We start from the raw sequence: 55,851 nt of genomic DNA, 5'->3' as shown, positions 1-55,851 counted from the left end.
CGGGCTGCTTCCTCGTAATAGCGGCCTGGAGCTTTGCGCCCCGTTCGGCCTTTCCGACCTCCTTGGCGGGGTTGTCCGGGCGAACAAGATACAGATCAGGCGGCAGATTTATGAGCAGAAGGTCAGTCGATGGATAGAAGTTTGGCCAAATCTCAGTGTGGTAGGTTGGCTTGAGGGCGAATGAGGAGAAGCGTTCGTGTTCCTTGGGTCGGGAATAATCTAAACTTCTTACGAAATGGGCATGGCGTGTTCCAAGATCAGTCTTTCAGCATCCCTGTTGACCACATTGACTGCCACCTCGTTGGTAATTTCGAGCTGCAGAACCGCGTGGAAGAAGTCAGGAAATCGACCTGGGCAGCACTATGCGCAAAGCGTCCAGCTGCTTTCGACGGCGCTTTGTTGCGGATGGCCTCTTACTGGGTTGAAGGTGAACGGCTGAGCATTGCTGCAAGCCGGACCAGATTTTCTGCCTATGTGGCGACACGCCATCCCACTTTCGGTTTCGAGTATCCAGACGCGGATCGCGCTGATCCCCTTGGATTGACGGCTATTGTGCTGACGGGCGATGGTAACGTCATTGTCACGAAGCGAAGTTTGCTGGCGGACCAAAACCCCGGTGGCCTCTATCTAATCGGGGGGTACGCCGAGCCAGGTGAGAGCGACGGTCCCGTAGACCTCTTCAACGAGATTGCCCGCGAAGTAGAGGAGGAAATCGCCGTTCGTGATGTAACCCGATCTGAAGCGGTTGCTGTCGGTCTGGCTTATGATCCGGTCTTCTGCCACCCGGAACTGTTTCTCCTGATGCCGAGCAAATCCACGGCTGCGGATATCCTGTCGGGCGCAGAAGCGGCACCTGATCGAAACGAAGCGTCTGAACTTCTATTTTACTCCGTGGACGATATTCTCGATGACAATGGGCCGCACATGAACGCCGCCCTGACGTGGAGCTTCATCAAAGCCAGAAAGTTCCTGCAGCTGCATTTGCGATAGGGTCTCCTTGAGCCTCAACGGACTCTGACAGCGGCACCTGAAGACATTGCGGAGAAACAATGCCAAGCCTGATCCTTCGAGACCTACCTCGGTTGCGAATGGCCCCGCTGTCCGGTGAGGCGTCCTCAACTATGGACACGCTGCTGTGATTAGAACGAAGGTCGATACGCTGTGGTTTAAGCGGTGCTGCGCGTTTCACCTGCAGTTTTTTCCCGACCGCGAGACGGTTTCAAAGCTCTGCGCCTTGCAGGACCGCATCGAGCGCGAGTGCGATGGGCCGCTCCTGCGGGTCCCCGCTACGAGCCTGCACATGACGGTCGTCACTGTGATCAACGCAGTGCCGCAATTCAGCATACCAAACGACGAGGTTTGGACACTGAACGGAGAGCGATGGAAAGAGATCGTGGAAAGACAGGTCAAAGAGACGCCACCGATTGATCTCAGTTTTCAGGAGGTGCAGGCTTCGGAAGCTGCTATCTTCGTAAAGGCACCCGAGCCGCCAGAGCTGCAACGGCTTCGCTCAGCTATTTCAGATGCGGTCTGGTTCGACAATTGGCGTCCAAAGCCGCCGCGAATAGCTCACATCACGCTGTTTAGGTTCTCCGCCGAAGAATGGCTGCCAGCACTCGATGTCGATGCAGGGTTGCTACTCATTGAAGGCAAAGTGAAATCCCTTCAATTGGTGAAAGAGAAAATGTACCCGAGCGTCGAGGTCGATGTGCTTGGTGAACCGTCGTGTCAGGGCGCAAGCACACAATGACCTTTGTCCATGCGTCATCCACGGTCAAGCATAATGGCCATAGTGACCGTGTCGATGAATCGACCGTCGATCAGGACACTCCGTCGAAGAACGCCCTCGGGGAGAAACCCGACCTTTTCGTATAGGGCGATAGCCCGAGCATTGTCAGCGTGAACCGACAGCTCGACACGAATAAAGCGCTCTTGACGAGCCTTATCCAGTGCCGCGTCGATCAAGCGGCGACCCAGTCCTTGCCCTCGGTAATCTGGAACGAGTCCCATTGCGAGGCTTCCTCGATGAGAATGAGACGGGAAGAAATGGCGCGTTATATCGCACCAACCAACGACCCGCGTTCCGACAACGGCAACAATGTGTGGATTCCGCTGCTTTATCATGTAGAGGACAAAATCCCGCGTCTCGGGAAGTGGGAACGCCTCGAACATAGTCAGATATTTTTTCTCCCGTGCGACAGTGTCGAGTGCTTCATGGAAACTCTCGACGTGCTCCGCCGTTGTAGCGGTCACCTTTATCTCTGCCTCGTTGACGAATGAAGTTCCGCTCATCTCTTCCAGCTCTCGGTCATTTCATCTCTATCTCGGGAAAATCTGTCCAAGTCAGAGCAAATACGCGAAGCCAGTTGTCGAGGGCGAACTTTCGTAGGTCTGTCTCGTTAAATCCCGCCCTGCGCATAGCTTCGATCAGGCGTGGCAACCCGCTTGCATCTCTGATTTCGCGCGGCATGACGGCACCGTCGAAATCCGATCCCAGAGCAACGCTGTCGATCCCCACGCGCCGGACCAAATATTCAATATGACGAATAACGACCTCAAGCGGCGTATCGTCATCGAGATTGGCGTCCGGACGAACGTCGTTGACTGCCAAATTCATTCCGATGACACCATCCGTATCGCGAATGGCATCTAATTGTCGGTCGGTCAGATTTCGGGTCGACGGACAAATAGCGTGAGCGCAAGCATGCGTGGCAACGAGCGGTGCAGTGCTTAACGCTGCGACGTCCCAGAACCCGCGCTCATTCAGATGCGAGACGTCGATCATGATCCCGAGATCGTTGCACTTCTTGACGAGCCTCTTGCCAGCATCTGTCAGGCCCGGGCCGGTGTCAGGTGACCTGGGATATGCAAACGGTACGCCGTAACCGAAAATATTGGGGCGGCTCCAGACCACGCCCAAGGACCGAAGACCGTGATCGTACAGGGTGTCGAGGTAGCTCAGATCGGGGTCGATAGCTTCGGCTCCCTCCATGTGGAGCACGACCGCAAAAGCCGACACGTCCAGAGCCGCCTTGATGGCCGTCACGGACGTTGCTAGGCGCATCTGCCCATTTGAGCGGCTGACCAGTTCCCTGATCGCAGAAACCTGACCGTCAATCTGTCGACGGGCATTGTCCGGGTCTAGGGCCTCGGCATAACGAACCTCATATCCATTCAAGGTGATGGTGAGATCGTCTTCCGGTTCACTCTCCGGATGGGCGGAGATTGCGAACAGCCCACCGGCCATGCGGCCTTATCGTGCCCGAGGCAGATCAAGATGACCATTCTCGGAACGAACCAGGAAATCTCGACCAACAGCGCTATAGTCGACCATGGATAGGATCGCATCGTTATGTCCATCGAATATGTAGACGCTATCCATGCAACTCGGTCCTCTTGGGCGAATTCAGACTTCTTTGCGCGAGTGTTTCGATGAATGTATCCTGTTGTACGCACCTTAAATCATCAACCCTCGGTAAAGAGATTTACGCGACGCGGTCCACTGAAAATGTGAGACAGGAGCCGTTGGGCGTAGGCTTCTTTGGTGAAATCTACACGAGCGTGGCGTTTGCTCGCCTCTCCACCAATGGGGCAATTCCAGCATAGAAGAATGGAATATTGTCTTCTGGCCCGTTCGAAGCTCGGCCTTTTATTTTCCCCATCACCAGAACGCCAATTTGGAAATCCGGCTCGCCAATCAGCAGCACAAACGGGTTTTCTTGATCTCCGCGAAGGTAACGTCCGCCGAATTGCCGCCGCGCGGTTTCGAAAACATAGGCAGAAGCGAGAAAATGCAGGTCGTCAGGTAGCGCGGCCTGTCTTTGATAAAAATCCTGAAGGACCTGATCCACCAGGTGCAGCGAGCCTTCTGAAAAATCGAGCTTCGAGGCATCGACGGGTGCTCTGGGGTGGGAAAACGCATTGACAAAGTCTGTCGCCTGGGAAGCCATAGCGTCCTCAATTGTCGCTGGCATTTTCCTGCGTTTTAGAAAGTCGAATATACCCATACGCTTTGCAATCTCCCTTATTCCCTCCGCGCATCCACAGGATCGCTCGCATTTTATTCATGCGCGAAACATGAACGCAATCCAACCTGGGATATTGGTGGGGCAAGCGAGGCTATTGAAATCCGACGCGCGGCGGGGCCACCTGATTGCCGCTCAAAAACGCAAAATCGTCACTGCTCGACATGGAGTAAATATGAAAATCGCTGGTATGCTTGCCGTCTTGCTCTTGGTCGTCGCACCTCATCAAGCTGAAGCACAGCGGCAAAAATCTTCACGTCCGATGACGAAAGAGGAGAACCACAAGCTTATCCTATATGCGCTCAAGCAGTGTGAAGGATTTCCAACTGCGAGCCCCGAACTGGTGTTGTGCATACAAGCCGTGAACATGCGTGTCATGAAATTGTGGAATGCAGGTCAGACCCCGTCCTTCTTAAGGTAGCCGATCATCAATGCGTCGCGAGGCCAGAGAGGGAGGTGATCGAAACGTTACGTCATCTCCTTCTTCACCGATTACACGGTCAATAATGAATGCCGTTTTGGACATGGTCAACGGCATGGTCAACTTCCCCGCGTTTGTGCGCCTCACGAAAACCGAAGAGACTTACTTGATGTTCACGACCTCGACGGATCGTGAACTGTTCAACTTCAACTGACCGCTTTCCCAACCTCAGAAGCACAAGGGCGCGGTGCCATTCGGGTTGTCCACTCGATATTGCGAGGACCAACGCCCAAAATTCGCTCGCTGGATGCCGTGAATCTAAAGAAAGCTGTTTCTAAACCTCGCTAGATGATTGCAACCGTCCCCTTTATATCGTTGATTTCAAAGGATACGGAAGCACGCGCTAACGATCCGCGAAGATGATGGAGTTGCAGGTGACTGAAAAGAAAAGCTCGCATTCGCCCGGCGGGGGTAACATCAAGCCAGGCTCGGGACATCAGGTAAAAGAGATTGGCTCCGGCGGTAAGGCTGAGACAACCCGGAGCGCAGGCAATCAACCGCCACCAAACAGGAATGGCGGCGGCAAGAAGTGACCGATCAGCACGAGGATTGCTTGGAAAGGGCATTCCGCGCACGCCATCAGGCGCTCAGAAACGCCCTATATCACATCGCGCGTCGGGGGTGGCTCGATGGCTGGAACCGCTTTTTCAATCTGTTGGTGATCCTTGGTGGAACCAGCGCTGCGGCTGATCTGACGAGGGGCAACCCAAAAGCCTCTCTCGTGCTTGGTGGCGTTATTACGCTGATCGGCGCATTGCAGCTTGTGTTCGACTTTGGTGGAAGGGCACGCGCACACGAGACATTGCAGCGCCGCTACTATAACTTGGCGGCGGACATACAGAGCAAACTGATCCCGATGGAACAGGATTGTGCGAGCTGGGAAGCAGAAATGAGCAGAATTGCTGCAGACGAGCCGCCTACGTTGCGGGCTTTGGATGCAGTCGCAGACAATCAGGCCACTGCAGCCCTTCTGGGTTCAAACAGGCCAAGGCTAAAAATTACTGCTTTTCAGAATTTCACCCGCCAAATTTTTACACATAACGCGGGTATTTTTCCGCCCGATCCGAATTGGTTAGCCTTCGATACAGAGCTGACCAGACCGGACAATCCCGCGAGACAAGAGCTGCCAACGGCCTCCGATGAAGGCAAGGCTTAGGCTACCTCGGGTTCGCCTCGCATCAGGATTGCGCTTGGTTTCCCGATCAGTTCCGCCAAACGGTCGAAGGCAATGGCGTCGACTTCCTGGACGCTTCTGCATCCATGCTCGTAGAGCGTAAGATACTGGCCGCGCGTCAAGGCCGCGACCTCCCGGAGGGCCAGAGCATCAGCCGGGAGCCCGAACTCAAGGCGATCCAGCATTTCGGCCAGTTCGGAGAGAAGGCCTGGCTCATCAGGAAACATTGCAGCAAAAATCTGATGTGCAGATCGAAGATGAAAACGGGTCGCGTCAGCAATTCGTATGATATCGCCGTAGCTGACGTTTCCCTGATACGGCGTGTAGCTGTAGCGTTTTTCGATCTGCACGACCTCGATCCCTTCGAGCCAATCAAATAGAATGACAGCTCGTTTGCAGCGTTGCCAAAACTTGAACTCGTCCCCTGCAAAACGCTGAAGCGAGCGCATCACTTCGACGCCGAACCGTTGTGCCGCTTCAGATGCCCGAATGCTTTCGCCGCGACCTTTCTTAAAAATCGATGTGTGGACTGCATCCATTTCATCGAGCACTTGGATAAGTGCCAGAACAGCCATTGCTCCAGTCGAGACGTCGAATTTTCGAAGGAGGTCTACCAGTCGCAGACTGGAATCGAAAGAAAGGGAAGATGCGCCACACGCTCGACCCAGAAGGGTGAGGTGTACAAGGTCGCCCTGCATCTCAGCGAGTCCCAAGTCCACCATTCGCTTTACCAAATCGGAAACTTCAACGCTAACCTGTGAAATCCAGCCGGGGTTTGTCCGGCAAGCTGCATAACCGCCGAATGTATTTACAAGTAGCTGCGGAATTTCATCGACCTGCACCCCTCGAACCTGACTAAGCAGGCGGACGGTCCAAGTGGCGAGGTCCTTTTGCTGAAAGGAGGATCGGACGTCTTCAGGCGATCCTAAAACGTACTTCTGGAACAACTGTGCCCGCTCTATTGGTGTCTCGGCCAGGATGATTGCTTTGCCAATTTCATTCCAACCCAATCGGCCAGCACGGCCTGCAATGTTTTTGTATTCCGCGACCGTGAAAGGTCTTCCATCCTCGCCAACGAAGTTGTTTTCAGCCAGAACGACCGTCGATGCAGGCGTGTTTATTCCGGCTGCCAAGGTAGTAGTCGCAGCTAGCGCGTGAATACCGCCATCGCGGTTCCTGTAACCTCGCTCGACTGCCTCCCTTTCAGCACGAAGAAGGTTCGTGTTGTGAAAAGCGGTTCCCCCCTCCAGGCAGCGTCGAAGGCGGTGCGACGAGGAGGTAAGGTCCTGGCTTGGAAGGGCATCCAAGACGGCTGAAGCCGGTGGCAGTCCTAGTTCTTTGGCGAGATACTCGGCACAACCCTCTGCGGGGCCACGAACGTTGCGGAAGACCAATAGCTTTTCGCCATTACCGACCAGCTTCTTCGCCAGCGGAACTATTACATCTTGAGAACTGGGCTTGTCTCTGCGTTGACGTATCTCATTTGCGTCCAGCAATTGTTCTTTGCGTGTGATGCCGTCCACACCGACGCTCTGGAAAGTGCCTTGGCGGTCCACGACGCCTTCGACGAGCGGTACTGGCCGAACGTCGGTGCGCAAGAGCGGCAGATTTAGCCATTGATCGAACCCGTTCAGTTTTCCAATCACGGCAGACAGGATCAACAATTGCGGTTTGATGTCGATTTCCTGGGCACGCAGAAGCATGGCCAAGATCAGTTCGACAGTTATCCCGCGACTTGGATCGGTGATGAACTGACCTTCGTCGACGACCACCAAGCCAAGCTGCGACAGCAATTTCGGCGAACCGAGCGCCATGTTCAAAAACATCTCGTATGTGAAAAACGCGATGTCATACCGACCCGATAGCACTGGTCCGACCCCATCGGACGCATCGCCGCTGCACCGAGCAACCCGCAGGCCAGCTGAGCCGTAACGCGCAGCGAAGTCTTCGTATTTTTCGTTCACGAGAGCGCGGTAGGGCAGTAAGAAAACAGCCTTCTTTCCCAACGTTACGGCTTGGACGCTCGCCAATTCGCCAATGAGGGTTTTGCCCGAGCTGGTGGGCGCGACAACGAGAAGTGACTTCCCCGCAAGAATGCCGTGATCATTTGCTGCGCTTAACTGGAGCGCGTTCAAGCCGTCAGGGAAAGCGTTCTTCCAGTTTTGGACAATTGCTGAAGGGAAACCGAATTGCTCGAATTCGTCAACGTTGCCACTGACTTTGGACACGCCATGTTCAGGGAAGGCGGCGAGGAAGTTTTCGCCACGCTCGAATTTCGGAAACATTAGTCCACCCGAAATGTGCCCGAGGAACTCCGGCGTTTGCGTGCGCCCCATTTGCTGGGCTGCGACTCTGGCCGCGCTGACGATTGTTCCTGCGATCTCGGGGAAGGAGATGGACTGCAGCTCAGGGTTAGTGAGGCACTGTATGACTGAATAGGTGAGGACGCCATGGCCAGAGCCGGGTTGCTCCCACGCAGATTCCGTCGGCCCGCATGCAGCTAGCAAGATACGACCTTCACCGAACACTCCATCGAATGGCGAAAACGATCTCGGATTCCCGTCCGTCTCAAGGACACGCGCTGGCGCTTGCCCGCTAAAGCAGCAATCGAGAATGCACAAAATGACGCGTGCCTGGCAGTTCGCAAAGGCGTCCGCAAGCTCCGACATCGGAAATGTGGTTCCGTCCAGATCGTCAAGCTGGGTGTCAGCGAGAACGAGGCGGCCATTGGCCGATCCGTGCCCGGCAAACGACAGGACCACCACATCATCCTGTTCAGCGGCGTCCAGCGTTCCAAAAACAGCTTTTCGCGAACTTTCCAGGGTTGCTGCGTCATCAAGAAGCAACCTTGATTCAAGGTTTGGCAAGTTGTCAGAAAAGAGCGCCCAAAGGGCGCGAGCATCATCGCACGCGCCCGACAGCTCTCCGATCCGCGTATCAAAGTGCTTGTTGACCCCTATGAAGATTCCGCGAATCGACATTCAAGTGCGCCCGCTGTCGCAGCTACAAATCATTCATAGCCGAGTTCCACTTAAGGTAGCGCGATTCCCTCGGAACTCCGAGTCGTCTCCAAGCTCGACAATCTTACCGTCAAGTGCATGATCCGCGAGATCAAGGAGAGCTAGAGCAGCGAGCCCAATTTGGCAATGCGCTTCGCAGTTGAATTTATTCACGTGTACCGCAATACTTCCGCCTGTCAAAGAGCGCGGTTTCTTCGACTAGATAAAAACACTCGCTCAACGCGACTACCCGCCGTTCCGACTCAGGGGAAAACGTGTAGGTTGTTACTACCATTCTGGGCTCGGGACGCATATGACTGAAATTACTGATAAACTCTCTGCTTTATTGGCATCAAACGCTGGTGCGCCGTTCTTATTTGTAGGGTCGGGATTTTCCAGGCGTTATATTGGACTGGAGCAATGGGACGAGTTGCTGGGTCGTTTCTGCCAGGACATAAAACCCTTCGGATTCTACGCTTCTCACACCAACTCAGAATATCCCGCTGCCGCAGCTCTGATGGCAGAAGACTTCAACCCTGTTTGGTGGGCTGACGACAAGTATGCTGACTCGCGCGATAAATTCTCTCAGTCGATCTTGAATCAATCCAGCGCGTTGAAGCATGAAATTGCAGCATATCTGACTGCCAAGGTTCATGAGACGATTGCATCCGATGGTCTTTCCAAGGAACTCGCTCTATTACCCAGCCTGAACGTTGACGGCATAATCACCACCAATTGGGACCTGTTCTTAGAGGAGCTGTTCCCCGACTATAAAGTATTCATCGGACAGGAAGAGCTTCTGTTCTCGAATCCGCAGTCTGTGGCTGAAATTTACAAAATTCATGGCTGCGCAAGTCAACCGAACAGCCTGGTCCTGACCCAGGAAGATTACGACAATTTCAACTCGAAGAATGCCTACCTAGCTGCCAAGCTAATCACAATTTTCATTGAGCACCCAGTTATTTTTATCGGGTATTCGCTAGCAGACAAAAATATTCAGACCATAATTTCTTCAATCGTGAATTGCCTCGCGCAGGAAAAATTGGATCAGTTCGGCAAAAACCTTATCTTCCTTCAGCGACCTAAGGCCGGTGAAGGCTCCAGTTTTCTTCCGTCGATGATGGCGATTGGTGAGACCAATCTCAATATCACGGTGATCAAGACTGACGATTTTTCTGAAGTTTACAGCGCCATCGATGCGACCAAACGAAAAATTCCAGCTCGAATCCTGCGTTATTGCAAAGAACAGATGTACGATCTGGTGAAGTCCAGTGATCCAAGCACGAAGCTTGCAGTCGTCGATATCGACCAGATCGACGGCAAGGACGATGTGGAGTTTGTGGTGGGTGTAGGCGTTGCTGAAGTTCAAGATAAGCTCGCGAAACGTGGCTACACGGCTGTCGACTTGGACGACGTTTTCTTGGACGTGCTGGAAGATCAATCGACGTTAGATGCAAACGAGTTGCTGTCGGCCGTTTATCCCCGGGTATTCAAAAGGGCGAACAAGTACGTGCCCGCCTACCGATACCTTCGCGGCGTAGGAATAGGTGATCTAGCCGCCCTGAAAGGTTCGAAGCACAACACCATCGAGCAATTGATCCGAAAGTCGGTCGGCGGGAACCCCAATGGATACCAAGCGCAGTACGACAAGCTCTACCGCGGGAAAACCACTCAGGAAATAATAGACGCGGTGACCCCTGAAAAGGCTGCAATCTTGATCGCATTTCAAGACGATAAAGACGTAGATATCGCAGCGGTTTTGACTTTCCTGCGAGCACATAAGGAAAAGTTAAAATCGTCCAACTCGCCGTATTCGAGTTATTTCAGAAAGCTTACCTGCCTATATGACCGCCTTAAGGACGGGTTTGCCCTTTGATTTGAGGAGCTGAGTTCTACGCCGTTAAATTGGTTACTCTACTTGAAAGCCTTAAGGGAATGCAGTGCGAAGCACCGTGGCTAGCAGTTGCCACATGGTCGGTCCTCGCCGCGTCAGAATAGGTCATCGAACAGTGGTGGCTCGTTGCGGCGGGCGGTAATTGCCTTATGGCGACCAAGGACAGCGTCCAGTGCATCGGATTTGAGCGGCTCTGCCAGCTTGTTTCCATTGTACTCAAGTACGCGTACGACGCGCCGGTTCTTGGGTCTTCCATCAATTATCTGACACGCCCATTGGACCTTGAGATTGTCTAGGACGTCCACATGGAGGTCCTTCCTCCGGACGTCTTCTACAGATCGATGACGAAACCACCGCGAAACCCAGTTGTTTCCCACTCGCCACCGTAGCCACGGGGATTGCAGATCACTCTGGTCCCGTCAGCCATATGATCTCGGAATTTATGGATATGGCCATGAATCCAAACCGACGGCCGTCGCCGTGCGATCAGGTCGGATAGATCGCTTCCGAAGGCCGCATTCGTTGCGTGGCCATAGAAGCGAGGGTCGAAGCTGTGAATGAGCGGTGCGTGATGTGTAATAACGAATGTGCGGCCGTCGAACGGCTTTTCGAGTTCCTGGTCAATAAATGATCGGCTCGCGATGTGGCGCTCAAGGATTTCGCGAACCGTGATCAGCCCGTTTTCATCTGGCCGCCGCGCGTCGGATCGATAAATACAGGAGAAATCCGCCATTTGTGATGGTACCAGACCAAAGGCAATCGCCCGCCGCTCCTCGGACGGAATATGCTCGTCGCCACCGATAGACACCGCAAAGTCGGTCCATAAGGTCGCGCCGACAAATCGGCATCCGGCCATCTGGATGGTTTGATTTTCTAGGAGATGGATACGGCTGCCTTCGATTTCGCTACGTGCTGTTTCCAGCGCAAAATCGATGCTGGAACTGTAATAGTCGTGATTTCCCAGGACCAAGATGACGGGCATATGTCGTTCGATATCGCGCCGCAGGTAAGCGATGCTCTTTGAGACGTTCTCCGAAATATCGCCTGCGCAGATGCAGACGTCCGCATCCGGAATGCGAAAGGGAGCGCCCCGGAGAGCGTCCATCGGGGAGTAGTGAAGGTCACTGATGATCCAAGCTCTCACTCGGCCGTTCCTTTCATGAAGGCAAAGGTGTGGGGATGACGCGCGGGAATTGCCGCCGCAGTCTTTCTGGTTCAGGATTTTCGGGGAGCTGGCTGCGTCAGCCAGATTTCATGGGCGCATCGTCAGGCAGGGTTCGTTCAGGTCGAATGCCACGGCCCGCACCACCGCGAGAGAAAGGTTTCCTCCTGCCCAAGGAAATGCAGACGCAATGGCCGCTCAACACTTCCTTGCCACCGTCTGCTCCGAGGTTGTTGCTCCTGGCCATAGCTTTTCCAACTGATCTCCTTGCAGCCGTTTGTGCTTGGCCAGCTCGGCGGCGAACATCACAAGCGTGTGCTGAAGGCCACTGAGCATGTCTCTCGCCCGCGTATATTCTGTCTGCAGGATGACATCGACGTCCGCTTTCAGCCTGCGGTCCTGCCACAGCTCCGATGGGCTGCTCGTGTTTACGGAGCCTGGGATATAGTAGGGCGACGTTCCAAAGCCATATTTGGTGACCATTTCGACGGCAAGCTCCGTCGCCATCGCGAAATCACTTTGGCCCGAACCTGAAGCCATAGTCGACCGGTCTCCGTAAGAGACTTCTTCCGCAGCCGCCCCGGCCAGGTGCATGGCGACCAGGTTCATCATTTCCCCCTTAGTTTTGAAGGGTAGCCTTGGGTGCTCGATAACAGTGATCCCGTGCGCATCGATGTCTGTTGCGAAGTTCTGGGCGTTATCGAACACCTCAACTCGCTCGACTCTTCCAACTCGCAAAGCGTGAGCTATAAGCGCATGACCCGCTTCGTGAATTGCGATGTGCAGCTGGTATCCTTCATTCAGAACAGGCAGGGGCTCGATCTTCTCTCGGAGGTCATCAATCGTGACGCCCCGGCGCTCCCGCCGCGCCGTCCGACGGGCATCCCGCGACAGGCGCTCCAGGTCGGCACCGCTCTTGCCGGGTAGTCTGGCGGCGATTTCCTTCAAGAAAGGATTTTCGGCGAGTGATGGGAGATGGAAAGCGAGGATTTCGGCCCGGGCTTGCGCATTCGGTAAAGGGAAGTGAACGTGCTTCTCCAAGCGGCCGCTCCTGATTAGCGCGGGGTCAACCCGTTCAGGATGATTGCAAGCACCAACGACGACCACACCTTCTCTTCCCTCGACGCCATCGAGGCATTCCAAGAGTGCGTTTACCACCTGAACACTGTAGTCAGCGTGCCTGGAATCGAATTTTGTACGGTCGCCAATGGAGTCAAATTCGTCCAGAAATAATAGGCAGGGCGCATTTTCCTTGGCGCTAGCGAAGGATCGGTACATTGCCTTAAGCATATCGCCCAAGTGACCATCTTTGCTGCTCTGCCACTTCGAAATGGACGTGGTTTCCAGATGCATCTCGCATTCGGCCGCGAGCGCTGACGCAAACCTCGTCTTCCCAGTTCCCGGCGGACCGTAAAACAGGCACCCCTTGTCAACGTCGGACCAATCTAGCTTGCCGTCGCGCCAATCTTTGAGGTCTTTCTTCAGCTCCATTGCCCAGTTGGAAGCCTCACCGAAGCCTTTGGAAACGTCAAGCCGTTTGGCTTCGGTCGATTGGAGGCGTTGCTTGCTTTCTTTCAGGAGCCGTCGCGCTGCCCGCTCGGCAGGTTGCCCAATCCGGTAGATAGCCTCCATCCTCTCCGACGGCTGTTCGGCGATCAGAGCAACATGGTCGTCGGAGAGATTACCGCAGCCCCGGAGCCTCCCAAGCGCTCGAAGGTGGCGGGGATCACACAGGCGGAGGCGGTCACGGACCGTTGCCGCGAGTTCAAAATCCTCATGGATTGTCGATCCCTCGGTCACGAAGACGATCAATCTGCCTGACGTGAGATGCTCAGCGGGGTCAATCTCCCAACCGCGCCGACTCTTAGACGCCGGATGTAGGCAAAAGCGAACTTTCTCATCTTTGAAGATTATTTTCGCCGCCTCCTGGATATCGTTCAACTGCCATGCGGCTGGTACCACGACGAGCCCAACGCAAAACGGATTACAGATCGGCTCGATGTTTCGGCGGACCAGGCTTACCAATGCACAATAAGCTAAGAAAAGGCGGGCAGACTTCATCGCGAGTGCTGCTCCTTCACGACGAGCCCTGAAGGGGCGGGCGGATCGCAATCCGTTCAGCTGGATCGCGATCCGCTGGAGTTTGGTGATGTATGCGTCGAGGTTGTCCTTAAAGGCCGTATCCATCGATATTCTCCGCCCCGGATCAGATGAGGCCTTCGTCGAACCGATACCAACGGCTCAACGTCCGCGCGAGCTTCCGCTTCCCGTCGAGATAAAACAGCTCGGAGGTGATGCCGGGACCGTCCTTGATAGACGGGTGCCCGCTCATCTCGCCCATCAAGCAGGGCACCGCGCGGCTCGCGATAAAACAATTCCGAATGTTGACAAGCTCGTTCGGTACTGGGTGGCTGCCGGGCAAGGCAAGTTGTTCGAGATCAGCGAGGAGCGACCGCAGTCGCGGGAGGAGCACGATAGGAGGGCTTCCGAGCCATTTGTCGTTCATCGAGAGGGCCTTTGATTCGAGTGCTGGTTGCTGGCGAACAAGGAAATAGTCCGATTCGTGAGACATATGCAAAGAAAAAGAGATGAAAGCTGAAAATATGAGACATATGCTCTATATGTTGACATTTCACAAATGAGAACCGCTCTTCCGCTAAATGGATGTTTTGGCGAGCCAATTCCGGGCAGCACGAGCGCTTCTTGGCAAAGATCAAGAGGTTGTTGCGACATGGGTGGGATTGGATCGGCGCGAGGTCAGCCGATGGGAAGCCGCCAAATACAAACTGCTTTCCTCAGATGCCGAAGCCTTGCAAAAGGCATTCGAAAAAAACGGAATTGAATTTCTGCGAGCCACAGGAACAAACGGGGCAGGGGTGCGCTGGCTCAAGCCAGGCCAAAAGGATCGATTTCGGGGGGCGCAGTTCCGGGCCGCCCGGGCGATGGCTAGCCTGTCGATGCGTGATCTCCAAGAGATGTCTGGCGTTAACCGGAACTTCGTCACCCGGTTAGAGACAGGGCAAATCGGCGCATTGAATCTGGAGACTTTGAGAAAGCTGGAGCAGGCCTTTGCTCGCTTGAATATCGAACTCACCACTGAGAGCGAAAGCTGGGGTGCGGGAGTTCGATGGACGGTTCCGGACCCGTTTAGTCAGCCTGTGGCCAGCGAGCATCAGTAAAGTTTCATGCTTGAACGGACCCAGCCGCGCCGCACCAGCTGACAGGCATTTACAGCGATCCTGCCAGAAGGTTCAGTGGCGAAGTCCTACGGTATGAACAGCGACGATACAAAATTCCTAGAGCGAAGGTCCCGGCGGATTTGCGGCTTGGTCAGCAATTCAAAGGAATATGGTGCAGCCCTGAAAGCCACCGTTGGAAACCGGAGAGCACCAACTTATGTAGAGATTGCGAGGAGCAGTCGTTTCCGGCGACGTAACCGCCTTGGACAGAAACTGACTGGACATGCATCGTGGATGGACATTCTCATTTGAGTGAAAACGTTGAGACTGCATTCGTTGCGGAACTAATCCGTGCGGCCAATCAAATCGACAAACTGACCGACCACGAGGTCAGATCACTTCTGTTTCGCTCGATTGTAACGGCCCGAGACCTACGAGAGGCAGTCGGCATACCGGGAAGCGGGACAGCAGAAGATGCCGTCGTTAGGCTTTACGACGTCGCCACGGATATTGATCGGGTCGATCCATCCGCTCGGACCGGCGCTCTGCTTGAGGCGGCCGGACTGATAAGAAATTTAAGGTTCGTTGGGGAAAGCGGCACAAAGCTGGCGTATTGGCAGCCTGCCTCTTAGCCAATCGCGTGATGCGTCGACGCTTCGCTTTCGTCGATTTCAAGGGCGATTTCCAGTCTGTACCGTCGCAAGCGGTTTTGTGCGGTGGCAGCTAAGCGCCTTCGCCAAGATGGAGGTGCCCTTAAGCCAACTCCTTCGACTACACTTTTTTTCGCAGGCGGTGGAACGAAGCGCTTCCTCTGAATCCAAGAAATTAAGGGGTTCAATGTGTGGTTGTATCTGCGACCTTGAAGCTGATATATCACGACCGTCGGTTTTTCGTAATAGGCATCCCCAACACAAAAAGAGGCCCCGGATAACGTCATTTTGACAAAAAATATCACGCTCCAATAAGCAAAGAAACAATATATTAATCACCTTGGGAATGTATTTCCTTGGAAATACAAAGAGAATCTGTATTAGCCAATTGATGCAGGTATTTGTGTAAGACATTATAAAAATCCTTCCAAGGAAATTCAATCAAAATGTGTATAATATTTTTGCTTAATTAAAATTACAATTCCTTATAGCTTGAAAATGGAAGAGTTATAGCGCGCGTTCGCTGGTGTTTACAGCATCAGTATGATTGTGCATCATTCTATTGTGACTTTGAGCGTTGATAATCTCTAGTTGTAAATAGCGAGGCGGGAACGCAAGCGTTATTTAGGCGAGCGGTTGTGCCTTCGAGGAGTAACGCCGGTGCTTGGATTCGAAAATGAGCGTCTGCTAACGATGACAGAGGCGGCGGCGTATCTCGCAATATCAAAGAAGACGCTTCTACGTCACGTCATCGAAGGCCAACTAGGTTGCGTGAACGTTGGAACGGAAGGGCGAATGCATCGCCGCTTCACAACGTCCCAACTAACGGCCTTCATCTCTCAACGCCAAACTTTTGAGGTTTCGAGATGTCTGTCTACAAGACAAAAGCCAGCCCATTTTATCGGTACGACTTCCAGATCGACGGCAATCGCTTTCACGGAACTACCAAGGCCAGGAATAGGCGGGAGGCAGAGTCGATAGAGCGAACGATAAAGGACAACGCCAAGCGCGACGTCGAGCAGGTCCGCAAAAGCGGGAGTGCCCCGCTTACCATGGACACTGCGGTGGGAAGATATTGGACGGAGAAGGGCCAGTACCGCTCCAACAAGGAGCGTTACTTTGCGTTGCTCGGGCGTTTGATAAGTCTGTTCGGTAAAGATACGCGCTTGGATCAGATTGATGATGAGACGGTCGTTTCCGTGATTTCGAAACTACGCGTGCGGCCGAGGTGGGGCAAACTGGAACTCAAAAAGGCCGTTGTTAAACCAATCGCCAATGGTACGATCAACCGGCAGGTAGTCGAGCCGCTGAAGTCTATATTCCGACGCGCTCGGATCGTGTGGCGGTGCAGTCTTCCAAACGAGCCGATCTGGAAAGAACATTGGTTAAAGGAGCCGCAAGAAAGAGTTCGAGAGTTGAATTCGAACGAGCAAATCGCGCTAGAAGCCTTCATCAGAAAGGATTACCTCCCTTGGTTCGAGTTCCTCCAGATTAGCGGAAGGCGTTTTAACGAAACACTCCTGAGATGGTCGGATGTCAATTGGGAGGCGGGCTCGATCAACACCAAAGGCAAGGGCGGTCGTGATGTCTGGACGCCAATCACGCCCACCATACGACGTATCTTAGAGGACTGCCGTGGCAATCATCCAGAGTACGTCTTTACGTTCGTGGCCGAGCGGACACGGGATGGAAAAATGAAAGGGAAGAGGTATCCCATCACTTATCATGGTACGATGATTCACTTTCGCCGCGCCTTAGCGGCCTCAGGTGTGCAGAATTTTCGCCTTCATGATAATCGGCATGACACGGCAACGAAGCTTCTTCGGATGGAAAAGAACTTGAAACTTGTTCAACGTGTTCTCAACCACGCCAACATCGCAACGACCACAAAATACGCACATGTTATGGACGATGAAGTTGCGTCAGCGCTCGAACGTCACGCGGAATCCCGAAATAAATCCCGAACTAGCTAAATGAGTGGGTCGCTTTGCCTTGCTCTGTATGGTGTTTGGCAAGCTAGACCGGATGCCTTTTAATCAGTAGGTCTCGGGTTCGAACCCCGACGCTCTCACCATTTCTAGTCTTCAAGACACCTGCCGCGATCTTAGATCAACAGTCGCAGTAATGCGCCCTCATCCTTCACTCCATGCTGGTACGAATGGATCACCCGCTGAGCCAGATCTTCGCGCTCGGTGTCTGTTGTGATTTGTCGCACCGAGATGACGTGGTCAAATACTCTCTGGCAGAGGGCGACTTCTTCGTCGCCCAATACGGTTTGTGCGTCGGCTATCTGGGATCGGATCATGATCGCCCTCGCTTCCTCGGATCGATAGGAGGATGGAACATCTGCTTTTTAAGCGCATGAAGGGAGACACAAGGTCGTGAGGTCTCACCCCCATGGTCGGGACAGGTCTTTGTCCCGCCTGGCAACTAATTCTCGTTCGGCCCGCTCCACACATAGGCAGAAGCCGGCTTTCTCTGGGCATTCCAGATCACTTCGTACCCTATCTTTTCAAGCGAGAGTAAAGTGCCAAGCCTTTCGTCATCGGACAGGCTTCGCAGAGAAACGTTAAGTGCGTCCAGGCCCCCTAAATTGTAGAGGTTCACGAATACATCGAGTGCCATTGTTCTTCTCCCCGTGGAACAGTATAACACAAGAACAGGGGAATATTTGCTTCATACATAAATAAATATTTTATACATCTATTCGTTCTTCACGAATTATTTATGCTTTTCTTCATTCGGGTGTGGATATTTGGCATGGGCAGCGCTTGGCGTCTTTGCCGCAGGAATTGAGCTTCGCGGAAATCCGCTGAGACACAGGAACCAACTTCCACTGCGGTCCGTTTTCTTCTCATCAACACAGAGGAGAAATCGACCATGGATTGGAATCGGATCGAAGGAAACTGGAAGCAGGCGAAGGGCAAGATCAAGGAGCAGTGGGGCAAACTCACCGACGATGATCTTGACCAGATCGCCGGCAAGCGCGACCAGCTGGAAGGCAAGATCCAGGAGCGTTATGGCATCGAAAAGGACCGTATCAGACGCGACATCGATGACTGGACCGGTCGCCAGACTTGGTAGTGCCTGAACAAAAACCCGGTGAAAGCCGGGTTTTTGCCGAAGGAGCTGAGGCGGCCAAGACCTGTCGGATGTCAGGAGTATCCACCAAAAGCCAAGAGAAGTGCACCGATCGCGATAAGGGCCAGCGCCGGCCAGTTTTTAGTTATTCCGAGGAACCTGAGGCCTTGGCGCCGTGGCTCCAGCGTGGTGCCGCCTTGCGGCATTTGATGCGGATCACTCGGTCTTCGACCAAGCGCCGAGGTAAAGAGAAAAAGAAGTCCGCCGATGATGAGAGCGGCTCCGGTCAGGATTGCCCACATGGTGACCTCCATAGCAACCGGGGTGTGGGGTAAACCAGATCGGGACCGGATCGTTCCGTGAATGGCTGCTCCCTTGAACAACCTCCGAGTCGGAACCAAAAGCGCTCGCATTGAATTGACCGCTGAGCAATCTTGGAGATCCTGATGGACAAGACACCTAAGACGGCTATCCGCGGAATGATGCTGTACGTCCTCGCTTCTTCTCGTCTTGGGGGTGCTAGCGGGGGCCGCCTACACAATCTATGGCCGTCCCGCCGATCCGTCTGAGCGACCAGCGGCTGAGACGATTCCGCAAAAAGCTCCAGCTCCGCAGTGAGATAGGTCGCCAAGCAATTGATTGATCCCTTCGAGAGAATCGACCCCGGACGGCGCCTGCCACCATCCGGCGCCCACCCGGTCAGGTCGTATTGAAAAGCCTGAGCTCCACAGCAAGAGATCCGCAAGTGGCAGCGAATAGGGCTTTGGAGAGCAAGCCTGAAATCCTGTCGCAAGTCCTTCCAACCAGTATGGAGCTTATATTTATAGGGAGAACAACCTGCGACAGAGAAAATCGGCACCTGGGCAGGATTGATTGGATCGGAGAGATGCACAGGGGCCAGGTCTGTCTGGACCCTGAGAGATCGCATTGGAACAGCCGGAACATGGGAGTTTGCGGATGAGGGAACATGCAGTCGTGGTTGCCGGGGCAGGGCCGACGGGACTGATGCTGGCAGGCGAACTGGCCCTGGCAGGCGTCGACGTCGCCATCGTCGAACGCCGCCCTGACCAGAAGCTTGCCGGTACGCGGGCCGGCGGTCTGAGCGCACGCACGCTCGAGGTTCTCGATCAGCGGGGCATCGTCGACCGGTTCCTCGCGGAAGGGCAGATAGCCCAGGTCACGGGTTTCGCGGTCACGCGTCTGGATATCAGCGATTTTCCGACCCGGCACAATTATGGGCTGGCGCTGCGGCAGAAGCATATCGAGCGCATTCTGGCCGGCTGGGTCGGGGAACTGGCGGTGCCGATCTATCGCAGCCTTGAGGTAACGGGTTTCGCGCAGGACGATACCGGCGTCACCATTGAAAACTCCGATGGGGCGTCGCTCAGGGCAGGCTATCTCGTCGGCTGCGATGGAGGCCGCAGTCTGGTTCGCAAGGCTGCCGGCATTGCGTTTGAAGGATGGGATCCGACGACCAGCAACGTTCTCGCCGAGGTGGAGATGGAAGAGGAGCCGCCATTGGGCATCCATCGCACCGCCCTTGGCATCTATGCCTTCGGCAGGGAGGAGTACGAAATCCACGACGGCAAGATCGTCTTCGCCAAAGAGGGGCCGATCGGCGTGATGGTGCCGGAGAAGAATGCCGGCGCGACAACCGAGCCGACGCTCGGCGATCTCAAAGACGCGCTCATCGCCGCATTCGGAACCGATTACGGACTCCATCGCGTCAACTGGATTTGCAGGTTCACCGACATGTCCAGGCAGGCAACGGCCTACCGCAAGGGCCGGGTACTCCTCGCTGGCGATGCCGCCCATGTACATTCTCCGGTCGGCGGGCAGGGCCTCAACACGGGCGTGCAGGATGCCGTCAATATCGGTTGGAAATTGGCCCAGGTGGTGAAAGGCACGTCGCCTGAAACCTTGCTCGACACTTATCACGCCGAGCGGCATCCGGTTGCGGCCCGCGTATTGCGCACGACGATGGCGCAGGTCGCATTGCAGCGCACCGACGATCGCACCGAAGTCTTGCGTGACATCGTAACGGAGCTGCTTGGCATGGAGGAGCCGCGCAAACGCATCGCGGCCGAGATGTCCGGACTTGGTATCCATTACGATCTCGGCGACGGGCATCCGCTGCTCGGCCGCCGCATGCCTGACCTCGACCTGGTCACATTAGATGGTCCCGTGCGTGTCTTTACGCTGCTGCAAGATGCGCGACCGGTGTTCTTGAACCTTGGCGCGCCCGGCAGCATCGGCCTCCCGCGGTGGTCGGACCGCATCAGGTTGGTCGACGCCGGATATGCCGGTGCATGGGAGCTGCCTGCGCTGGGTGTGGTCTCCGCGCCAGCCGCACTGTTGATCCGGCCCGATGGATATGTGGCCTGGGTGGGCGACGGGACTGAGGATGGTCTACAGGAGGCTGTGAATAGCTGGTTCGGACCATCCGGCTAAAAGCCGAAAAGTTCTGACCTAAGCGGCGAGCGAGATCGAACCACAGTCCGATATCGTCTCGGGATCCGGCATCGGCTTGCCACGGCGTTCCCAGGTCCGGCGGCTGATGCCGAAAGCCTCCCAGGGGCGCGCTTGGCTGAAAGAATTGGCGAGATAGTCGGCTCTGGAAAGCGCGCCGGCGGCACGGCGTTGCTCCTCTTTTCGCGCTCGGTCGCGCTGGCGCCGCTTTTCCTTTTGCAGTTTTGCTCTTTTCCGCTTCGGCACGTCGAAGGCACCGATGGTGCGAATATTGAGGGCGCTCCGTTCCGCGTAGCTTAAGTGCAGAGCGTGGCCGAGCGCGTCGGCGGACAAGGGAGAAAAGCGCAGCTTTGTCCGCTCGTAGATGACTTCCTCTATCTCGGCTTTCCCAGCCCATGGCAGCCATCGCGTCGCCCAGTTTAGAACCACATCGACGAACTCTTCCTTGAATTCGACCAGGGCGAGGCTGGCGATCACCTCGACATAGATCAATGCGTCGTCGGCCTCGGGCACGATGTCTCCATGACGATGCCGGATCAATTTCTCGATCTCGCGCATCCGGCCGCGGAAATGGTTCCAACGGCTGGCCCGCATGCGGCGCTGGACGGCCTTGTAACCCAGCAGACAGTCGCCGACCTTGATGGCCGAAACATCCCGCGCCAGGCCATCCGGCCGATCCGCTTTTACAGCCGGCTTCTCCGATTGCGTCGCTTCATCTGCGCCAACAAGGCAAGCCATCGATCTTCCCTTACGATCTGCCTTGAGAGGCCGAAACGACTGATTGTAAAGGAAGACCGAGGGGGTGATCATCCACTTTTCGCGCTGATCACACGTCAATCGGCGGATTTTCGAAGAAACGGCGGTAGTCTCGATTAGACCCTGACGCTTTCAGGAAGTGGGCTAGAGACAATACAGCTACACTCGGCGGGACGTCGCTCGACGTGCAGATATCGGCCGCAGCCCGGCTAAGCGGCCAAGAAGGACAAGGCGCTCTTAATCCTTATAGATCCACCGGCGCGGAGGATTCATCGTCCATCCGATCGCCGGGAAGGGAAGACGTGGTTGGGCCACGACATTTCCATCAGCATGCTTCTACAATCAGCGGAAGCCGAAGAAACTCAAAATCGCGAGCACGATAACGACAGCGCCGACAAGCCAGATCAAATTGTTCATGGGGAACCGTTCTCCTGTTTAGCATCGGGCCAACTGTGGCCCGATCACATAACGGTGAAGCAGGGTTAGGAGTTCCCGACCGGTCCCATTGCTGTCGCCTGCCACCTCCGGCGCAAAACCAATTCCGGCTCTATGCCTTCAATAACTGCACGAGCGGGCATTGCTGGGTCTGAACCCATCCGCGCATGCCGGGTTTGTTGAGCTATCCCGCTGATATTGAAAATCCTGGTGATCCTGCCTTGCCGGCGATGTGCAGGAAGACGTGATCGCGGACACACCGATCAGCACGCCCGCTACCAATGTAAAAAATCGGTTCATCTGAACGTCTCCTCGCAAGGTTGTCATGGTCGCAATATACCATGCCAACACGAGACTATACGAAACTTCCGGTGCATTTGATCACGCTCGCTTGACCCGCAACATTCGCGCGATTGATCAATCAATCTATATTTGTGATGCGTCGACCCTCGGCCGATGATCAAATACGCTTAAGTCTAATCTGATAGGGTTATTCTGTCGTTATGGAAGTAGTTGCATGGCGTCAATAGCCAAATGGACACGATTTTGACTTGAATAAGTCACGGTTTTTCAGTAAAATTACAGCATAAAAAAGTAATATAAATGGGAGGATACTATGTCGTCAACTCGGTTTGATCCGATTCTGCTTCATCGCCAACATTTCATCGATGAGGTCACGTGCCTCGATGAAATCTTCGATGTTCTGGACGGGTGGCCGGAGGACAAACGGGGTTTGGCATATGACACGCTGTTGAAGGCGTGCAGAGATACGGCCAACGGGCGTTTCCCGCTGAGCGCTGCACGCGAGAATTTCCGGCGTTTCCTGAAAATGTCGGGCGTGTTGGCGAAGGTCGAGGGCGGCCCCAAATTCGAGCGGCTGATGAACGAACATATGGGCAATGCTTAGAGCATGTCGCGCAAGAGTGTGCAGCGGTTTTGCGATAACGACATGCGCAAAAACAAAGAGCTAAAGCGCGAGGAGCGAATCTGAAAGATCGCGACGTGCTTTAGGTCGTCGACGCATAAGCGCGCAGCCATAGCCGGATTGAGGTGAGTTGGACCATAGCGTGGGGGTGGCCTCGCGGCCGTTTGATCACGGCGAAGTTAAGCGGGGGTGAGCGGGATGCCGCCGAGCATTGGTCAAATGCTCGGCGGCATCCTGTTTTTAAACCCGCTTTCGGCTCGGCTTTATGAGCTCATGATTGAGCTGGACGATGGGGCGTTGATCGCAAATTGCGCGGCGAAAGCCCTGGCGTAAGCGGGCCGAGATTCCCCGCGCGCGACATAGGCAGCCAGGTTTTGATATTCGTCCAAAATGCCTGACATTCTTAGTCGCAGCAGCACTGAAACCATCAACAGATCACCCGCGCTGAACGCATCGTCGAGCCACTCGGCGCCGCCTAAGTAAGCCGAGAGCCTGTCCAGCCGAGCGCGGACACGGTCCTTGACCAACGGCAAGCGCTCCTCGCTCCAAGGCTTGTCAGCTTCGAATATTCTTGCCGTCGTCAATTCGAGGATCGGCGGCTCGACGGTGTTAAGTGCGGCAAACATCCAGGTGATCGCCCGCGCTCTGGCATCGCGATCCCTGGGCAGCAGGCCCTCATGCTGCTCAGCAAGATGAAAGACGATCGAGCCGGTCTCGAACAGCGAGAGAGAACCTTCCTCATAGGTGGGGATCTGGCCGAAGGGATGGATGGCCAGATGGTCAGGCGTCTTCATCTCCGCGAAGGAAAGAAGGCGAACCTCATAAGGCTGCCCCACTTCTTCGAGCGCCCAGCGAACGCGCGTATCGCGCGCCAGTCCCTTGCCGCCATCGGGCGATCGTTCAAATGCTGTGATCGTGATTGTCATGGCATCGTTTCCTTGCTTGGGCGAATTTCTTTGGCTTCCTATCGTGACGACGCATGAGCCTGCCGGAAGCCGACATCGGTCTTGAACTATTTTGATTGCCGGGTGCAAATCGCCAATGCCGCTTCCGATCAAAGGTCGTGAGCGCGGTGGCCAATTCCGCAAGGCCGCAGGTCGTTGTCGCAAAACCGCGGCACAGTTTGCGCGCCATGCTTTGATGATCGCCTATTTCTTGGCCACAAAAACGCCGCAGCAAGCCCTGCCTGGAGCCAACTCGCCATGCGGGTGTCGGATCTCAGCCGATCTTAATTTACGCCGGCATCCGCCCACTCGCATCGGAACACCAGCATGGGCTTCGAAAACCCCTTGAACCGTCGGCGCGTTGCGTGAGCGAAGAGATCGGCGGCGCCGTATTCCCGAAAAATATTCTCCGAGACGAGGATCTGGTCGCTGGAGGCTGCCGCGCATAGTCGTGCGGCAAGTTGCACCGTCGAGCCGAACAGGTCGTTGCTGTCCTCGACCGGCTCGCCGCAATCCAGTCCGATGCGGATATGGATTGGCTCGGTGTTTCCGCCGTTGTAACGCTCGAATTCCCGCTGGATCGCCATGGCGCATTCGACGGCTGCCGTTGTCGCGGCGAAGGCCGCCATGATGCCGTCGCCGGTGTGTTTAACCTCCCGGCCTGAATTCTGGCTGAGGCATCGGCGCACGATAGAGTCATGGGCGCGGACCATTTCGGTCGCAATCCGGTCGCCGAGGCGCGATGTCATCGCTGTCGATCCGACGATATCGGTAAAGAGGATTGCCCGGTGGCCGGGATCCACCTGAGCGGAGGATTGGCCGGGCGCCGGCTCAGGGTCATGGATTCGGCCAAGAAAAGCCTCGACCGCCGACAGGGCGACCTCGACGATCTCGCCGGCGACGAAGCCGTGCGCCTCGCGATGCACACATTGCGCAGTTTCCGCATCCGGCGCATCCACGAGGCAGAAGGCGGTCCCGCGCCGCTGATCGAACCAATAGGTCAGGAATTTGACGCCGTACTTGTCCTGAATGTCGAGATCCATGCGATGTGCCTGAGCAACGTCAGCCGCTGACGTTCCTTCAAGAAAGTGCCGGTCCATGAAGATAGGCATCGCGCGCTCCTCCGAGATCCGCCGCGTGCAGGATAGATCGCATTGTACGACCGGGATGAAACTCCGTCCACCTTTGGCACAATCCATGAATGGTTATGAAGGTTCTTGCGTCCAGCAATGCATATGAGTTGCTGTAATCCTTATAGAGTATAAAAGGAAAGACTGAGTTTTAATCAGCAGGCGTGGGATGGGAAGCCCGATATTTACCATAATCAGTCGCTTAATGACTGATCGCAGGACTCCACTTCAAGCTCCATGTTCTCGAAAGCACCGGCTGCAGGGGATCTGGAGGCGACGAAGAGGAGCGTCTACACTGCGAGCCTCGCCGAAAATCAAGTCTCGTAAGGCCGTGCTTCGGCTGGTGACGCGGCCCGCCGACGGCACGCAAATTGCATCGTACCCATGAGCGCCACCGAAATTGGGAAAAGCTGTAGCAAAGTGAGACAGACGGCACATTTTCGACCGGTTGGCTTGGCCTCAATGGGGCTCGGCCATTATGCCGTTATTAACTCTGTGTGGGACGCCGCGCGCACGCTCTTGCGCGACTGGCCGGTAGATGACGGCGAAGAGTATTTCGAGGCCGTCAAGTCGTGCCTGGATGCGATTATCGGCGATCTCCCACCGGAACACGTGCGGGCGGCCTTCATCAGGGCTGCGCAGGAGGCCGGCATCGCCGTCATAGAGGCGGCGGACTGACTATCGGCCGCGCTTCGACGCCAGTCCCGGCTTACAACACCTACCTCAGCCAGATCGTTCCGGCGCTTGACTTTTCCTGCCAAAGTTCTAACTTAGAACAAAACAGGAACATTGGAGATGATCATGACGCATACGGAACAGGTGATCGCCAACGCCCTTGCGCTTGTCGAGGCGTCCCGCGCAGCCCGCGAGCGAGATCAACAGCGACGTGCCGCCTGGCAGAGAAAGGTCGAACTCAGCCGGCCGCTGCCGCCATTGCCGCGTCCGGTTCAATTGCCGTTGGCGCTGAACTGATGCGGCCGGCAAGGATCTTGGAACCCGGTCAGGCACGCCCCGAACAAGCTGGGGCCGATCAAGCCTGGCCCGATCAAACCTGGCCCGATCAGGCCTGGGAAGTCGAAGCGGTGCTTGCCTGGCATGACGACAATGCCAAGGCGGCGATACGCTCGCTGCTCGATGACTGCAAACATCTCCGCCAGCAACTGGCGCTGGCGGAAAGCGTGATGAGCCGCGGGATGGCCCGCGGCTGGGCGCCGCGATACGAGCGGGACGCCCTCTGAAAGATCGATGCCGCCTGGTCTATGGTACGGCATCCTCCGATGCTCCTCATCGCGAGGTGCGTAGCCCATCGGGCGGAGCCTCGAAGGATCTGCCGCAGCGCTGCTTCCTGCCATCTCACATCTGGTGCCGAACACCCGCCTCGTCCTTCGAGGCTCCGGCTTTTGGCCTGCTCTCTTGGGCCTTGTGCGGCGGCTAACAACGAAAGCGCGCTACTCGTGGTGGCGATTGGCTACGGCGCCCGTCTTTCAGACGCGCCAACAGCGCCGTGGCGTTTTGAGTTGCCGCTTATGCAGCAAGGCCGACATTTGCGAGATAGGCTTCCAGCGCCCCGGCGTGAGCTGAGGCAATGATGGCGCCGACATAGCCATCCGGACGCACGAGCACCCAGTCGCCCGATGCCAGACCGTAGGCATCATGGAAGTGCCCGCCTTCGTCGATGACGTCTCCGCGCCGGCCGATCCTGTGGATGTGCAGGCCTGGGCGCGGCGGCATGGCGGCTTGCTCGACCTCATAGCCCAGCAGCGTCCAGTGCGCGCCCTTGAACAGTTCGAACAGCCGCGTCGTCTGGCCGCCGACACCTCTGAGCGGTGCATCGGGGGCACGGTCGCCGGCAAGCAGGCCGCCGCGTCGTTCCGGCTTTTCCAGCGCAAAAGAGGAGGAGGGGTAGCCGATATCGAGTTGATGGACCTCGCGGCCGCGCCGCATCTCGCCTCGCTTCAGGGCGTCGAGAAGATTGGTCGCCAGACCAAGCATGGCGGCGGCGACCGGGCGGCGCTCCTCCTCATAGCTGTCGAGCAGCGCGTCGGGGGCGCCTGCCGCAGCCGCCGCCAGTTTCCATCCGAGATTATAGGCGTCCTGAACGCTGGTATTCAGACCCTGTCCGCCGGTCGGCGGATGCGTATGGGCGGCATCGCCGACCAGGAACACGCGGCCGAGCCGGTAGCGATCGGCAAGCCGGGCGTTCATGTGGAAGGCCGACGCCCAGGAGACCGAGTGGACCTCGATGTCGTCGCGGCCGGTGCGCTCCTTGACCAGGGCGGTCAAGCCTGCCGCGGAGAGGTCGACCTCGCCTTCGAGCGGGATGGGTCCCTGGATCTGGAACAGGTCCGTCCCCGCCAGCGGGCAAATCGCGATCTGTCGCTGCATGTCGCCATCGCCGAAGCGATGCCAGGCGTCGCGATCCAATCCCGTCAGAATGACATCGGCGACGATGGCGCGCACCCCGAGCGTCTTGCCGGGAAAACCGATATCCAGCGCATGGCGCACGAAGCTGCGGCCGCCATCGGCGCCGACGAGCCAGCGCACGCGGATGGTCTCTTCGCCGGATATGCCCTTAAGCCGCGCAGTCACGCCCGTCTCGTCCTGTTCGAAGCCGATGAGTTCACTAGCGAATTCCGGCCGGTGCCCTAGTTCGAGCAGGCGCTCGCGCATCACCCCCTCGGTCAGGAACTGCGGCACCATCAGGGGAAGATGGTAGGGCTCGGCCGGCGTCGGCTCCCCACCCACCACGGCGTCGGATTCGCTGAAGCTGCCGTCGTCGCGATATTGCCGCTGCCGGGGATAGATGCCGCCGAGCGCGACGATCCGGTCGAGAATGCCGAGATCTTCGAACACCTCCTGGCTTCGCGGCTGAATACCCTTGCCGCGGGAGCCGCGGAATGGGTCGTTCAATTTTTCGATCAGGCGGAAGGATACGCCGCGCCGCGCCAGCTCGATCGCCAGCGTCAGGCCGGCCGCACCGGCGCCTGATATCAGCACGTCGACTGTGGAATTTTCTGTCATTGGTTTCTCCATATGTGTATTATGCACATAATAGGAGAATCGGCATGACGTCAACAAAGAATGTGCAAAATACACATATCAGCGAAAAACTGCGCGAACTGCATGGAGCTTTGATCGAGATCGTCAGCGTCATGAACCGCCCGCAGCGCGACGAGCAGATGGTCCGCGAGGCGGGCATTTCGCTCGATCGCGCCCTGTTTCCGCTGCTGGTCACGATCGAACGGCTCGGCCCCATCGGCGTGGTCGAACTCGCCGACCGCGCCGGGCGCGACTACACCACCGTCAGCCGTCAGGTCGCCAAGCTCGAAAGTCTCGATCTGGTGGAGCGCCGCGGCAATGCCGCCGACCGCCGCGTGCGCGAGGCGGTCATCAGCCCAAAGGGCAAGGCAATGACCGATCGCATCGACGTCGCCCGCGAGCGGATGGGCCGCGCCATCTTCGAGAACTGGGAGGAACATGACTTCAATGAACTCGTGCGGCTGATGCGGAAGTTTGCGCGGGATATCAGCGGCGATATCGGCAGTGGCGCGGGAGAAACTGAGGGCGAGGGCGGACCGCAGGCGGATTAGAGCCTTTCCTGGTCAGATTGCAGCATTCTGTTGGCTCAAACGGAGTCGGATGGTCGACCGGCCCGTTTCAGCCAACCCTCCCGCAGATTTGCCTGGCAAATCTGCAAGACTTAGAATCGCCGGACGCACTTATCGCTTCGCCTTGGCGAAGCGGTGCGGCCGGTGGGCCGGGCATCTTTCCGCCAGGATCAAAGGCGATCGGCTCGGACGTGCCTTGGGGTATGCCCTTCGCCAATCGCCTCTGACGAAAACCTGCTCCGGCAGAATGCTGCAATCTGACCAGGAAAGGCTCTAACCTCTGAATCACTCGGCAATGTGGCGGGTGAATTCACCGCAGCCATTGCGCCGGCGCGTTTGCAGTGATCTTGTAGCGTCCTGCAATCGCAACGCTTTCCGGTGATTCCCAATGTTCGATATTCTGTGGCGCGGCCTGGTGATCGGCGCCGGCGCAACCATCCTCATGGACCTCTGGGCGATCCTGCTCACCCAGTTCGGTCAGGCGGCGCCCAACTGGGCACCTGTGGGACGCTGGTTCTGGCATCTCGGCCGCGGCAAGGTCTTTCACGACAGCATCGCCGACGCTGAGCCCTATGCCCATGAGTTGGCGCTCGGCTGGATCAGCCACTACGCCGTCGGCCTTCTTTATGGGGTGATCTTTGCCATCATCATGGGCTCAGCCTGGCTGGCGGACCCGACATTTCTTCCCGCCTGGATCTTCGGCATCGTCACCGTCGGGGCAGGGTGGTTCCTGCTGCAGCCAGGCCTCGGCATCGGCTGGGCCGCCTCCAAACATCCGACCCCGAACAAGGTCCGGTGCTTCAACCTTCTCGCCCACACTGTTTTTGCCCTGGGGCTTTATGGCACGGCGCTGATCATTGGCTGATCCTGGGGTCGGCTTCGGTCGGCGAGGGGACATGCCGCAACGTCTCGATTCCCTCTCCTCCACAGCGGGGAGAAGGTGCCCGTAGGGCGGATGAGGGGGCCGGCGAAGCCGGTCTTTCCGACATCGCCCATGCAAGCTTCGACCGTGTCGGTATCGTCTCGACCGGGGTCAGGACGCGCCGGATCTCGGCGTTGCCGTCGGCGTGGCGGGATAGGTGAATTATGTGAGATGCGTGCCGTGTGGCCCCCTCATCCGCCTGCCGGCACCTTCTCCCCGAGGGGAGAAGGGATTATGCCGCGACCTCTCCGTCCCTCGCAACATCTCGCAAGGGACGTCCTTCGCCGCGTTTACAGGGGCCGGAGGTCGAGACGAGTAGCTCGACCCCGGTAAGGTGCAGCCATCCCACGAACCGGAGCCTTACCGCGCCGCCCAGTTGGCGCCGCGGCGGAAGATGGTCTTCATTTGGGGAACGTCGAACTCCTTGGCCTGATGGCCGAGCGAGGAATAGAAGACGCGGCCCTTGCCGTATTTCCGCTTCCAGACGACAGGCATGACGACGCCGTCGATCCAGTAGGCGTGCTCGCCGGTGAACTTCGTCGTCGCCAGAACCTCGTTCGAGGGGTCGACATGCATGTAATATTGCTCTGACGTATAGGGGAAATCGGCAATGCCCTCCATGAGGGGATCGTCAGGCCGGGTAATGTTGACGGTATAGTCGATGATGTTGCCGGGGTGAGCCACCCACTGGCCACCGATGATGAACTGGTAATCGACGGAGTCGCGGAAGGCATCGCCCGCGCCGCCGTGATAGCCGGCAATGCCGACGCCGCTTTCGATCGCCGTGGCGAGGTTCTTGACCTCCTCCTTCTCGATCTTCGACATCGTCATGATCGGCACAACGAGGCTAAGATCATGGACGGAAGGGTCGGCAAGCGCCTCGGTGCCGTGTTCGAGATAGACCTTGAAGCCGTCTTCCTCGAGCATGGTCTTGATGATTTCGGCGCACTCCTGCGGCTCATGCCCGCTCCAGCCGCCCCAGACGATCAGTGCTTCACGCATAGTCTTTCCTCCTGAAACTTATTTCGCCAGCCGTCCGTCGACGATGGAATCGGACAAGGGGGCAGGGCGCTCCGTTGCCGTGGTGATCGTGACCGTTCGGCCGGTCGCGGCAGCGGTGTGGAACGCTTCCATGACTTCGAGCACATGCAGCGCCAGATCGCCATTGGCGCGATGCGGCCGGTTGGAGCGGATCGCATGCGCCATGTCGGCGACGCCGAGCGAGCGGTAGTTGCCATCGGCATAGGCTGCTGTGACCGGCTGGTCCTCGAACGCACCGCCCTTCTTCAGATATTCCACAGGGCCGGCGAACTTGTTCGGATCGGGCACAACAAGCGTGCCCTCGGTTCCGTAGATTTCCAGCGGCACATGCTTGTGGCCGGCGACATCGAAGCTCATGGCGATCTGGACGACGGCGCCATTGGCAAAGGCCATCATACCGGTGACATGAGTCGGCACCTGCACGGGAATACGCTCGCCATTGCGCGGTTCGCTGGTGATCAGCCGTTCCGATCGCGGCGTCGTCGCAAAACCCGCCACCTGGGAAACCGGTCCGAGAAGATTGACGAGATCGGTGATGTAATAGGGACCCATATCGAGCATCGGCCCGCCGCCGACTTCGTAAAAGAAGGCCGGGTTCGGATGCCAGCGCTCATGGCCCGGGCACATGAAGGTTGCCGAGCCGCCGACCGGCTGGCCGATGACGCCCTTGTCGATCAGGGTGCGGGCCGTCTGGTGGCCGCCGCCGAGGAAAGTGTCGGGGGCAGCGCCGATGCGAAGATTCCTCGCTTTGGCGGCATCCGCCAATTTTTTCCCTTCCGCGAAATTAATCCCGAGCGGCTTTTCCGAATAGGTATGCTTGCCGGCCTCAAGCGCTTGCAACGCCACGGCAACATGGGCCTTCGGGATTGTCAGATTGACGATGATCTCGACCTTGGGATCGGCGAAAAGCTCCTCGACCGTCTTGACCGGAACATTGAATTCCGCAGCCTTTGCTTCGGCCAGCTCCCGGTTGAGATCGGCGACGCCGCGGATGTCGAGAATGGGAAAGGATGCCATCGCCGTGAGATAGGCGCCCGAAATATTTCCGCATCCGATGATGCCGATACCGACCTTGTCCATGAATTCCTCCATTGATCGTGCCATTGATGGTGATTGGGGCGCCCGTCAGAGCGCCGGCCCCGTCGTGCTCCAGGGCGATTCGTAGAGTTCGTAGAGCGCCACCGCAGCCGCACCCTGCGCCCAGAAATCATCGGTCGAATCGTCGAAGACGAGTTCGCTCACGCCGCGCAGCGACGGCGGAATGGCGAGCGCATAGGCATCGCGCAGGCTGTTGAGAAAGGGTTCGCCGAGCGCCAGGCTGGACCCCACAAGAATGACCCGCGGCGGCGCAAACAGCGTGACGATATTGGCAATGGTCAATCCGACCGCTTCGCCAGCGCGGATGGCGGCACTGATCAGCCGGTCGTCATCGGCCTTGATCAGCGCCTGGGCATGGTTCATGCCGCGGCCGAGACGGATCGCTTCGGCAAAACGCCCGTCGGCCTGCTGTTCGCCGAGGATCGCGCTTTCGCCGGCCTGGCTGAAAAGCCGGACGACGCCATTCGGTCCCATGCCGAGCACGAGGTCGCCGAGATTGTGGCTGAGGCCGCCGGCGCCGCGAAACAGGCTGTTGCCGTGCAGGACGCCCAGCCCCAGCGTCTGCTCCAGCGAAATCAGCACCATATCCTCGAGATCGCGGGCCTTTCCGAACCAGTGATGGCCAAGCGTGATGGCGTGGGCGTCGCTTTCGACAATGGTCGGCGTCGCCAGCCGCGTCGACATCTCGGCGGCGAAATCGACATTGGTGTCGCGAAAGATCGGGCTGCTTCTTATATAGCCGGTGCGGTGCTCGATGACGCCGGGAAAACCGAGGCAGACGCTGTCGACATCCTCCAGCGACAGCCCGGCATCGACGACGCAGCGCCTGACCCCGTCCTCGACCAGATCGGCGATGACGCCGATCGGCTGCCGGTCGATGCGGATCGGCAAGGCGAGCTTCGACAGCACGTCGCCGCGGAAATTGGTGACGACGAAGACCATCCTGTTGGCAGCGATCTTGGCGCCCACCACGCGGGCCGCATCGGGATTGAGCTCCAGCATCACCCGCGGCCGTCCGCGCACAGCCTCATTGCGGATATCGCCTTCGTGACGCGGCAGGATCAACCCGTCGTCGAGCAGCGAGGCGGTGATGGCCGAAACGGTCGTGGTGGAAAGTTCGGTACGCTCGCTGATCTCGATCCGCGAGATCGGACCATGGCGCCGGACGGTATCGAGCACGTTCAAGCGATTGATCGCGCGCATTAATTCTGGATCTGCGGTCTTCATTGAAATTAGCCAGGCGATCGTTTCGTTGGGGCGGAACCCAAATATTTTTAACGGGTTACGAAATAAATAGCGGGCAATTCTGTGGTCCTGTCAAGCGCATTTGATAAAAATAGAGGCATTGGGTTGACATTGGGTCAAAGCTCCGTTGAATTAATCCGCATAGGGGAAAAATTGTGAGGACAGCCCCCTGGGAGGAAAAATCATGAATTTTATGTTGAAGAGCGCCGGTCTCGGCGGCAGGCGCATCGCATCCATGGCCGCGGCTGCCGGCATGTTGCTGGCCGGGGCAGGTGCAGCCTCGGCGACGACGGTGGTCAAGTGGCTGCATCTCGAGCTCGACCCGAAATATGTCGCGGCCTGGGAAGACATCGTCAAGAAATACGAAGCCCAGCACCCTGACGTCGATATCCAGATGCAGTTTCTCGAAAACGAGGCCTTCAAGGCCAAGCTTCCGACATTGCTGCAGTCCGACGACGTGCCGGATTTCTTTTTCAGCTGGGGCGGCGGCGTCTTGAAGCAGCAGTCCGAGACCGGTGCGCTCCAGGATGTGACGCCGGCCCTCGACGCCGATGGCGGCAAACTGCGCAGCGCCTATAGCCCGGCTTCGGTCAGCGGCCTGACATTCGAAGGCAAGACCTGGGCTATTCCCTATAAGGTCGGTCTGGTCAGCTTTTTCTACAACAAGGAGCTGTTTGCCAAGGCCGGCGTCAAGGCCGAGGACATCAAGAACTGGGCTGATTTTCTCGCCACGGTGAAGAAGATCAAGGCGGCCGGCATCGTGCCGATCGCCGGCGGCGGCGGTGAGAAGTGGCCGATCCACTTCTACTGGAGCTATCTCGTCATGCGCGAAGGCGGACAGAAGGTCTTCGAAGCGGCAAAGACCGGCCAGGGCGAAGGTTTCCTCGATCCCGCAATCATCAAGGCCGGCGACGACCTCGCCGAACTCGGAAAGCTCGAACCTTTCCAGCCCGGCTATCTCGGCTCGACCTGGCCGCAGGCGCTCGGCGTCTTCGGTGACGGCAAGGCTGCGATCATCCTCGGCTTTGAAAATACCGAGGCCAACCAGCGCAAGAATGCCGGCGACGGCAAGGGCCTCGCGCCCGACAATATCGGCCGTTTCGCCTTCCCGGCGGTCGATGGCGGCGCCGGCAAGCCGACGGATACGCTTGGCGGTCTGAATGGCTGGGCCGTTACCAAGAAGGCATCCAAGGAAGCGATCGATTTCCTCGCTTTCCTGACGAGTGCCGAGAACGAGCGGGCGATGGCCAAATCAGGCATGCTTCTGCCTGTCGCCGTCGGCGCCGGTGACGGCGTCACCAACCCGCTGCTTGCCGAATCGGCAAAACAGCTGGCCGCCTCGACCTGGCATCAGAACTATTTCGACCAGGATCTGGGTGCGGCGGTCGGCCGTGTCGTCAACGACGTGTCGGTGGAAATCGTCTCCGGTCAGATGAATTCCAAGGACGGCGCCCAGATGATCCAGGACGCTTTCGAGCTGGAACAATAACCAGCGCCTGCAGACCATTCCCGGCGCTCCCAGCCAAGAACGGAGCGCCGGCATTGCTGCCGACATGCCGAAAGCAGGATCCATGGCCAATATTTCAGTCCCGTCGATAACCACTGCCGCAAGGCCGGCAAAAAGAGCCGCAAACAGCAAGAGTTCAGTCGCACACGACCGGCTGGCGGTGCTGTTGATCTTCCTGCCGCCGGCGCTGCTGCTTTTCACGCTCTTCGTCATCATGCCGATGGGCGAGGCGGCCTGGTACAGCCTCTACAAGTGGAATGGCTACGGCACGCCGACCGAGTTCATCGCGCTGCGCAATTTCCAGGTTCTATTCCGAAATGCGGCCTTCACCCAGGCGCTGGTCAATAACGGCCTGATCATCGTCATCTCGATCTGCATCCAGGTGCCGCTCGCCATCTGGCTCGCCACCATGCTGGCGCACCGCATTCCGGGTGTCGTCGGCTATCGCCTCATCTTCTTCCTGCCCTATGTGCTGGCCGACGTTGCCGCGGGCCTTATCTGGCGCTTCGTCTATGATGGCGACTATGGCCTGTTTGCCGCCGTTTCCAACTTCTTCGGCTTCGCCAACCCTTACGTGCTCGCCGACAAGGACGTGGCGATCTATGCCGTGCTTGGCGTGATCGTCTGGAAATATTTCGGCTTTCACATGATGCTGTTCATCGCCGGCCTGCAATCCGTCGACAAGAGCGTGCTGGAGGCAGCCGAAATCGACGGCGCCACCGGCTGGCAGAAGTTCCGTTACGTCACGCTGCCGCTGCTCGGCTCGACCTTGCGTCTTTCCATCTTCTTTGCCGTCGTCGGCTCGCTGCAGCTCTTCGACATGATCATGCCGTTGACGGGCGGCGGGCCGTCCAACTCCACGCAGACGATGGTCACCTTCCTCTATACCTACGGCGTCATGCGCATGCAGGTCGGCCTCGGAAGCGCCGTCGGCGTCGTGCTCTTCATCATCTGCGTGACGCTCGCCTTCGGTTACAAAAGGATATTCATGCGCCATGACTGATATGAGCTCTTCCATCCGCATGAGCACGTCGACACGCGTCTATCTCTACGTGTCGCTAAGCCTCATTGCCGCGATCGTGCTCGTGCCGCTGCTGACGACGGCGCTCGGCGGCTTCAAGACGCTGGGCGACCTGCGCACCAATCCCTTCGGCCTGCCGACAGAGTGGCAATGGGCAAATTACACCGATATTCTTTTCGGTGAACGCTACTGGCTGCAGATCGGCAATTCGCTAGTGATCGCCTCGCTCACCGTCCTGCTGACGCTGATCGTCTCGTCGATGGCGGCTTTCGCCTTTGCCCATGTCCGGTTTTTCGGATCGTCCTTCCTGCTCAATTATTTCCTGCTCGGCCTGATGTTTCCGGCGGCGACCGCGATCCTGCCGCTCTTCATCCGCATCCGCGATCTCGGCCTGCTCGATACCTATTGGGGTGTGGTGCTGCCGCAGGTGGCTTTCGGCCTTGGCATGAGCATCCTGCTGTTTCGAAACTATTTCCGCAACCTTCCGGAAGAATTGTTTCAGGCGGCCTTCGTCGACGGTTGCGGTTATCTCAGATTCTTCTGGCACATCTCGCTGCCGCTTTCGCGCCCGATCGTCGCCACTGTCAGCATCATTTCCTTCGTCGGCAGTTGGAACAGCTACATCCTGCCGCTGATCATGCTGAACTCGGAATCGAAATATCCCTGGCCGCTCGGCATCATGGTCTATCGCGGCGAGTACGGCACGGAGTGGCAGCTGGTGCTGGCCTTCATCACGCTGACCATCCTTCCCACCATCATCGTCTTTTTCGTCGCCCAGAGACACATCATCGCCGGTCTGACCGCCGGTGCCGTGAAGTCCTGAGCCGAACCGTTGGAGTGCAATCATGGCATCCGTTGAACTCACCGATATCAGCAAGACCTATGGCGCCGTCGACGTCATCCACGGCATTTCGCTTCATATTGAGGATGGGGAATTCGTCGCGCTGGTCGGCCCGTCCGGTTGCGGAAAATCGACGCTGCTGCGGATGATCGCCGGCCTCGAAGAGATCACCGACGGCGAAATCGCGATCGGCGGCAAGGTCGTCAACAGCTTGACGCCGCGCGAACGCAACATCGCCATGGTCTTCCAATCCTACGCGCTCTATCCGCACATGACCGTTGCTGAAAACATGGGCTTCAATCTGAAGCTCGCCGGCATTGCCAAACCCCAGATCGAGCTCCGGGTGGCAGAGGCTGCCCGTATGCTGGATCTCGCCGAGCTCCTCGACCGCAAGCCGGCCCAGCTTTCCGGCGGCCAGCGCCAGCGTGTCGCCATGGGTCGCGCTGTCGTGCGCAATCCGGCCGTCTTCCTGTTCGACGAACCGCTGTCCAATCTCGATGCCAAGCTGCGCGTGCAGATGCGCTCTGAAATCAAGACGCTGCACCAGAAGGTCAGGACGACGTCGATCTATGTCACCCACGACCAGATCGAAGCAATGACGCTTGCCGACCGCATCGTCGTGCTCAATCAGGGCAGGGTGGAGCAGCAGGGCACGCCGCTCGAACTCTACAGGAAACCGGCCAATCTCTTCGTCGCCGCCTTCATCGGATCGCCGGCGATGAACATGCTGGACGGCACGGTCGACGGCGAAAACGGTGAGCCGGCCGCCCGCCTCGGTGACGGCACGGCGATCCGCATCGCGCCCGACCGCAAGGTCAAGCCCGGCCAGGCCATCACCATCGGCCTGCGCCCCGAACATCTCGTTCCCGGTGTTGCCGCCGGCACGCCGCTCGCCGGCCGGACGATGCTGGTGGAACCGACAGGCGCCCAGACCCACGTGGTCTTCGATCTTGCCGGACAGCAGGTGACCGCCATCGTCGATGGCGAATATCCCGCTCGTTACGGCGCCGTGTTCGAGGCAAGTATTACCAGCGATCAGGTGCACGTCTTCGACCGCGGCACCGGTGTGGCGCTGTAGCCGGGGCGGTTTGCCCTACGGCTGTCCGATTTGCGGCGACGAGCGGGGAACGCGAGGGTGCGGCATATCCTCTTCTCCCCTCGGGGGGGACGTGCCGGCAGGCGGATGAGGGGGCTGCACGGCACGCTCTCTCCTCATAACCTATCCCGCCATTCCGCCGCAGGCGTATGACGCGTTGTTGAAAAGACCAGCTTCGCCCCCTTCCGCCCAACGGGCGCCTTCTGGCGGAGGGGAGAAGAGGGAGGCGAGAGATTCCCGCGATGCCCCTTCGCGCAAGCCGAGTTAGAAGGACGGGCGAGACACATGGCTCTGGCTAGGCCGTAAACTCATTAAGTCTGTTTGTGCGAGTCCTGCAGGTGACCGAGTGTCAGGGGCGCAAGGTTATTTTCGCGCGAGTGAAAAGCCTTCGTTGCTCTCTCTTAGGGTCCCTTCATCGCACAGGACCGTCGAGAGTTCATCCGTAAGCGAAACGCCGCTTACATTGATTTGCGACCAGTTCGGATAATGCTCTTGCACGTTCCAGATGGAACGGAGGATTGCGGCCCGTCCAATCTCACCGCCCTCGGGCGCAAATATCGCACTTCCCGTGTCGAGGTCGGTTTGCTCTGCGAACCACTTCCGATTCTCGGGGCTTTCTACGATCCAGACGGCACTTCGAGCGTCGCCCTGAAACTCCGGTTCAAAGATAATCGCGATTTCCATGTGTGCCTTTGGCTTCGATAAACGCGGGATGAGCAATCTCACCCAACAATGCAGGCCGCTCCGCATCTATCATAGCATGGTGATTTGTGATTCACGCTCAGCATGAGCCGATATGACCTGACCGACTTCGAGTGCCGCGAAATTGAGCCGCTGTTGCCCAACAAGCCGCGAGGCATCACGAGTGATGTAGCTTACCCGGAAGCCCTTGAAGCCTTGGCCAAAGAACTTGCTGCTGCCTACTCGGTGCCCAATGAATAGAGCGGATAACCAGCCCCTGCTTGCTCAAAAGTCCGAAACTGACGGATGAGCGGCTAAGCCATTTGGTTTCTCAACGATATCCCCCGCCACCGGACGTTGCCAATGCCACAAGTTGCACTATTGTCTGTCCGGCACGCGAAAACCTGATGGTGGTTATGCCGGTAGTAACGCGACATCTCATCGACCGGGGTGACGGAGCCACGGTCGAGCTTTTTCAAGCTCAAGCCGTAAGCGAAACGCCCGCAGGAGCAATCCTATTTGTCCACGGCAATCAGGGTGGCCGTCTGCTCGGAGGGATAGAGGCGGTCAACAGCGGCGCGTTGCTTCGGTTCTGTTCTGGTTTGAATATCACTGCGGCGGCAGTCTCGCAGCCCGGTTTTGGGGCGTCGGATGGCCCTCCGGATTTCTGCGGTCCCAAAACCCAGCAAGCGATCATAGCTGCTCTCGCCTTCCTGCAGGGCCAGCCTTTCGTCGATCCTGACCGAATTGTTCTCTATGGAAACAGTCGTGGCGCCGTTGCATCGGCAATGGTCGCCACCCAGGTTTCTGATCTGCGAGCAGTCATTCTGTCCAGCGGCGTCTACGATCTTGAAGTCGCTTATCAGGAGAGTTCAGACGGTTTGCGCTGGGCTATCGAGAAAGAGGCGGATCTATCGAGAGAGGCGTTTCTGGCTCGCTCTGCATTGCATTATGCGCCCGAAGTTCGGTCTGAGACGCTGTTGCTGCATGGAAAGCATGACGACCGTGCTCCTGTTGCCCAAGCCGAACTCTTCTCAAAAGCTCTGTCCAATGCCGGAGTCCTGGAGTCGCTTCACGTCTTTGAGTGCGGACATCACATTCCGAGGAACGACATGCAGGGAGCTCTCAGGCCCTTCCTGCAAAGGGTGTTCAATCCCGTCGTGACGTACCACTAAGGCAGCATGACAGCTTCTGGCAGCGGGAAAGTGACGAAAACCTAAAAGAGATTAAGCCCAAACCCGCCTCTTGAAGGAGGAGAAAAAATGAAGCGCATCGAGATGAAGGTGAGCGGCGGCTGCCAGTGCGGTGCCGTGCGCTACCACGCAACCGCTATGCATGACAATTCGCATCTCTGCCATTGCCGCATGTGCCAGAAAGCCTCGGGCAACATCTTTGCAGCACTCGTCGCCGCACCCGACGATGCGCTCAGCTGGACACGCGGCAAGCCGAGCATCTGGAAGAGTTCGGAGCTTGTCGAGCGCGGCTTCTGCGCCAATTGCGGCACGCCATTGTTCTTCCACCACCTCGAAAACGGTCGCACCAACCTGATGATCGGTTCGCTTGACGATCCGCACGCCTTCTCGCCGCTGGCCAATACCTGCACCGAGAACATGGTGGCCTGGTTCGATACGATCACGGGCATAGAAAACACCGGTGCGACCGAAAACAACGGCGCCGACTGGGCCGCTGCGATCAAGGAGAGCAGCAACCAGCACCCCGATCACGATACCACTTCATGGGCGGTGAGGCGGCGTGATGGCTAAGTCCTATTCCGGCGTTTTCCAGTGCGGCGCTGTCCGTTGTTGCCGCGAACCGGACAGCCGCCGGGCAACCCGGCGGCCTACTGCCGCGATTTACTACTCCGCCGCGATCCGTGTGACGCCGTTGGCCTGGACGATCTTTTCCAGTAGCGCGAGCTCTTCCTGGGAAAGATCCGTCAGAGGCGGGCGCACGGGGCCGGGGTTCTGCCCGAGGACGCGAAGGCCGGCCTTGATGATCGAGACGGCGTATCCCTTCTTGCGATTGCGCAAGGCGACGAAGGGGAAGAAGAAGCCCTTCAGGATCTCGTCGACTGTTGCCTGATCGCCGGTGCGCAAGGCGCCGTAAAAGCGCTGGGCGAGGGCGGGCACGAAGTTGAAAACGGCCGATGAGTAGGTCGTCACGCCGGCGGCAAAATAGGCCTGTGCATAAACCTCATGGGTCGGCATGCCGCCGACATAGACGAGACGGTCACCAAGCAGGGTGGTAATCTCGATCACCTTGTCGACATCGCCGACGCCGTCCTTGAAGCCGATCAGGTTCGGGCATTCCTCCGCCAGGCGCGCGATGCTGTCGGCCGAAAGAATGGCGTTGTCGCGGTTATAGACGATGACGCCGATGCCGACCGATTGGCAGACTGCCTTGACATGGGCGATGAGACCCGCCTGTTCGGCAAACATCAGATAGGGCGGCAACAGCAGCAGTCCGTCGGCGCCGGCTTTCTCGGCCGCGACGGCGATCTCGATGGCGAGTGATGTACCATAGCCGGTTCCCGAAATGATCGGCGTCTTGCCGGCCGACGCCTTGGCCGCCCGGACAACCTGCGGAATCTCGGCCGGATTGAGAGAGAAGAACTCCCCAGTGCCGCCGGCGGCAAACAGCGCAGCAGCGTCATAACCGGAAAGCCACTCGACATGACGCCGGTACTTGGCTTCGTCAAATTTGAGTTGATCGTCGAAATGGGTCACCGGAAACGACAGGAGACCACTACCGACGGCCTTCTTCAATTCAATCGGGTTCATCATGAAGTCCTATTTCTTAGGTGTTGAAAACCGGGTCACTCGCTGTCGAGCACTTGCAGAAGTGCAGCGATATAGCCGTAGCAGAAGGCAAATGCGGTGGCGGTCGGGTCCTTGCCGCTGACGGTCGGTACATGGTCGGGCATCAGCATGTATTTGAAGCCCACCTCCTTGTAGATCCTGGCCGACCGGACCATGTCCATGTCGCCTTCTTCAGGGAAGGTCTCCATGAAGGACAGCTTGCCGCCGCGAATGTTGCGGAAGTGAACATTGAAGATCTTGCCGCGCTGGCCGAACCAGCGGATGACATCGTCGATTTCCTTGCCGGGATTTTCGAGCATCTCGCCGATCGAGCCCTGGCAGAAATTGAGGCCGTGATAGGGGTTTTCGCGCATCAGCACGAACTTCTTCAGGCCTTCCACCGTGCCCAAGACACGCGTGACGCCGCGATAGCCCGGCGGCGTATAGGGATCGTGCGGATGGCAGGCGAGCCGGACGCGGTTGCTTGCAGCGACAGGAACGACGCGTTCCAGGAAATAGTCGATCCGTTCCCAGTTTTCGTCCTCGGAAAGCACGCCGGCAAGACCGGGCTCGGCCTGCTGATCCGTCTTGTCCCAGCGGAAGCTGGCATTCAGCGACCCGCCGCGTCCCGGTTCATCCGGCGTGCGGGGAATGCCGATCAGGTTGAGATTGTACTTCACCGAAGGAATGCCGGCCGCCGCAACATTCTCGATCAACTTGCAGACGGCATCGATCTGTCTGTCGCGCTCGGGGCCGGCAAGCAGGATATCGGGATAGGAAGCCTTCTCGATCGGCTGCGAGGGCAGCGGCAATTGAATCATGTCGAGGATCAGGCCGAAGCTTTCGACCTTGTCGCGATGGCGCTCGAGGTCGGACAGCGTCCAGCTGCTCGGCTTTCCCGGGGGGTCGGCATTGATATGCTTCACACCCAGTTGCGCGAAGATACGATAATCTTCGTCATCCCGCGCGGCGACCTGTGTTCCCAGATACATTTGAGTCTCTTTCGAAATTACATAATGTCATATGACATAATATGAATTTTGAAGAGTGTCGAGCCCTATTGCTGCTCGGCGAGCATGCGGTAGCGGCGTTGGCTGGCCAGCATATGTGCGCGCATTGCCTGGCGGGCGCGTTCGGGATCCTGATCGGCTATTGCCGACAGGATTTCGACATGTTCGGCATAAACCTTCTGAAGATAGCTGCGGTCATTGGCCTCGGGGAGTGTCGGAAACTGGCCGCGGGGGATGGCTCTGGGGCCGAAATGGCGCAGGACATCAACATAGAATCGGTTGTTCGTGGCGGCGGCAATTGCCATGTGGAAGGCGTAATCCGCTTCCACGGTTTGCTGTCCGGTTTCAATCAGGTGCGCCATTCTGCGGTTGGCCTCACGGATTGCCGCCTCCTGCTCGGCGGTGCGGCGATAGGCGGCAATTGCCGCCGCTTCGCCCTCGGCCGCCATACGAAACTCCAGCAACTCAAGGGTTTCCGGAATGCTTTTGATTTCCACCGGCGTCAGCGGCAGGACCGAATGCGCCTTCGGATCCGCGACAAAAACGCCTTTGCCCTGGATCGGCTTGACGAAGCCTGCCGACCTCAGATCGGCTATCGCCTCGCGCACCACGGTGCGGCTGACGCCGAATGTCGCTTCAAGCTGCGGCTCGGTCGGCAGTTGATCGCCGACACGCAGCGTCCCCGTCTCGATTTGCGCCCGCAACTGATCGATGACCTGTTGCGCCAGTCTTTGCCGGCCACCGCCGAATGTTGTCATTGTCCGTTCCCCCAATCCCTTTGCATCAAGTCTCCCGCTCGGGTCTTGCAAATCATATCAGACTTCGATAAATCATAATACGACATACGGGCGACATAATATGTCTTTTATAGTAGTCTAGGGAGGACTTACAATGAAGCATTTTTCTAAGGGCTTGTTCGTCGGCGCCGTCATCGGCGCCCTGACGATCGCTGCACCGCTCTCGCAGGCTGCCACCCCACAGGACCAGCTGGTGGTCGGCACCTCACTGGCGCAGGTTTTGTCGCTGGATCCGCAGCAGGCGACCGAAGGCAAAGCGGTCGAGATCATGTCGAATCTTTACGATCGGCTCGTCGCCAGCACAGCTGATGGTAAGATCCTTCCGCAACTGGCGGAAAGCTGGAAGGTTGACGACAAGGGCATCACATTTACGCTGCGCAAGGCCAATTTCGCCTCCGGCAACCCGGTCACCTCCAAGGATGTCGTCTACTCGCTGGCGCGGCTCCTGAAGATGGATCAGGCCGCCGCCGCCAACCTCAAGCGCGTCGGTTACGACAAGGACAATGTCGAAAAGCTCGTCAAGGCCGTCGACGACCAGACGGTGCGGATCGATCTCTCCGACCAGGTGACGGCGGAGCTTCTGCTCTACCGGCTGACGACGACCACCACCAGCGTGGTCGACAGCGTCGAAGTCGAGAGCCACGCCGTTGATAATGACTACGGAAACGCCTGGATGCGAACCCATTCGGCCGGCTCCGGTCCGTTCACCCTCAATCGCTGGTCTCCGAACGAACTGGTGATCCTCGATGCCAACAAGGACTATATGGCCGGGGCGCCGAAGATGCGTCGCGTCATCGTCCGGCATGTGCCTGAAAGCCAGGTCGAGCGGCTGATGCTCGAACGGGGCGATATCGATATTGCCAGCGCCCTGACCGCCTCGGATCTCGCGACGTTCCAGAGCAAGAAGGGCTTTGCCATCCAGCGCATTCCGACGGGCGGTTTCTACGTTCTGTCGATGAATGCCGGCAACAAATACCTCTCCAACCCGAAGGTTCGCGAAGCCATTGCCTACGGCATCGACTATAAGGGCATCGAAAAGACCATCATGGGTCCTTACGGCCGGGCCAGAAACGTTCCCGTTCCGGAGAATTTCGAATATGCCATCCCGAACCCCGATTGGCATCTCGACGTCGAAAAGTCCAAGCAGCTGCTGAGCGAGGCAGGCTTCAAGGACGGCTTCTCGCTTTCGCTGAAGACCATCGCGCAAACGCCGCGGATCGATCTTGCCACCGCCATCCAGGCATCGCTTGCCCAGGTCGGCATCAAGATCGACATCCAGCAGGGCAACGGCTCGGAAATCATCGCCGCCCATCGCGCCAGGGATTTTGATCTGCTGATCCCGCAGACCAGCGCCTACATGCCGAACGTGCTCGGCTCAATGGAGCAGTTTTCCTCCAATCCCGACAACTCGAAGGAAGCCAACAATGCCGGCAATTTCGTCTGGCGCTCGGCCTGGGACATTCCGGAACTTACCGCGCTGACGGCGAAAGCATCGATGGAGCCGGACGCCAAGAAGCGCGGCGAACTCTACGTTCAGATGCAGAAGATGTTTGTCGAACAGAATCCGGCGGTGCTTCCGCTCTTCGAGCGCTTTGAGCCGATCGTCCTGTCCAGCAAGGTCGAGGGATATGTGGGGCATCCGTCTCAGTTAACGCGTCTCGAGAACGTGACGAAGGTCGAAACCCAGTAATACTTCCCAGGACAGCCGATCATGAAGGAACTCTCCGTAGCCGAATTTGGCCGACGCCTGGCGCATTTGCTGGTCAGCCTGTTCATCCTCTTATGTGTGACCTTCGTGATCGGCCGCGTCTTGCCCACCGATCCGGTCGGCGCGATTGTCGGCGAGCTCGCCGATCCCGCCGCCTATGCGGCGATGCGGGCACGCCTGGGGCTCGATCTGCCGATCTACCAGCAGTTTTTCCTCTATCTGAACGGCCTGGCGCATGGTGATTTCGGCACGGCCGTCCTCACCGGCAATCCCGTCTCTTCGGATCTTGCCCAGGCCTTTCCCGCGACGTTCGAACTTGCGACGCTGGCGGTGATCATTTCGACCTTCGTCGGTGTCCCGCTCGGGCTTGTCGCGGCGCTGTTTCGCGACAGCTTCATCGACAAGACGGCCCGGGTCGTCGCGCTCGTCGGTCATTCGATCCCAGTTTTCTGGTTCGGCATCGTCGGGCTCGTCATCTTCTATGCGGGCCTCAACTGGGTCGGCGGGCCGGGCAGGATCGATGTGTTTTACGAAGGCCTCGTCACACCGCGCACCGGGCTGCTGTTGGTCGACAGCCTGTTGCAGGGCGAGACCGAAATCTTCTGGAATGCGCTCGGCCATATCATTCTGCCGGCCGTCATCCTCGCCTATGCGGCGATGGCCTACATCACGCGCATGACCCGCAGCTTCACCCTGGAGCAGTTGAGCCAGGATTATGTCATTGCGGCCCGAGCCAAGGGTGTGAGCCCGCTCGGCACGATCTGGCACCACGTCCTGCCGAACATTGCGGTGCAGCTGATCACCATCCTGGCCATTTCCTATGGCGGTCTGCTCGAGGGCGCTGTCGTGACCGAGATCGTTTTCTCCTGGCCGGGCATTGGCCAGTACATGACGAACGCGCTGATGATCGGCGACATGAACGCCATCGTCGCCGGCACCATCATTGTGGGATTCATTTTCATGTTGTTGAACTTCCTGGCCGACGTCGCTTACGCCGTCTTTGATCCGCGTATGCGGGAGGCGGCCCGATGAGCGACGTCATCCGCAGCGAGATTCAGATCCGCCCTCCAAGCGTGTCGACCCGTGTCGCGGCGTCGTTTGCGCGCGCCGGCCGCAAATTGGCGGCCGAGCCGCTTGGTCTTGGAGGGTTCGTCATCCTCGGCCTGCTTTGCCTGATCGCGATCTTCGCGCCGCTCCTGGCGCCCTACGATCCGGCGATACAGGCGCTTGGCGATGCCTTGCAGCCGCCGAGCCTCGCGCATCTGGCAGGCACGGACGAATTCGGCCGGGATATCCTGAGCCGCCTCATCTTCGGCACGCGCATCACCATCCAGACCGTGCTTTCGATCTCCTTGATCGTCGGCCCGATCGGCCTGTTGATCGGCGTTGTCGCCGGCTTCTTCGGCGGACGCATCGATGCGCTGCTGATGCGCGCCACCGATATCGTTCTGTCTTTCCCGTCGCTGATCCTGGCTCTGGCTTTTGCTGCGGCACTCGGCGCCGGCTTGACCACGGCAATCATCGCGATCTCGCTGACCGCATGGCCGCCGATTGCCCGGCTCGCGCGCGCCGAGGCGCTTGTCGTCAGAAACGCCGACTATGTGGTCGCCGCCCGTCTTTATGGCGCCTCGCCGATCCGCATTCTTCTCCTCTATATCGCGCCGATGTGCGTCCCGTCGGTCATCGTTCGCCTGACGCTCAACATGGCGGGTATCATTCTGACGGCAGCGTCACTTGGCTTCCTCGGCCTTGGCGCCCAGCCGCCGGCGCCGGAATGGGGCGCGATGATCTCCAGCGGCCGCAAGTTCATGCTGGATTATTGGTGGGTTGCCGTGATGCCGGGTATCGCCATCCTCCTCACCAGCCTTGCCTTCAACATCGCCGGAGATGCTCTGCGCGACATTCTGGATCCCCGCCATGCAAGATCGTGATCTGCAGCCCGTTCTTTCCGTCGAAGGATTGAGCGTCCGTTTCGGCCGAGGCGCCGTGCCTGCCGTCTCCAACGTCAGTTTCGACGTCGGGCGCGAACGCGTCGGGATCGTCGGAGAATCCGGTTCCGGCAAATCGACGACCGGTCGCGCCATCATGCGTCTTCTACCGCCGGCCGCGGTGGTCTCGGCCGAACGCCTGGATCTCGCCGGCAGTTCGTTGCTGTCGAAGACCGAACGTCAGATGGGCGCGCTGCGCGGCAAGGACATCGCCTTGATCATGCAGGATCCGCGCTATTCGCTGAACCCGGTGCTTTCGATCGGTAAACAGATCGCCGAAGCCGCCCGCCTTCACCTCGGTCTTCACAAGAAACAGGCGCATGAGGCTGCCCGCGCCATGCTGGAGCGCGTGCGCATCAGCGATCCGGAGCGGGTCATGGCGCTTTATCCCCACCAGATATCGGGCGGCATGGGCCAGCGCGTGATGATCGCCATGATGCTGCTGGCGCGGCCGAAGCTTGTCATCGCCGACGAGCCGACCTCGGCGCTTGATGTCAGCGTCCGCAAGGACGTGCTGCTGCTGCTCGATGAGCTGGTGCGCGAGAACAATTCCGGACTGCTGTTGATCAGCCACGACATTCGCATGGTGGCAGCTTTTTGCGAGCGCATCATCGTCATGTATGCCGGCCGGATCGTCGAGACCCTGACTCGTCTCGAAGACGCCCGCCATCCCTATACCCGCGGGCTGATCGCTGCGCTGCCCGACCCCAGGAATCCGGTTCGCCGGCTTGCGGTCCTCGACAGGACGAAACTCGATCTGGAGACGGCGCAATGATCAATGTGCGTGACCTCGATGTCGTCTTTGCCTCCGGCAAATCAAGCAACCATGTCGTCAGGGGCATCAGTTTTCAGGTCAACCAGGGGGAGACCCTGGGCATTGTCGGTGAATCCGGATGCGGCAAATCGACGGTGCTGCGGTGTCTCGCCGGCATGGAGGCCGGTTGGACCGGTCACATCGAGCTTGGCGGCAAACCGATCGGCAAGAAGCGCTCCCGCGAGGAGCTGAAATTCGCTCAGATGGTGTTTCAGGACCCATACGGCTCCCTGCATCCGCGCCATCGTATCGGCACCGCCTTGGCCGAGCCGCTGCGCGCCATGCGCCATTCCGATATCTGGTCGAAGGTCGAGAGGGCGTTGATCCAGGTGGGTTTGCCGGCGAGCTTCGCAAACCGTTTTCCGCATGAGCTTTCCGGCGGCCAGCGGCAGAGGGTGGCAATCGCCCGGGCCCTGATCCTGTCGCCGCCCATCCTGTTGCTCGACGAGCCGACATCGGCGCTCGATGTCTCGGTCCAGGCGGAGATCCTCAACCTGCTTGCCGATCAGCGAGAGGAAAAGGGCCTGACCTATCTGCTTGTCAGTCACGACCTCGCGGTCATCGGCCATATGTGCGACCGGGTGCTGATCATGAAGAACGGTTGTTTCGTCGACGAACTCACCAAAGCGGATCTGCAGGCCGGCACCACGCATGATGCCTATGCGCGAGAACTGTTCGAAGCGAGCTTTATCGAAGCTTGATATCCTCGAATGTGGTGGGGTTCAGCGATCCACTGTTGCGACATGGACGCGATTGACCGCTGCGACGCTACCCCTTTCGACGAGATGGCAGGCAAGCTCGACCCGCCGTCGTGGGGCAGCAAGGCCGAGCATCATGTCGCGCAGCAGATCGAGCGCGGTGGCGCCGAGTTCGCGCATCGGAATATGCACCGTCGACAGCGGCGGATTGAGAAAGGCCGACTGCGGCAGGTCGTCTATGCCCATCACCGAGATGTCCTGCGGGACGGTATAACCCATCGCCTGCAATCCGCGCACCGCGCCATTGGCCAGACTGTCGCCCGCCGTCAGGATGGCGGTGAAGGTGAGGCCTTTCTCGCGGACAAGACGGGTGACCGCCTCGGCGCCGAGTTCCGGCAGCCAGTCGTCGACCTCGAGCACCAGATCGGCATCGGCCGTCAGCCCATGATGCTGCAGGGCGTCGCGCCAGCCCTCCAGGCGCCGCTCGATCGTCCGCCGCCCCGGCCTCAGCATGAACAGGATACGTTGATGTCCCGCCTTGATCAGCCGCTCGGCGGCGATGAAGGCGGCCGAGCGGTTACAGGGCGTAACACTCGAAAGCCGCATATAGGGATCGTCGCTGTTGACGAGCACGACGGGCTTTCCGAGATCGGCGGCCGCCGCCAGCATCTCCTCCTCGTCGACGGTCAGGATCAGCATGCCGCCAAAACTCGGATCGTCACGCATCTCGGCGACGACGCGGGCTTCATCCCCCTTGTCGGCGATAGGGCGCATCGCCAGTTCGATGCCGAGAGCGGCTGCGCGCGCATTCAATCCTTCGAGCACATAGAGCGTGAACTGATTGCGGACATAGTCGATCATCGCCGCGCCGGAGGCGACGAGCATGACCTTCTTGCCGGCAACGCTCGCCGGCAGGGCGTAGCTGACCGCACTTGCCGTTTCCAGCACCAGCTTGCGAATCTCCGGCCTCACGCCCTTTTCGCCGGCCAGCGCACGCGACACCGTGCTGATCGAGACACCGCATCTGGCGGCAATGTCGTCGAGGCGCGTTCGCCTGCCTTTTTTCTCTTCCACCGCCATGCCATCTCCTCGCTCCCGACTACTATGCAAAAATCTTTCAGATTGCGCAAATGGAATGCCTATGCACAATTGTTGCCTGAGGAGTCCGCGACAAGCGGCAGGGCAGGGAGGCTTTGAAATGCGGCTAGACGGCCAGTCCATGCGTCGGCGTTTTACCCGGCGTTCCAAGGCTTGAGCGGGCTGAAATATGACCACTGAGCAGCAATCCCATCTCCGCCGCGCAACGGCGAAGGACAGCCCGATCGTCTACTGGCAGCTCGCCAACCTGTGGCAGGAGCGCTATGACGTCGCCGACCGTCCGATGGACGGCAGCATGGATCCGTTTTTCTTCGTCACCAAGACGAAGAATTTCATCCCGCATGAATATCCCTGCCGCACCGAATTCAAAAAGTCCTTCTCCGGCCAGCGGCCGCAGCCGGCTGCCGAGTTCGACGCTGTCCGCTGGTGGCTTCCCTTTGCCTCCCCGCGTGTCGATCTCTCCGGCTTCTGGTTTCGCCCGACGCGCATCGGCTGCTGGGCGCGCACCTTCCTCGATGCCCGCTCAGTGGGACCCGCGACGCTTCGCCTGTCGACCTGCGGCGGTGCGATCCTCTTCGTCAATGGCCGCGAGCAGGGCTTCATGGCGCCTTATCAGCGCAATCTTGAAGCCCAGCAGCTCTTCGAGATCGAACTGGCGGCCGGCCTCAACGAGATCCTCGTCTATTTCGACGATCTCGCCGAGCGCGACGCGCGTTTCTATTTCCAGCTGGATTATGTCGAAGGACCGGAAGTTGAAGCCGCCGTGCCCGTTCCCATCGCCGCCGGCGACGCGGATGCGCTGGAGGTCATCCTCGAGGGCATGCGCTTCGACCGCACCGCCTATCTCGGCGAAGATGTGACGATCCTCTTCCCCGTGCCGCTGCCGGTGGCGCTGAGCTGCCATGTCGAGATCGAAGGCGACTTCATGTCGATCGAGCGCTTCGACTATGATTTCGAGCTGGAAGCGGGAGCAACCAAACTGGAACTCGGAACCTCGGCGGATATGCCCGCCGATTTCCGCCATTTCCGGATCACCTTCAAAACAGGCGCGCTTTCGCTCGGCCGGACGCTCGGCGTCGAGATCTGTCATCCCCAACGCCAGGGGGAAGCGCCCGCCGCTCTGGAGGACCGAGTCGCCGAGGCGCTGGCAGAGGTCGCCACCCATTCCGAGCCGGACACGGTCTGCGCTTTCGCGCGTCTGGCGCTGGGGCAGGGCGGCGAGGAAACCGAGGCGATGATCTCGGCCATGCTGCCGGTCATCGAGGATTGCCACGACTGCGCCGATTTCGTGCTGGTGCCGCTGCTCTTTGCCTATACGCGCTGGAGCGATCTGCTGTCACCGGAGCTGCGCGACAGGATCGAGCACGCCGTCCTCAATTATCGCTATTGGATGGACGAACCGGGCAACGACGTTCAGTGGTATTTTTCGGAAAACCACGCGCTTCTCTTCCATACCGCCGCCTATCTCGGCGGTAGGCTTTTCCCCGATGCCGTCTTCGTCCGTTCCGGCCGCACCGGTGCTGAGCAGATGCAGGTCGGCGAACAGCGTGTCCGCGCCTGGCTTGACCATTTCGAGCGCTGGGAAATGGCCGAGTGGAATTCCGTTCCCTATTTCCCGATCGACCTCAAGGGCCTGACGGCGCTGGCCGCTTGCGCCCCGGATGAGACGATCCGCAACCGGGCGAGTGCCAGCATCGTCCGCCTGATGGAGATCGTCGCTCGTTCGGCCCATCACGGCATGCTGACCGGCAGCCAGGGCCGTTCTTACGAACATACGCTGCGCCCCGGCCGCTCGGTCGAACTCTCCGCCATCGCCCGGCTGCTCTGGGGCCGCGGCTGGTACGGCCGGCGTGTCCACGCTTTGCCGCAGCTTGCCGTCTGCATTCGCGATCATGGCCTGCGTTTTCCAGAAGCGCTTGCGGCGATTGCGGCGCACCAGTCCGACGACGCACAGGAATGGACCTTTTCCCAGGGCGAGAACCGTTTCGCCGCGCTCTACCACTATAAGACCCGCGACACCGCGCTTGGCACCATCGCCCATTATCGTCCCGGCGCCTGGGGCTACCAGGAGACGGTGCTGCATCTGCGCTTGGGCGACGGGCCGGAAGCGCAGATCTGGATCAATCATCCCGGCGAAACCATCCAGTTCGGCTACGGCCGGCCGAGCTTCTGGGGCGGCTGCGGAACGCTGCCGCGCGTGCATCAGTATCGCGATCTGGCGATCCTCGATTTCGAGATCCACGAGGGCCAGCCGGATTTCACCCATGCCTGGTTCCCGCTCGAGGCCTTCGACGACACGGTGGTCGACGGCAATCTGGCGCTCGCCCGCTCAGGCAACGGGATTGCGATGCTGATCGGCAACGGCGCGCTTGAGCCGGTGAAGCAAGGTCCGACGACGGATATCGAGCTGCGGCTGGCTGGCCGCAAGGGCCGCTGGATCGTCCGTCTCTCCGATGTCGGGCGCGAGGGTAGCCTTGACGGCATGCAGGCGCGTTTCGCCACGCTTTCGGCCCGCCGCGACGACGAGGGCGCCTTGATCGTCGTCGATCCGGATTATGGCCGGGTCGTCTTCGAAGAAGACGGCACCGTGCGCGCCGAAGGCCGTATTCTTCGCCCGACGGACTGGTCGGTGCGGGGAGACGCGGTACATCTGAAGATACCGGGCAGGCAGCCTCGGCGCGCGGCCTCGTAGACGACGTGTCCGGCAGGTGGAGGACCGGCCGGACGCAGGAATTGATCGGTCAAGAGGAGGAGAAAATGACCAGAATGAAATCGATCGGCGCGGCTTTTGCTGCGGTTCTCTTGAGTTCCGTTGCCGCCCATGCCGGTGACGTGCGCATCATGTGGTATTCTGACGGCGGCGAAGGCGAGGTGATCAAGGACCTGCTCTCGCGCTTCTCCAAGGCCAATCCCGACGTCAACGTCATCCTCGACGAGGTCTCCTACGACGTCGTCAAGGAACAGCTGCCGGTGCAGCTCGAAGCCGGGCAGGGGCCGGATATCGCCCGTGTCACTAATCTGAAGGCGCCGGCGCAGCACTGGCTTGATCTTCGCCCACTCCTTGCCGATGCGAAATACTGGGACGACAATTTCGGCGCCCAGGCCGACTGGATGCGTCCGGACGGCTCGAATGCCATCACCGGCTTCATGACGCAGCTGACGCTGACCGGCGGCTTCGTCAACAAGACGCTGTTCGAGCAGGCCGGCGTCGAGATCCCCGGCCCGAAAGCCACCTGGGACGACTGGGCGGCGGCCGCCAAGAAGGTCGCCGACAGCCAGAAGGTCTTCGCCATGGCGATCGACCGCTCCGGCCATCGCGTCTCCGGCCCGAACATCTCCTACGGCGCCAACTATATCGCCGCCGACGGCAAGCCGGCGCCGATCGATCAGGGCGCCAAGGACTTCCTCAGCCGCTTCGTCAAGTGGAATGAGGACGGCACCATCAACAAGGATGTCTGGGTCAGTGCTGCCGGCACCACCTACCGCTCCGCCGCCGAGGACTTCATCAATGGCGGCCTTGCCTATCTTTATTCGGGCAGCTGGCAGGTTTCGGGTTTTGCCCAGAAGATTGGCGACAATTTCGACTGGGTGATGGCGGGCAGCCCCTGCGGTTCGGTCGCATGCTCCGGCATGCAGGGCGGCGCCGGTCTGGTTGCCGTCAAATACACCAAGAACCCGAAGGACGTCGCCAAGGTGATGGACTACCTGGCAGGTGCCGACGTGCAGAAGGAATTTGCCGAACGCAGCCTGTTCATTCCGGCGCATAAGGGCGTTGCCGCCGGCCAGATGGACTTCAAGACCGACAATCCGCATGTGCAGGCGGCGCTGAAGGCCTTCGTCGAAGCGGCCGGCCAGACGGCGGCACCGGCCATGAAGCTGCCGGGCTGGAAGTGGTCGGACGCCTATTACAGCGCCATCGTCGCCCGCATCAGCCAGGTGATCGCCGGCGAAATGAAGCTCGACGACGCCTATGCCCGCATCGACGAGGACATCAAGGCCAAGGTTGCCGGCAACTGACGGAAGAACAGATGACGGCGAAGACGGTTTCTTCTGAACCACCTGTCAAAACCGGTCTGCGGCAGGCGCTCTTGGCGCCTGTCCGGCTTGCCATGGGGCTCGTCGATATTCCCATGCGCGGCTGGCAGAAGCTGACCGGGCTGAACGGCATGGCGGGCGTCTTCCTGGCGCCCAACATGCTGATCTTCACCGTCTTCGTGCTGCTGCCGCTGGTCATCAACTTCATCTATTCGACGACGAGCGGCAGCGCCATCTTCCTGCAGAACAGGACCTATGTCGGCGCCGACCAGTACCGTATCCTCTTCGATTGCGGCAGCTATCTCGACCCTTCGACTTGCGCTGCCGACACCTTCTGGGCGGCCGTGCGCAACACCGCCGTCTTCGTCGTCTTCCAGGTGACTGTGATGCTGGTCGCAGCGCTCGCAACGGCGCTGATCCTCAACCGTGAGCTTTCCAATCGCGGCTTCTGGCGCGCCGTCTTCTTCTTTCCGGTGCTGCTGTCGCCCGTCGTCGTCGGCCTGATCTGGAAATGGATCCTGCAGCGCGAGGGCCTTTTGAACTATGCGCTGAGCCCCTTCGGCTTCGAGCCGTTTTCCTGGCTCAGCGATCGTTTCTGGGCCTTCTTCTTCGCCGTCTTCGTCTCGGTCTGGGCGCATATGGGCTTTTATGCGCTGATCCTGCTCGCCGGCCTGCAGGCGATCCCGCGGGATCTCTACGAGGCGGCGGCGATGGACAGCGCCCGTCCAACCCGCATTTTCCGGCGGATCACCCTGCCGCTTCTAATGCCGAACCTCATCGTCGTGCTGGTCTTGGCGCTGATCCGCGCCGTGCAGATCTTCGACGAGGTCTTCGTTTTGACCGGCGGCGGGCCGGGCACCAGCACCATGTACATCACCCAGTATATCTATGAGACCGGCTTTGCGAGTTCGCTGCGCAATCCGGGGCTGGCTTCCGCTGCCTCGATCCTGATGGGTTTCGTGCTCGTCATCCTGACGCTGGTCCAGCTCGGCGTCAGTAGCCGCAACGAGAAGAAGGGAGCACGCCAATGAGCGCTGTCTCTGCCTTCCTGCTCCGCCGCCGCGGCCGAGGCTGGCACTGGACGGATGTCGTCACCTGGATCTGGCTGATCTCAGGCGTGATCCTGATGTTCGGCCCGGCCGTCTGGCTGGTCTTCTCATCGTTCAAGACGCCGGCCGCCCTTGCCGAGTTTCCGCCGTCCTTCCTGCCCTATGTCACCGAACAGGCAGTGGTGCCGGGCTACGACAAGCCGTTGCCGCTCTATAATGTCGCAATGCCGGATGGCAGCACCCGTGTGCTCGCCGAAGTGCGCCGCATCGGCATCATCGGCCAGATGGTCGATCCGAAACAGCCGGGCGAAATCGTCAAGGCGAATATCAAGGACCGCACGCCGGTGCGCCAGGTCGAATTTGCCGGCGGCAACTACACCGAACCTTTCCAGCGCTTCGATTTCTTCCTGTTCCTGCGCAACTCCGTCTTCGTCACCGTCGTCGCGACGGCCATCACGCTGCTCGTCAATTCCATGGCCGCTTTCGCGCTGTCGAAATACCAGTTCCCCGGCCGCACCGCCGTCATGCTGATGATCCTGGCAACACTGATGGTGCCGCTTTCGGTCATCGTCGTGCCGCTCTATTCCGTCATCGGCACGCTGAACCTCTTCGACAGCCTCTGGGGCGTCATCCTGCCGACGGTCGCCACCCCGACGGGCGTCTTCCTGCTCAGGCAATACATGCTGACGATCCCCGACGAATTGCTCGACGCCGCGCGCATGGACAAGGCCAGCGAATGGCAGATCTACTGGCGCATCATCCTGCCGCTGTCGGCGCCGGCACTGGCGGTGCTGGCGATCTTCTCGGTCGTCTGGCGCTGGAACGACTTCCTCTGGCCGCTGATCGTGCTCTCGCGCAAGGAACTCTATACGCTGCAGGTCGGCCTCAACGTCTATGCCGGCGAACTCAATGTGCAATGGCACTACATACTCGCGATGACCGTCGTCTCGATGATCCCGGTCGTGCTGATCTTCGTCTTCCTGCAGCGCTTCATCACCACGGGCATCGCCGGCTCGGGGCTCAAATAGGCCAGCTATAATTTGAACAGGAGAGTGCATGAGCGGGCTCGAGCTCAGGAACATCGTCAAGAATTTCGGCGCCGTCGAGGTCATTCGCGATGTCTCGCTGCATGTCAATGACGGCGAGTTCGTCGCTTTCGTCGGCCCTTCCGGTTGCGGGAAATCGACGCTGCTGCGCCTCATCGCCGGCCTCGATAAGCCCACCCGCGGCAGCATCGCCATCGACGGCAAGGATGTCACCGCTATCAGCGCCGCCGATCGCGGCCTGGCCATGGTCTTCCAGTCCTATGCGCTCTATCCGCATATGAGTGTCAAGGAAAACCTCGCCTTCGGTCTCGAGAACACCAAAGTGGCGAAAGCCGAGATCGAAGCGCGCATCACGGACGCCGCCCGCATGCTGGAGATCGAGCCCTTCCTGCAGCGCCGTCCGGGCCAGCTCTCCGGCGGCCAGCGCCAGCGCGTCGCCATCGGCC

General features: G+C 58.7%; 54 protein-coding genes and 1 pseudogene (1 of these 55 only partly in view). 33 read left to right on the top strand and 22 right to left on the bottom strand.

The annotated features are described in order from the left end of the window. The 3 genes from MOV76_RS15905 to MOV76_RS15895 form a co-directional block, all read left to right on the top strand. Positions 1-184, top strand: partial view of a nucleotidyltransferase family protein gene (locus tag MOV76_RS15905; protein ID WP_247264856.1) — the final stretch only. 401 nt of this gene lie to the left of the window's left edge; the window shows 184 of its 585 coding nt (coding positions 402-585); its start codon lies beyond the left edge, outside the window; its stop codon occupies positions 182-184. Positions 185-246: 62 nt separating this feature from the next. Then, a complete protein-coding gene (locus MOV76_RS15900) occupies positions 247-990 on the top strand; it encodes an NUDIX hydrolase (protein WP_247264855.1) in 744 nt (247 codons plus the stop codon). A 145-nt stretch (positions 991-1,135) separates the two neighbouring features. Then, a complete protein-coding gene (locus MOV76_RS15895; protein WP_247264854.1) occupies positions 1,136-1,750 on the top strand; it encodes a 2'-5' RNA ligase family protein in 615 nt (204 codons plus the stop codon). Positions 1,751-1,764: 14 nt separating this feature from the next. Here the strand turns inward: MOV76_RS15895 and MOV76_RS15890 are convergent, their stop codons facing one another. The 3 genes and pseudogenes from MOV76_RS15890 to MOV76_RS15880 form a co-directional block, all read right to left on the bottom strand. Next, positions 1,765-2,292 (bottom strand): GNAT family N-acetyltransferase, encoded by a 528-nt coding sequence (locus MOV76_RS15890; protein WP_247264853.1) that lies wholly within the window; start codon positions 2,290-2,292, stop codon positions 1,765-1,767. A 16-nt stretch (positions 2,293-2,308) separates the two neighbouring features. Continuing rightward, a pseudogene (locus MOV76_RS15885) lies at positions 2,309-3,382 on the bottom strand (dipeptidase). Positions 3,383-3,551: 169 nt separating this feature from the next. Next, positions 3,552-4,007, bottom strand: coding sequence for a hypothetical protein (locus MOV76_RS15880; protein WP_247264852.1), 456 nt, complete (start codon positions 4,005-4,007; stop codon positions 3,552-3,554). 70 nt (positions 4,008-4,077) lie between these two features. On the opposite strand from MOV76_RS15880, the gene MOV76_RS15875 reads away from it, so the two are divergent. Together MOV76_RS15875 and MOV76_RS15870 are read left to right on the top strand one after the other, a co-directional pair. Then, positions 4,078-4,446, top strand: coding sequence for a hypothetical protein (locus MOV76_RS15875; RefSeq protein ID WP_247264851.1), 369 nt, complete (start codon positions 4,078-4,080; stop codon positions 4,444-4,446). A gap of 589 nt (positions 4,447-5,035) precedes the next feature. Further along, entirely contained in the window at positions 5,036-5,662 is a 627-nt protein-coding gene (locus tag MOV76_RS15870) for a hypothetical protein (protein WP_247264850.1), read from the top strand. Here the strand turns inward: MOV76_RS15870 and MOV76_RS15865 are convergent. Beyond that, positions 5,659-8,661 carry a DEAD/DEAH box helicase gene (locus MOV76_RS15865; protein ID WP_247264849.1) on the bottom strand — a complete coding sequence of 1,001 codons (3,003 nt, stop codon included), beginning with the start codon at positions 8,659-8,661 and terminating at the stop codon, positions 5,659-5,661. The genes MOV76_RS15870 and MOV76_RS15865 overlap by 4 nt on opposite strands. A gap of 331 nt (positions 8,662-8,992) precedes the next feature. On the opposite strand from MOV76_RS15865, the gene MOV76_RS15860 reads away from it, so the two are divergent. Beyond that, complete coding sequence (locus MOV76_RS15860) at positions 8,993-10,555, top strand: SIR2 family protein (protein WP_247264848.1); 1,563 nt, start codon at positions 8,993-8,995, stop codon at positions 10,553-10,555. Positions 10,556-10,904: 349 nt separating this feature from the next. On the opposite strand, the gene MOV76_RS15855 is transcribed toward MOV76_RS15860, so the two are convergent. The 3 genes from MOV76_RS15855 to MOV76_RS15845 form a co-directional block, all read right to left on the bottom strand. Further along, positions 10,905-11,717, bottom strand: coding sequence for a metallophosphoesterase family protein (locus tag MOV76_RS15855; RefSeq protein WP_247264847.1), 813 nt, complete (start codon positions 11,715-11,717; stop codon positions 10,905-10,907). 216 nt (positions 11,718-11,933) lie between these two features. Further along, the gene (locus MOV76_RS15850) at positions 11,934-13,922 is read right to left on the bottom strand and encodes an AAA family ATPase (RefSeq protein WP_247264846.1); all 1,989 of its coding nucleotides are present in this window, start codon (positions 13,920-13,922) and stop codon (positions 11,934-11,936) included. Between the two features lie 19 nt (positions 13,923-13,941). Then, positions 13,942-14,241 carry a hypothetical protein gene (locus tag MOV76_RS15845; protein WP_247264845.1) on the bottom strand — a complete coding sequence of 100 codons (300 nt, stop codon included), beginning with the start codon at positions 14,239-14,241 and terminating at the stop codon, positions 13,942-13,944. 154 nt (positions 14,242-14,395) lie between these two features. On the opposite strand from MOV76_RS15845, the gene MOV76_RS15840 reads away from it, so the two are divergent. From MOV76_RS15840 to MOV76_RS15835, 3 genes are all read left to right on the top strand, one after another. After that, positions 14,396-14,914, top strand: coding sequence for a helix-turn-helix transcriptional regulator (locus tag MOV76_RS15840; RefSeq protein ID WP_247264844.1), 519 nt, complete (start codon positions 14,396-14,398; stop codon positions 14,912-14,914). A gap of 1,343 nt (positions 14,915-16,257) precedes the next feature. Then, on the top strand, positions 16,258-16,545 hold the full coding sequence (locus tag MOV76_RS40345; RefSeq protein WP_408987995.1) for a helix-turn-helix domain-containing protein: 288 nt from the start codon (positions 16,258-16,260) through the stop codon (positions 16,543-16,545). After that, positions 16,431-17,537: a site-specific integrase gene (locus MOV76_RS15835; RefSeq protein WP_247264843.1), complete on the top strand. Its 1,107-nt coding sequence runs from the start codon at positions 16,431-16,433 to the stop codon at positions 17,535-17,537. Before MOV76_RS40345 ends, MOV76_RS15835 begins: the two co-directional genes overlap by 115 nt. Before the next feature lie 131 nt (positions 17,538-17,668). On the opposite strand, the gene MOV76_RS15830 is transcribed toward MOV76_RS15835, so the two are convergent. Continuing rightward, positions 17,669-17,869: a hypothetical protein gene (locus MOV76_RS15830; RefSeq protein WP_018241933.1), complete on the bottom strand. Its 201-nt coding sequence runs from the start codon at positions 17,867-17,869 to the stop codon at positions 17,669-17,671. A gap of 125 nt (positions 17,870-17,994) precedes the next feature. Then, positions 17,995-18,189, bottom strand: coding sequence for a hypothetical protein (locus MOV76_RS15825; RefSeq protein ID WP_018241934.1), 195 nt, complete (start codon positions 18,187-18,189; stop codon positions 17,995-17,997). Positions 18,190-18,444: 255 nt separating this feature from the next. Here MOV76_RS15825 and MOV76_RS15820 point away from each other — a divergent pair, with 255 nt between their 5' ends. Further along, positions 18,445-18,648 (top strand): CsbD family protein, encoded by a 204-nt coding sequence (locus tag MOV76_RS15820; protein WP_018241935.1) that lies wholly within the window; start codon positions 18,445-18,447, stop codon positions 18,646-18,648. A gap of 71 nt (positions 18,649-18,719) precedes the next feature. Here MOV76_RS15820 and MOV76_RS15815 read toward each other — a convergent pair whose 3' ends face one another. Then, a complete protein-coding gene (locus tag MOV76_RS15815; RefSeq protein ID WP_018241936.1) occupies positions 18,720-18,947 on the bottom strand; it encodes a hypothetical protein in 228 nt (75 codons plus the stop codon). A gap of 655 nt (positions 18,948-19,602) precedes the next feature. Here MOV76_RS15815 and MOV76_RS15810 point away from each other — a divergent pair. Beyond that, on the top strand, positions 19,603-21,096 hold the full coding sequence (locus MOV76_RS15810; protein ID WP_247264842.1) for an FAD-dependent monooxygenase: 1,494 nt from the start codon (positions 19,603-19,605) through the stop codon (positions 21,094-21,096). A gap of 18 nt (positions 21,097-21,114) precedes the next feature. Here MOV76_RS15810 and MOV76_RS15805 read toward each other — a convergent pair whose 3' ends face one another. After that, positions 21,115-21,852 carry a hypothetical protein gene (locus tag MOV76_RS15805; protein WP_247264841.1) on the bottom strand — a complete coding sequence of 246 codons (738 nt, stop codon included), beginning with the start codon at positions 21,850-21,852 and terminating at the stop codon, positions 21,115-21,117. A 1,069-nt stretch (positions 21,853-22,921) separates the two neighbouring features. Here MOV76_RS15805 and MOV76_RS15795 point away from each other — a divergent pair. Further along, the gene (locus tag MOV76_RS15795; RefSeq protein ID WP_018241940.1) at positions 22,922-23,212 is read left to right on the top strand and encodes a DUF982 domain-containing protein; all 291 of its coding nucleotides are present in this window, start codon (positions 22,922-22,924) and stop codon (positions 23,210-23,212) included. Between the two features lie 281 nt (positions 23,213-23,493). Here the strand turns inward: MOV76_RS15795 and MOV76_RS15790 are convergent, their stop codons facing one another. Together MOV76_RS15790 and MOV76_RS15785 are read right to left on the bottom strand one after the other, a co-directional pair. Beyond that, the gene (locus tag MOV76_RS15790; RefSeq protein ID WP_113542256.1) at positions 23,494-24,156 is read right to left on the bottom strand and encodes a glutathione S-transferase family protein; all 663 of its coding nucleotides are present in this window, start codon (positions 24,154-24,156) and stop codon (positions 23,494-23,496) included. 302 nt (positions 24,157-24,458) lie between these two features. Then, entirely contained in the window at positions 24,459-25,286 is an 828-nt protein-coding gene (locus MOV76_RS15785; RefSeq protein WP_018241942.1) for a nickel-binding protein, read from the bottom strand. 438 nt (positions 25,287-25,724) lie between these two features. Here MOV76_RS15785 and MOV76_RS15780 point away from each other — a divergent pair, with 438 nt between their 5' ends. The 3 genes from MOV76_RS15780 to MOV76_RS15770 all read left to right on the top strand — a co-directional run bounded on the left by MOV76_RS15780 (position 25,725) and on the right by MOV76_RS15770 (position 26,542). Next, complete coding sequence (locus MOV76_RS15780; RefSeq protein ID WP_011651896.1) at positions 25,725-25,982, top strand: DUF982 domain-containing protein; 258 nt, start codon at positions 25,725-25,727, stop codon at positions 25,980-25,982. Between the two features lie 123 nt (positions 25,983-26,105). Continuing rightward, positions 26,106-26,276, top strand: coding sequence for a hypothetical protein (locus MOV76_RS15775; protein ID WP_162039352.1), 171 nt, complete (start codon positions 26,106-26,108; stop codon positions 26,274-26,276). Further along, on the top strand, positions 26,276-26,542 hold the full coding sequence (locus MOV76_RS15770) for a hypothetical protein (RefSeq protein ID WP_018445427.1): 267 nt from the start codon (positions 26,276-26,278) through the stop codon (positions 26,540-26,542). The genes MOV76_RS15775 and MOV76_RS15770 overlap by 1 nt, the downstream gene beginning before the upstream one ends. Before the next feature lie 286 nt (positions 26,543-26,828). On the opposite strand, the gene MOV76_RS15765 is transcribed toward MOV76_RS15770, so the two are convergent. Next, positions 26,829-28,325, bottom strand: a complete 1,497-nt coding sequence (locus MOV76_RS15765; protein ID WP_247264840.1) for an FAD-dependent oxidoreductase — start codon at positions 28,323-28,325, stop codon at positions 26,829-26,831. Positions 28,326-28,369: 44 nt separating this feature from the next. On the opposite strand from MOV76_RS15765, the gene MOV76_RS15760 reads away from it, so the two are divergent. Together MOV76_RS15760 and MOV76_RS15755 are read left to right on the top strand one after the other, a co-directional pair. Next, entirely contained in the window at positions 28,370-28,894 is a 525-nt protein-coding gene (locus tag MOV76_RS15760; protein ID WP_247264839.1) for a MarR family winged helix-turn-helix transcriptional regulator, read from the top strand. Positions 28,895-29,300: 406 nt separating this feature from the next. After that, positions 29,301-29,777 (top strand): DUF2938 domain-containing protein, encoded by a 477-nt coding sequence (locus MOV76_RS15755; RefSeq protein ID WP_115157571.1) that lies wholly within the window; start codon positions 29,301-29,303, stop codon positions 29,775-29,777. A gap of 417 nt (positions 29,778-30,194) precedes the next feature. On the opposite strand, the gene MOV76_RS15750 is transcribed toward MOV76_RS15755, so the two are convergent. Genes MOV76_RS15750 through MOV76_RS15740 form a run of 3 tightly spaced genes read right to left on the bottom strand, consistent with a single transcriptional unit; the run spans position 30,195 to position 33,200 of the window. Beyond that, on the bottom strand, positions 30,195-30,836 hold the full coding sequence (locus MOV76_RS15750; RefSeq protein ID WP_003539493.1) for a ThuA domain-containing protein: 642 nt from the start codon (positions 30,834-30,836) through the stop codon (positions 30,195-30,197). An 18-nt stretch (positions 30,837-30,854) separates the two neighbouring features. After that, the gene (locus tag MOV76_RS15745) at positions 30,855-31,955 is read right to left on the bottom strand and encodes a Gfo/Idh/MocA family protein (protein WP_247264838.1); all 1,101 of its coding nucleotides are present in this window, start codon (positions 31,953-31,955) and stop codon (positions 30,855-30,857) included. A 45-nt stretch (positions 31,956-32,000) separates the two neighbouring features. Continuing rightward, positions 32,001-33,200, bottom strand: a complete 1,200-nt coding sequence (locus MOV76_RS15740) for an ROK family transcriptional regulator (protein ID WP_003559245.1) — start codon at positions 33,198-33,200, stop codon at positions 32,001-32,003. A 202-nt stretch (positions 33,201-33,402) separates the two neighbouring features. Between MOV76_RS15740 and MOV76_RS15735 the strand changes: the two genes are divergently transcribed. The 4 genes from MOV76_RS15735 (at position 33,403) to MOV76_RS15720 (ending at position 37,665) form a co-directional block, all read left to right on the top strand. After that, the gene (locus MOV76_RS15735) at positions 33,403-34,707 is read left to right on the top strand and encodes an ABC transporter substrate-binding protein (RefSeq protein ID WP_047621769.1); all 1,305 of its coding nucleotides are present in this window, start codon (positions 33,403-33,405) and stop codon (positions 34,705-34,707) included. Between the two features lie 82 nt (positions 34,708-34,789). Further along, positions 34,790-35,728 (top strand): carbohydrate ABC transporter permease, encoded by a 939-nt coding sequence (locus MOV76_RS15730; RefSeq protein WP_003559249.1) that lies wholly within the window; start codon positions 34,790-34,792, stop codon positions 35,726-35,728. Then, complete coding sequence (locus tag MOV76_RS15725; protein ID WP_003539503.1) at positions 35,721-36,569, top strand: carbohydrate ABC transporter permease; 849 nt, start codon at positions 35,721-35,723, stop codon at positions 36,567-36,569. The genes MOV76_RS15730 and MOV76_RS15725 overlap by 8 nt, the downstream gene beginning before the upstream one ends. Before the next feature lie 22 nt (positions 36,570-36,591). Then, a complete protein-coding gene (locus tag MOV76_RS15720; RefSeq protein WP_131703120.1) occupies positions 36,592-37,665 on the top strand; it encodes an ABC transporter ATP-binding protein in 1,074 nt (357 codons plus the stop codon). 381 nt (positions 37,666-38,046) lie between these two features. Here the strand turns inward: MOV76_RS15720 and MOV76_RS15715 are convergent, their stop codons facing one another. After that, positions 38,047-38,367, bottom strand: a complete 321-nt coding sequence (locus MOV76_RS15715; protein ID WP_247264837.1) for a hypothetical protein — start codon at positions 38,365-38,367, stop codon at positions 38,047-38,049. A 404-nt stretch (positions 38,368-38,771) separates the two neighbouring features. Here MOV76_RS15715 and MOV76_RS15710 point away from each other — a divergent pair, with 404 nt between their 5' ends. Together MOV76_RS15710 and MOV76_RS15705 are read left to right on the top strand one after the other, a co-directional pair. Continuing rightward, positions 38,772-39,539, top strand: coding sequence for a S9 family peptidase (locus MOV76_RS15710; protein ID WP_247264836.1), 768 nt, complete (start codon positions 38,772-38,774; stop codon positions 39,537-39,539). Between the two features lie 87 nt (positions 39,540-39,626). After that, positions 39,627-40,127 carry a GFA family protein gene (locus MOV76_RS15705; protein WP_247264835.1) on the top strand — a complete coding sequence of 167 codons (501 nt, stop codon included), beginning with the start codon at positions 39,627-39,629 and terminating at the stop codon, positions 40,125-40,127. A gap of 93 nt (positions 40,128-40,220) precedes the next feature. Here the strand turns inward: MOV76_RS15705 and kdgD are convergent, their stop codons facing one another. The 3 genes from kdgD to MOV76_RS15690 form a co-directional block, all read right to left on the bottom strand. Then, positions 40,221-41,147 carry a 5-dehydro-4-deoxyglucarate dehydratase gene (gene kdgD, locus MOV76_RS15700; protein WP_028731957.1) on the bottom strand — a complete coding sequence of 309 codons (927 nt, stop codon included), beginning with the start codon at positions 41,145-41,147 and terminating at the stop codon, positions 40,221-40,223. A gap of 32 nt (positions 41,148-41,179) precedes the next feature. Continuing rightward, a complete protein-coding gene (locus MOV76_RS15695) occupies positions 41,180-42,154 on the bottom strand; it encodes a mannonate dehydratase (protein ID WP_247264834.1) in 975 nt (324 codons plus the stop codon). 65 nt (positions 42,155-42,219) lie between these two features. Then, positions 42,220-42,930: a FadR/GntR family transcriptional regulator gene (locus MOV76_RS15690; protein ID WP_018241956.1), complete on the bottom strand. Its 711-nt coding sequence runs from the start codon at positions 42,928-42,930 to the stop codon at positions 42,220-42,222. Positions 42,931-43,063: 133 nt separating this feature from the next. Here MOV76_RS15690 and MOV76_RS15685 point away from each other — a divergent pair, with 133 nt between their 5' ends. From MOV76_RS15685 to MOV76_RS15665, 5 genes are read left to right on the top strand one after another with little or no spacing between them, the layout of a single operon-like run. Then, the gene (locus tag MOV76_RS15685; RefSeq protein WP_028731956.1) at positions 43,064-44,659 is read left to right on the top strand and encodes an ABC transporter substrate-binding protein; all 1,596 of its coding nucleotides are present in this window, start codon (positions 43,064-43,066) and stop codon (positions 44,657-44,659) included. Between the two features lie 21 nt (positions 44,660-44,680). Continuing rightward, on the top strand, positions 44,681-45,709 hold the full coding sequence (locus tag MOV76_RS15680) for an ABC transporter permease (protein ID WP_018241958.1): 1,029 nt from the start codon (positions 44,681-44,683) through the stop codon (positions 45,707-45,709). Continuing rightward, positions 45,706-46,608: an ABC transporter permease gene (locus MOV76_RS15675; protein ID WP_018241959.1), complete on the top strand. Its 903-nt coding sequence runs from the start codon at positions 45,706-45,708 to the stop codon at positions 46,606-46,608. The genes MOV76_RS15680 and MOV76_RS15675 overlap by 4 nt, the downstream gene beginning before the upstream one ends. Beyond that, positions 46,595-47,440 carry an ABC transporter ATP-binding protein gene (locus MOV76_RS15670; protein ID WP_018241960.1) on the top strand — a complete coding sequence of 282 codons (846 nt, stop codon included), beginning with the start codon at positions 46,595-46,597 and terminating at the stop codon, positions 47,438-47,440. Before MOV76_RS15675 ends, MOV76_RS15670 begins: the two co-directional genes overlap by 14 nt. Next, positions 47,437-48,180 carry an ABC transporter ATP-binding protein gene (locus MOV76_RS15665; RefSeq protein WP_018241961.1) on the top strand — a complete coding sequence of 248 codons (744 nt, stop codon included), beginning with the start codon at positions 47,437-47,439 and terminating at the stop codon, positions 48,178-48,180. Before MOV76_RS15670 ends, MOV76_RS15665 begins: the two co-directional genes overlap by 4 nt. Before the next feature lie 21 nt (positions 48,181-48,201). On the opposite strand, the gene MOV76_RS15660 is transcribed toward MOV76_RS15665, so the two are convergent. Then, positions 48,202-49,257, bottom strand: coding sequence for a LacI family DNA-binding transcriptional regulator (locus tag MOV76_RS15660; RefSeq protein ID WP_028731955.1), 1,056 nt, complete (start codon positions 49,255-49,257; stop codon positions 48,202-48,204). Between the two features lie 187 nt (positions 49,258-49,444). Between MOV76_RS15660 and MOV76_RS15655 the strand changes: the two genes are divergently transcribed. The 5 genes from MOV76_RS15655 to MOV76_RS15635 form a co-directional block, all read left to right on the top strand. Next, positions 49,445-51,967 carry a hypothetical protein gene (locus MOV76_RS15655; RefSeq protein ID WP_247264833.1) on the top strand — a complete coding sequence of 841 codons (2,523 nt, stop codon included), beginning with the start codon at positions 49,445-49,447 and terminating at the stop codon, positions 51,965-51,967. Between the two features lie 65 nt (positions 51,968-52,032). Next, positions 52,033-53,292 carry an ABC transporter substrate-binding protein gene (locus MOV76_RS15650; protein WP_018241964.1) on the top strand — a complete coding sequence of 420 codons (1,260 nt, stop codon included), beginning with the start codon at positions 52,033-52,035 and terminating at the stop codon, positions 53,290-53,292. A gap of 11 nt (positions 53,293-53,303) precedes the next feature. After that, positions 53,304-54,341 carry a carbohydrate ABC transporter permease gene (locus tag MOV76_RS15645; RefSeq protein ID WP_018241965.1) on the top strand — a complete coding sequence of 346 codons (1,038 nt, stop codon included), beginning with the start codon at positions 53,304-53,306 and terminating at the stop codon, positions 54,339-54,341. After that, entirely contained in the window at positions 54,338-55,387 is a 1,050-nt protein-coding gene (locus tag MOV76_RS15640) for a carbohydrate ABC transporter permease (protein WP_018241966.1), read from the top strand. The genes MOV76_RS15645 and MOV76_RS15640 overlap by 4 nt, the downstream gene beginning before the upstream one ends. A gap of 28 nt (positions 55,388-55,415) precedes the next feature. Then, positions 55,416-55,851, top strand: a 436-nt coding sequence (locus MOV76_RS15635; RefSeq protein ID WP_247264832.1) for an ABC transporter ATP-binding protein, incomplete at its 3' end; no start/stop codon positions are given.

The sequence above is a fragment of the Rhizobium sp. PRIMUS64 genome, assembly GCF_023006465.1.
Lineage (GTDB): Bacteria > Pseudomonadota > Alphaproteobacteria > Rhizobiales > Rhizobiaceae > Rhizobium > Rhizobium leguminosarum.
Note: the sequence above shows the minus strand (reverse complement) of the source record. Positions and strands in the feature narration are given on the sequence as shown.

Excerpts from the sequence above, each read along its gene's own strand:
- MOV76_RS15890 (WP_247264853.1), bottom strand. The coding sequence starts at position 2,292 with ATGAGCGGAACTTCATTCGTCAACGAGGCAGAGATAAAGGTGACCGCT.
- MOV76_RS15880 (WP_247264852.1), bottom strand. The coding sequence starts at position 4,007 with ATGGGTATATTCGACTTTCTAAAACGCAGGAAAATGCCAGCGACAATT.
- MOV76_RS15875 (WP_247264851.1), top strand. The coding sequence starts at position 4,078 with ATGAACGCAATCCAACCTGGGATATTGGTGGGGCAAGCGAGGCTATTG.
- MOV76_RS15865 (WP_247264849.1), bottom strand. The coding sequence starts at position 8,661 with ATGTCGATTCGCGGAATCTTCATAGGGGTCAACAAGCACTTTGATACG.
- MOV76_RS15860 (WP_247264848.1), top strand. The coding sequence starts at position 8,993 with ATGACTGAAATTACTGATAAACTCTCTGCTTTATTGGCATCAAACGCT.
- MOV76_RS15850 (WP_247264846.1), bottom strand. The coding sequence starts at position 13,922 with ATGGATACGGCCTTTAAGGACAACCTCGACGCATACATCACCAAACTC.
- MOV76_RS15845 (WP_247264845.1), bottom strand. The coding sequence starts at position 14,241 with ATGAACGACAAATGGCTCGGAAGCCCTCCTATCGTGCTCCTCCCGCGA.
- MOV76_RS15840 (WP_247264844.1), top strand. The coding sequence starts at position 14,396 with ATGGATGTTTTGGCGAGCCAATTCCGGGCAGCACGAGCGCTTCTTGGC.
- MOV76_RS40345 (WP_408987995.1), top strand. The coding sequence starts at position 16,258 with ATGACAGAGGCGGCGGCGTATCTCGCAATATCAAAGAAGACGCTTCTA.
- MOV76_RS15835 (WP_247264843.1), top strand. The coding sequence starts at position 16,431 with ATGTCTGTCTACAAGACAAAAGCCAGCCCATTTTATCGGTACGACTTC.
- MOV76_RS15830 (WP_018241933.1), bottom strand. The coding sequence starts at position 17,869 with ATGATCCGATCCCAGATAGCCGACGCACAAACCGTATTGGGCGACGAA.
- MOV76_RS15825 (WP_018241934.1), bottom strand. The coding sequence starts at position 18,189 with ATGGCACTCGATGTATTCGTGAACCTCTACAATTTAGGGGGCCTGGAC.
- MOV76_RS15820 (WP_018241935.1), top strand. The coding sequence starts at position 18,445 with ATGGATTGGAATCGGATCGAAGGAAACTGGAAGCAGGCGAAGGGCAAG.
- MOV76_RS15815 (WP_018241936.1), bottom strand. The coding sequence starts at position 18,947 with ATGTGGGCAATCCTGACCGGAGCCGCTCTCATCATCGGCGGACTTCTT.
- MOV76_RS15810 (WP_247264842.1), top strand. The coding sequence starts at position 19,603 with ATGAGGGAACATGCAGTCGTGGTTGCCGGGGCAGGGCCGACGGGACTG.
- MOV76_RS15805 (WP_247264841.1), bottom strand. The coding sequence starts at position 21,852 with ATGGCTTGCCTTGTTGGCGCAGATGAAGCGACGCAATCGGAGAAGCCG.
- MOV76_RS15795 (WP_018241940.1), top strand. The coding sequence starts at position 22,922 with ATGTCGTCAACTCGGTTTGATCCGATTCTGCTTCATCGCCAACATTTC.
- MOV76_RS15790 (WP_113542256.1), bottom strand. The coding sequence starts at position 24,156 with ATGACAATCACGATCACAGCATTTGAACGATCGCCCGATGGCGGCAAG.
- MOV76_RS15785 (WP_018241942.1), bottom strand. The coding sequence starts at position 25,286 with ATGCCTATCTTCATGGACCGGCACTTTCTTGAAGGAACGTCAGCGGCT.
- MOV76_RS15775 (WP_162039352.1), top strand. The coding sequence starts at position 26,106 with ATGACGCATACGGAACAGGTGATCGCCAACGCCCTTGCGCTTGTCGAG.
- MOV76_RS15770 (WP_018445427.1), top strand. The coding sequence starts at position 26,276 with ATGCGGCCGGCAAGGATCTTGGAACCCGGTCAGGCACGCCCCGAACAA.
- MOV76_RS15765 (WP_247264840.1), bottom strand. The coding sequence starts at position 28,325 with ATGACAGAAAATTCCACAGTCGACGTGCTGATATCAGGCGCCGGTGCG.
- MOV76_RS15760 (WP_247264839.1), top strand. The coding sequence starts at position 28,370 with ATGACGTCAACAAAGAATGTGCAAAATACACATATCAGCGAAAAACTG.
- MOV76_RS15755 (WP_115157571.1), top strand. The coding sequence starts at position 29,301 with ATGTTCGATATTCTGTGGCGCGGCCTGGTGATCGGCGCCGGCGCAACC.
- MOV76_RS15750 (WP_003539493.1), bottom strand. The coding sequence starts at position 30,836 with ATGCGTGAAGCACTGATCGTCTGGGGCGGCTGGAGCGGGCATGAGCCG.
- MOV76_RS15745 (WP_247264838.1), bottom strand. The coding sequence starts at position 31,955 with ATGGACAAGGTCGGTATCGGCATCATCGGATGCGGAAATATTTCGGGC.
- MOV76_RS15740 (WP_003559245.1), bottom strand. The coding sequence starts at position 33,200 with ATGAAGACCGCAGATCCAGAATTAATGCGCGCGATCAATCGCTTGAAC.
- MOV76_RS15735 (WP_047621769.1), top strand. The coding sequence starts at position 33,403 with ATGAATTTTATGTTGAAGAGCGCCGGTCTCGGCGGCAGGCGCATCGCA.
- MOV76_RS15730 (WP_003559249.1), top strand. The coding sequence starts at position 34,790 with ATGGCCAATATTTCAGTCCCGTCGATAACCACTGCCGCAAGGCCGGCA.
- MOV76_RS15725 (WP_003539503.1), top strand. The coding sequence starts at position 35,721 with ATGACTGATATGAGCTCTTCCATCCGCATGAGCACGTCGACACGCGTC.
- MOV76_RS15720 (WP_131703120.1), top strand. The coding sequence starts at position 36,592 with ATGGCATCCGTTGAACTCACCGATATCAGCAAGACCTATGGCGCCGTC.
- MOV76_RS15715 (WP_247264837.1), bottom strand. The coding sequence starts at position 38,367 with ATGGAAATCGCGATTATCTTTGAACCGGAGTTTCAGGGCGACGCTCGA.
- MOV76_RS15710 (WP_247264836.1), top strand. The coding sequence starts at position 38,772 with ATGGTGGTTATGCCGGTAGTAACGCGACATCTCATCGACCGGGGTGAC.
- MOV76_RS15705 (WP_247264835.1), top strand. The coding sequence starts at position 39,627 with ATGAAGCGCATCGAGATGAAGGTGAGCGGCGGCTGCCAGTGCGGTGCC.
- kdgD (WP_028731957.1), bottom strand. The coding sequence starts at position 41,147 with ATGATGAACCCGATTGAATTGAAGAAGGCCGTCGGTAGTGGTCTCCTG.
- MOV76_RS15695 (WP_247264834.1), bottom strand. The coding sequence starts at position 42,154 with ATGTATCTGGGAACACAGGTCGCCGCGCGGGATGACGAAGATTATCGT.
- MOV76_RS15690 (WP_018241956.1), bottom strand. The coding sequence starts at position 42,930 with ATGACAACATTCGGCGGTGGCCGGCAAAGACTGGCGCAACAGGTCATC.
- MOV76_RS15685 (WP_028731956.1), top strand. The coding sequence starts at position 43,064 with ATGAAGCATTTTTCTAAGGGCTTGTTCGTCGGCGCCGTCATCGGCGCC.
- MOV76_RS15680 (WP_018241958.1), top strand. The coding sequence starts at position 44,681 with ATGAAGGAACTCTCCGTAGCCGAATTTGGCCGACGCCTGGCGCATTTG.
- MOV76_RS15675 (WP_018241959.1), top strand. The coding sequence starts at position 45,706 with ATGAGCGACGTCATCCGCAGCGAGATTCAGATCCGCCCTCCAAGCGTG.
- MOV76_RS15670 (WP_018241960.1), top strand. The coding sequence starts at position 46,595 with ATGCAAGATCGTGATCTGCAGCCCGTTCTTTCCGTCGAAGGATTGAGC.
- MOV76_RS15665 (WP_018241961.1), top strand. The coding sequence starts at position 47,437 with ATGATCAATGTGCGTGACCTCGATGTCGTCTTTGCCTCCGGCAAATCA.
- MOV76_RS15660 (WP_028731955.1), bottom strand. The coding sequence starts at position 49,257 with ATGGCGGTGGAAGAGAAAAAAGGCAGGCGAACGCGCCTCGACGACATT.
- MOV76_RS15655 (WP_247264833.1), top strand. The coding sequence starts at position 49,445 with ATGACCACTGAGCAGCAATCCCATCTCCGCCGCGCAACGGCGAAGGAC.
- MOV76_RS15650 (WP_018241964.1), top strand. The coding sequence starts at position 52,033 with ATGACCAGAATGAAATCGATCGGCGCGGCTTTTGCTGCGGTTCTCTTG.
- MOV76_RS15645 (WP_018241965.1), top strand. The coding sequence starts at position 53,304 with ATGACGGCGAAGACGGTTTCTTCTGAACCACCTGTCAAAACCGGTCTG.
- MOV76_RS15640 (WP_018241966.1), top strand. The coding sequence starts at position 54,338 with ATGAGCGCTGTCTCTGCCTTCCTGCTCCGCCGCCGCGGCCGAGGCTGG.